This window comes from Emticicia sp. SJ17W-69 (genome assembly GCF_051209875.1).
Taxonomy (GTDB): Bacteria; Bacteroidota; Bacteroidia; order Cytophagales; family Spirosomataceae; genus Emticicia.
Map to the genome: position 1 here is coordinate 5,208,870 of NZ_JBNTQY010000001.1, position 57,671 is coordinate 5,266,540.

Consider the following 57,671-nt stretch of genomic DNA (forward strand, 5'->3'; position numbering starts at 1 on the left):
ATTTCCCAAAACCTAATATTTTAATTGGCTTTCCTGACATCGTTCCTTATTCTTCTAAGTTTATTACCTTTAATCGTATGATTGTGAGCTGTTTGTGTTATTATTATATCTAAAATATTGTTTTGTTTAAGCAAGTTTTGAATAGCATCATAAGCTAATTGATACGATTCTTCTTGCCGACTTTTGATATAAAGTAATAAATATTTTGGCTCATTTTGAATGAGAGCATAATCATTAATTTCGCTATCGGCTAATATAATAGCACGTCTAAAAAAATCAGGGAAAATTTTAACTTCCTCATTTTTAGTGTTTTTAAAAACCAAAATATCATCCGAACGCCCCTCTATGGCTTCAATTGCCAAAAATTTGCTTCCACACGAGCAATTTTCTTTTTCTTGAATAATATCATTTAATTCATACCTTATCATCGGTTGAGATTGTCGTTTCAAATCGGTGATAATTGGATGAAATCTCTTTTGCTCATTATCAATGTATTTTTTTTCAATGATCAGAAAATCTTCATTAAAATGTAGTGTACCGTTTTCACAAGAACTTGCCAAAAAACCTTCGGTACATTGATAAACTTGGTGAATTGTTTGCTTAAAAATGCTTGCCAAATAGCATTTATCTTCAGGCGTTAAAACTTCTGCCACCGAAATTACTTTTGTTGGTTGTATTTTTAATTTGTTTGTTTCAATCGCATTTGCCAACTCTATCAACATACTCGGTTGAGCTACTAAAATACTTGGTTTTAAGGCATTTAAGCGTTTGATATGCTCATCCAAAGGATTGAGTAAATCAAAAAAATGAAATAAAAGCAATTTCGATTTTACCGAATCATACAGATTGCTATTGGCTCTTAGAAAAAAAGCGATGCTTCGTTTTTTTAATGAAAATCCAAGCACTCTATCCAAAATCAGGGCAACCCAATAAGCTCTTTCTTTTTCGCTTGCCAAAAACACGCCTCGATTTCCACTTGTACCCGAAGATAAACCAACGGTAATGCCTGAAATTGTTGGTGAAAAGTCCCGACTTTCTTCTGATTTTTTCGCAACTTCAAACGCCTCTTCAAGTTTGATATTTACTGTATTGATTGCATCAAAATTAGCCATAAAAATGGCCTTATTAATTACTGGAAAATTCTCAAAATTATGCTTGTTTTGGGCAAAAGGTTTATAAAATAAAGAGGTGGTGCAATGCCTAATCATTTTTTTAATCATCCCATTTCTCCTAAAACGAATGTTGTGGATATATAACCACTTCGTTAGTTTTATTTCTGCTAAATAATATAAAATGGATAATTTAAAGAGCATTGATATCGTAATTATTTGAAACGAGGGTGGAAGTTGTTGCTGAACAATGCGTTGGAACAATGATAACTTCGGGGAATTTTTTATAAAATTGATTTACTTTCAAAAGACTATCTTTGAAATCTTGCCAAGAATCAAAGAATAATCGCACAATGGATGGTGGAAGCAACAAATCAGTATATGATTTTTTGTTCCAACAAGCATCTGCAATCAGAAAATACTTGTGCTTCGCTGTTTTTAATTCTACACCAATTTGTCCAGCAGCATGACCTGGTAAATCATAAATCAGTAACGAATCATCTCCGAACAAATCATATTTTTTTTCAAAAATTTCATCATAAACGGTTGAGGAAAATTCTTCTACTATTTTTAATCTTTTTTCGAAATTTTCAGGAATAAGGTCTTTCAAAATAGCTTTTCTAAAACCCCAAAACGAACTTATTTCATTCAATTGCTTATATGCTGCTCTTGAACAATAAAAAGTGGCCTCATCAAAATCTTTTAAACCGCCCACATGGTCGGCATGAAAATGGGTGATAATAATATGTTTGATGTCTGATGGCTCCAAATTAAAATGCTTCAACTGCTTTTTAATTTCATCCTCTTGCGTAACAAATACTTTTGTGAGATTGGCATAAATTTTATTGGGGTAGGTTTTTGTACAATCATAAAACCTTGTTGTGTAACCTGTGTCATACAATATCCAGCCATGCTGTGGGTGCTGAATCAGTCCAAATAAAGCTTGAAATGAAATTTCATTATTAGCTCCTCCTTTTATCGTATGACTTTCTTTTGATTGGCAAAAACCAGCATAGCCTAGATATAATTTAACTTCTTTCATCGGTGATTTATAAATGTTTTACCGTCGTCTATCGACTATTAGCTGTTGACTCCCTTATACCAGTTTACAAATTCTGTAATTGCTTCATCAGTAGATACTCTGGGTGTATAACCTAATAATTTTCTTGCCTTTGAAATATCTATTGTCATTGATTTTGCTAATATTCCTACACTATATAATGTTAGAGCTGGTTCTTGGTAATTAGTCAGTTTTGATTTTAATTCCATCATTTGAGCAATCAATTTCAAGATAAAATAAGGTATTTTTTGCTTATTCATTTGATAGCCCAATAACGAAAGAACTTTATCAATGGTATCCCAAAGTTTCACTGGCTCACCATTGGTGATATTATAAGTTTGATTCATTCCTTCTGCACCTACAAATAACGACAATTCGATTGCATCTGCAACATTGGCGAGTGATGTTAAATCTACTATATTATTTCCATCACCAATTACCTTCAATTTTCCTTCTTGAAAAGCCCTAATCAATCGAGGCATAATAATCATATCGCCTCTTCCAATCAATGCACGTGGACGCAAAATAATATATGAAATTCCTGACTTTTCTAATTCAAGCTCAGCCTGATATTTTGTTTTTGAATAGGCGTTTATAAAATTTTTAGGTAACTCGTCTGACTCCTTAATATCAAATCTACTATTCCCATTATAATATAAACTTGGCGTTGAAACATACACAAAACGCTTGATTTTATGTTTTTTTGCGGCATTTATCAAGTTTTTCATGGTAAACACGTTCGCTATTTCAAACGCTGAATACTTTCCCCAGGGTGAAGAAAGTGCTGCTGCATGAACAATACAATCAACTTGTTCGACCAATTTTGACACAAAATCACTATCCTCCAAATCTCCAAGTATATAGCTTACTTTACTATGTTCTACCAAATGCGTTGGTTTTATACTTCTTCCAGTAGCAATAATTTTTACTATTTGGTCATTCCTAATGAATTGCTCTAAAGTTCGATAGCCTAAGCCTCCTGTTGCTCCCGTAAGAAGAATGGTCATTGGTTAAAAAGTTTCGATAAATCTTAGCACAAAAATATGCTTTTATTTCACCAAATTTCATTGCTATTTAGACAATTGACTATATTATTATTAAAAAGTGTTTGAATGAAGTTTGCACGTGCATTTTTTCAAAATTAAAATTAAGTGTAGTTTTTACAAACTATTTTATATATTTTAGTGTTGTAAACTCGTGAAAAAGCAATATTTTTTATAAAAATTGTATTATTATATTTCGTGTTACAAAAAAATAGCTATGGAAAAGTTTACCCAACTCCGTTTAATAGCTATCTTATTGGTACTCAGCCAATTGGCTTATGCCCAAAAAGACAGAAAAAAAGATGATCGCTACGGTTATCACTTTAAAGGCAAACATCAAAAGTCTGCTAAGTTTCCTTTTGACCTACACGCCAATCTTATCGTACTAAAAGCCACCCTTGATGACTCTGATACACTCCGTTTTATATTAGATACTGGTGTAAGCTCAACGATTATTACTGATTCAAAAAGAGCTTTGACATTAGGAGTAAATTATGTTCGGAGAGTAAAGATTTCTGGAGCTGGCGAGGGAGAAGCTCTGATGGCAAATGTATCAGTTGGACATTCTATCAAAATCGGTGATATATTGGCCAATCAGCAAAATTTGGTTGTATTAGATGATGATGTTCTTAAACTTTCCGAGTTTTTGGGAGTGCCTATTCATGGCATTTTTGGTCATGATATTTTTAGCAATTTTGTGGTAACAATTGATTTTGAGAATAAAATGCTCACATTTACAGAGCCTACAAAATTCAAATATAGGAAATCAATGGGAACACAATACCCCATCGTTCTGACTCAATCAAAGCCTTATACTGATGCGATTGCGATGGTGAGTAATGAAAAAGTGATTCCTATGCGATTAGTTATTGATACTGGTGCAGGACACGCTTTATTACTTAATGCTGGCGTAAATGAGCCCATTCATTTACCAGATAGGGTCATGAGAGCCAATCTTGGGCGTGGACTCAATGGTGAAATCAATGGCAATATTGGACGTGTTGATAAGATTAGAATGGGTAGTATCGAAATGAAAAATATATTGGCTTCATTTCCAGATAGTCTTTCATTCAGCATGAAATTTACGCCTGATACCGATAAAAGACAAGGAAGTATTGGTGGTGAATTATTAAGAAGATTTGTCGTTACACTCAATTATCATGATGGCTATATGATTTTAAAGCCATTAAGAAATCGAATGAAAGAGTCATTTGAGCATGATATGAGTGGCTTAGATGTACGAGCAAAAGGTGATACTTTCAATCAATATGTTATTAATAAAGTAATTGAGGGTTCTCCTGCCGATGAGGCTGGTTTACAAGAAGGAGATGAGTTGATTTTTGTCAACAATCAAAACGTGAAAGAGCTAACTATCAGTGAAATATATAAAGTTTTATCAAGAAAAGAAGGCAAAGAAATCGAGTTCTTTTTCAGAAGAAAAGGAGAGTTAAAGTTTGCTTATTTCAAATTGAAACGAATGATATAAATTTAATGGAAAATTAATTAATTTCGTTCAACTTATTGTATTTTTGTCCAAGCTTCCCAACTGCTATTCGCTTCTAACTTTGCTTGAAGTTCGTTGGGTAATTTAGCAAAGAAATCCAAACCTGTCGCTTTTTCTACTTCATCAACTGATACTACATAATTGTTCATCCTTTTACCATGAAGTGCTTCATTTGGTAATAAAAAAGCGATTGCACGTGGTGTTTTACCAGATTTTGGTTGATAAAACAAAGCAATTTTATAAAAAAACTCGGGTACTGCTACATTATTATAACGGCCAATGGTAGGCAAACCTTTCCTTAAAACTGGGCCAGTTACAATAAATAATTCTTCATCACGTACTGCCCATCCACGAATACGGCTTTCGATATTTTCCCAAATACCACGATTAAAATCAGGTGCTTGAGGACAAATATTACTCATATAAAATGTTTCTGTCATCAACTCTTGACAACATTTGAAATCGCCTGCCGGCACCATGTGTCCACGATCGTAGCCTGTGCTACTATAATCACCTGAAAGTGCTGAATTACCCTTCACTTTTCGGTCAGGCATAAATTGATTATCACCTCTGCTCGCTCTGCCTGTGGTATATTCTCCACGCAATTTATGGGCTACCCAAGCTGGCACTTCATAGTCTTCTTCATAGCGAAGCGTATAGTTTTTATGCTTAATTATTTCATCACTTTTGCGAATCGCAGGCAAAGCAAAGTCTGGGATTTCTCCATTATCAGTCGTTTCTTCCTGAGAATCTTGGTTAAAAACCTTGTCTTTTATTTTATCAAATATTGAACCTTCATCCTTTGTAGGTTCTTTTTTATCTGTACTTTTTTTATTAGTAGCAGTTGCTACATCATCATATTTTTCATCACCTTTTGTAGCACTTGCCTCATTGTCAGGCTCGGGTGCTTTATAAGGATTTTTCTTCTCTAAATCTGAGCCTTTTGATTGAAAAACACCTGTTACTGTTTTCCATAAACTACCAATTGGTCCAGCTTTATCTTTATAATAAAGTACATACCCAATACCAAAAAATATTAAAATTAGAATAATGCGGTTAGATTTCATGAACAGTTTTTTTTGAATATTGGTAGCACAATTCTGAGAAATGTGCTACTTTTCTGCAAGTTTACAACAAAACGAAAAGTTATACTCATAATATATGCTTTTCTTGAAATATTAAATTTTTTTAAAAACTCTGTTTCAAATCCCCTTTTTGCCTCTATCTTTGCTTTCTTAACCTCAATTCATTAATAATGACGAAAAAAATCATTAAAAACCTCATTTTTTGCGGTTTATTTGCAAGTACAACTTATGCACAACAAACCCTTCCGCTCAATGATATGTCGGCTTTCAGACCTATCAAAGAAAACTGGAGTATTGTTGGAGGCGTTTCTTCGAGCATTGACCAATTGAATACAACTAACACCGAAGCAGGTTCTGGTATCTTGGTTTGTAAACATGAAATTGGAAAATATGGTATTGAAAAAGACTTATTAACTGTCATGGAGCATGGTGATTTAGACCTTGACCTTGATTTTATGATGGCAAAAGGCTCTAACTCAGGTATTTATTTACAAGGACGTTACGAAATACAGTTGAATGATAGTTGGGGAAAGAAAAACCCTAAATATGGCGATGTTGGAGGAATTTATGAGCGTTGGGATGAATCAAAACCCGAAGGTTCGAAAGGTTACCAAGGTATTGCTCCTCGCCTAAATGTGGCAAAAGCTCCAGGTTTGTGGCAAAATATCAAGATTTCATTTCAAGCACCACGCTTTGATGCCAATGGGAAGAAAATTAGCAATGCAAAAATTCTTTCGATTATATTAAATGATGTATTGATTCATGAAAATGTTGAAATAACTGGCCCTACCCGTGGTGCTTTGGTCGATAATGAGGTTACACAAGGGCCGTTACGTTTTCAAGGCGACCACGGAAATGTGGCGTTTCGTAATATTAAGTATAAAAGCTATAACCAAAAAGCTTTAACTTTTAGCGATTTGAAATATGGCGTTTACAAAGGAAACTTCCGCACCGTTGCTGACATTGAAAAACTAAAACCAACTACAAGTGGCAGTGTGGCTCAGTTAAACTGGAATGTAAGTAATGCCGAAAATGAGTTTGCTGTAAAATATGTAGGTAAAATCAATGTGCCAGAGGCGGGTAAATATACTTTCACGGCAGTTCATGGTGGAAATACCCAAATGAAAATCAATGGACAAGATGCTTTCAAGAATGGTTGGTTGAATTCGGGTGAAAGTCGCCAAACCACCCTTGACTTACCTGCTGGTAATGTTGATTTTGAAATGTATTATTGGAAAGCCGATGGCTGGTTACAACCTTCATTAGGTCTTTATGCCGAGTCGGAAACGATTCGTAAACAACCTCTCCATTATGCCAATTCGGCACTTGTAGCTAATCCAACTTCTCCGATATTACTCAATACCACTACCGAACCAGTTATCTTACGTTCATTCATGGACATCAAAGAAGATGGTAAAAACAAGCGAGTTGTACATGCTGTTTCAGTCGGAAACAAAGAAAACATTCATTTTACTTACGATTTAGATAATGGAGCATTATTTCAAATTTGGAGAGGTGGTTTCTTGAATACTACTCCTATGTGGAACGACCGTGGAGATGGAAGTTCAAGACCAATGGGAAGCAGAACGGCATTGAGCGATGCACCCTTATTAAATGTGCTTGGTTCGCCAGAAAAAGCATGGGGAGAACTTGATGCTACTTACCGTCCAAGAGGATATGAATTAGACGAAAATGGTCAACCTACATTCAAATATGACTTTGCTGGAGTAAATATTAGTGATAAAACCACGCCAAGTGAAGATGGAAAAATGTTTAAGCGTGAAATCACTGTAAAAGGTTCAGCAGCAAATCTTTATGCGAGATTGGCTACCGCCAAAAACATTGCTAAAACAGCAGATGAATTATATATTATTGGCGAAAACGCTTATTATATCAAAGTGGCAGACGGTACGCCAAGTATTCGAGAATCAAATGGAGTGAAAGAATTGATTGTACCTGTGGGTGAAAAAATTACCTATTCTATTATTTGGTAAAAATAAGTGTGTCACACCTTAAAGGTGTGACACACTTGGTATGTAAAATTTAAAAAAGAATTCAAATGAAAAATATCATAAAAATATTTATTTCTTTCATGACATTTTCGAGTGTTTTTGCCCAAAACACTGCCGAAAATGATTATTACCGTATCCTTACATTGCCAGTTCCTGAAAGCATGCTTTTGGAAGTGGGAGGTATCACAACTATGCCGAATGGAGATGTAGCATTAGCCACTCGACGAGGCGATGTTTGGATTATCAATAATGCTTACATGAATGGTGGTTCGGCTCCTTATTACCGAAAATTTGCTACTGGTTTGCACGAAATATTAGGTCTTGTTTATAAAAATGGGGCTTTTTATTGTACTCAACGTGGCGAATTAACCAAGCTTATTGATAAAAATGGTGATGGAAAAGCCGATGTTTATGAAACAGTTTGCAATTTGCCTATTTCAGGACATTACCACGAATATACTTTTGGCCCAAAAGTAATGCCTGATGGCTCAATGATTATCACTGGAAACGTTGCTTTCGGCGATGAAGAATGGTGGAGAGGCGAAAGTCGCCGACCAGGCAGAGGTTGGGCAATGAAAATTTCGGAAGATGGAAAATTAGAGCCTTACGCCACGGGTATGCGTTCACCTTGTGGAATAGGGGCGATTGATGGTGAATTTTGGTACGGAGATAACCAAGGAGATTGGATGGGTTCGGGCTTTATCGCTCAAGTAAACAAAGGTGATTTTATGGGGCATCCAGCAGGTTTACGTTGGACAGGCGAACCAAATTCTCCAGTAAAATTGACTACCGAACAGTTATACGCAAAGATTGACCCACGCAAAACCAAAGATGCCAATGGCTATTATATCAAGCCAGAAAATATTGAAAACGAGCGTGGAAAATATCTTTTTGAAATGAAAAAAGATATTCCTGAGTTAAAATTACCAGCCGTTTGGTTGCCTCATGGTGTTTTAGGTATTTCAACCTCTGAAATCATCAAAGACGAAACCAATGGTGCTTTTGGCCCATTCGCTGGACAACTTTTCGTAGGCGACCAAGGAAAAAGTAATTTGACAAGGGTATTTATCGAAAAAGTAAATGGCGAATATCAAGGAGCAGCATTTGCATTCAAAGAAGGCTTTCAATCAGGAACGCTTCGCATGGTTTTTGGCAATGACGGCTCCATGTTTATAGGCGAAACCAACCGTGGTTGGGGTTCAGCAGGAACAACAACTTCGGGCGTAGAACGTTTGGTTTGGACAGGAAAAATGCCTTTTGAAATGAAAACAGTAAAGGCTACACCTGATGGTTTTGAAGTAGAATTTACCAAACCTATCAATAAAGCCACTGCTGCCAATTTCAAGAATTATCAAATTCGTAGCTTTATTTATAAATATCAACCTGTTTATGGTAGTCCAACTGTTGATGAAAAATTCTTGAATGTAAAAGGCTTGAAAGTTTCAGATGATGGCATGAAAGTAAGATTATTGGTTGATGGTTTAAGAGAGCATTACATTCATGAACTAAAAGCAGATGGTGTGAAAGATCTTGATGATAAAACGCTTCTGCATAATACAGCTTATTATACTTTGAATAATATCCCGAGTGGAGAAAAAATGAGCAATTTTATTCCTCGTCCAGCCAATTTACCTGTGACAGGCACTACCACTGCAGCAGTAAAACTCACCACACCTGATGATGTTAATGCCAAGAAATCAGTGGCAAAAGCACCAACTTTTGAAGAAGTAAAACCTTTACTACAAAAACATACTTGTTTGGCTTGTCACCAATCTGATAAGCGTATGGTTGGTCCAGCTTATAAAGATGTAGCTAAAAGAGGCTATTCAGATGCAAAAATTGTAGAATTAATCTACAAGCCTCAGCCTAAAAACTGGCCAGAATATGCCACCGAAATGGCTCCAATGCCGCAAGTGCCACGAGCCGATGCCTTGAAAATTGCTTCTTGGATAAATTCTTTGAAATGATAAGTTCTATAAATAAAAATAAGCTCTTTCGGGATTTTCGGAAGAGCTTATTTTTTAATCATAAAGTTAATTTTTAAATCTTTTTATAATCATCTTCATCGTATTCTCTATTCATAAATTTAAAGGTTTTGGGTAGTACTTTAGATTTTATCCCCAATAATTTTTCTGCTTTTATCTTTTCTGAAAATTCGACAATACTCTTTTTGGTAGGAAATAGACTTATATGATTGACAATGTTCCACATAAGGTTAAAAACTAAATTATCCATAAACAATAAATCCTCAATTTTAATGTTTTTTGAATTTCCATCATGAATAAACTCACACCTTTTTTTATATAATTCTCTAATTTTTTCTTCAAATTTTTCTTCTTTCCAATATCCAACCCATCCTATAAATGCTTCTACTCTTTCAGGTAGCATATCTGTATATTTATCACCTTGTTCAGTTAGTAACATTTCAACAATAATCATATTCCATATAAAACAGGTTTCTAAATCTCTGGATTTCATACTTTTACCAATCATTACTGCTGCTCGTACTATTGTATCTTTCCACTTTACTTGAATTTCCTTATTAGATGTAGATATAATTGCAATTAAGTTGAAAAAGAAAAAATTATCATGAAAATTACGCCATTCTTTATTTAAACAAAAAGGCAATACTTTATTCTCAAAAGACATATGTATTGAACCTATGAATTTTGATTTGTTTAAGATGTAACTATTAGCAAAATCTCGCTGTTTAATTATTCCAAATTGTGAATTATTCTGTCGTGAACAATATCCTAATTGTGATAAAGATAAAATATTTACAGCTTCTTCGATTATTAATCTACATTCTTCTTTCTTTTCTTCTGGGTCACCTCGAAAAATCAAAAAAGCATAGGTTTTTGATTCTTTAAAGATAATATTTTCATACTTTTTACTGATAATTACAGAAAATACACATGGAAGTCCTAATCGTTTTCTTACATATGGGATTTTAGCTATATCAATAAAAGTAACTCTTCCTATCTTTATCTCTTTATCTAATTCACCCGTTATTTCAAGGTTATAAATTGGAGTTATATAAACCCAGTTATTCTTTTCTTCGGGTGTTCCCATTTATGTTTTTTTAAAATTAAGGAGTATAATACAAAATCATAATAAAAAAATGATGCCTTGACAAAAATACGTTCCTACACAATCTTCTGAATAATACTTCCTGTCGCTTTTTCTTTCAGAATTACTTTTTTTCTTCCGTCAGGGAGCAACTCGTCTTTGATGTGCCAATGGTCAGCATCAAAATCTACAAATGGTGAAGGCTCGGTAACATCGTTTCTTCCTCGCCAATCTTTGATAAGCACTGGCTCCCATTTTTTTGTTTTTGCTGATTTATAACAAGCATCAATTACGGCATTGACAATATAACCATCATAAAAACTTTCCATCGGTGTTGTGCCATTGTCGATGCTATCAAACATATCGGTAAACATGTGTGTGTAGCCCAACGAATTTACTTCATCGCCCACAGGAAATAGCCAACCTGATGCTGTTTCAGCTTTCTCTGCCACATAACTGCCTTCTGTGGCAGCCGTAAACATCTCAAAACCTGTTCGCATAAAATGGTCGGTACGAATCACCCCTTCTGTTCCTGAAACTTCATCACGCAAATCCATGCCTCCACGAAACGACCAACTTACTTCAAATTGTGCTACTGCTCCACTCGCATATTTCACCAAAGCAATCGCATTATCTTCTGCTTCGATGGGCTTTACTTGCGTAGCTGCCCAGCACATTACTTCAACTGGACGAATATCTTTTCCGATATAGTTTCGTGCTATTTCGATGCAATGACAACCCAAATCAACGATTGCTCCACCCCCTGCTTTTTTCAAATCCCAAAACCAACTTGAATGCGGTCCTGGGTGTGCCTCACGAGACCTTGCCCAAGTTACACGACCTATCACGCCATTTTTGACCGACTGCAAAGCATGTAAAGTTTTAGGTGTATAAGCCAAATCTTCCAAATACCCATTAAAAATCCCAGCTTTTTCGACCATATCTAAGATTTTCTTCGCCTCTGCACCTGTCCGAGCCAAAGGTTTGGTACAAAGCACATTTTTCTTGTGTTTGCAGCAAAGTTTGATGGCTTCAAAATGCAAATCATTTGGCAGTCCAACCACAACTGTATTTACACTTGGGTCTTTGATGGCATCTTCCATGCTGGTCGTAAATCGTGGAATATTCCATTCGTCGGCAAAGGCTTTTCCACGCTCTTCGCTTCTCGAATAAACCACCTGAACTCGGTCGGGGCGACGGTGTTCATGTAGTGATTTTGTATAAAACCAGCCAATAAGGCCAGTACCAAGCATCGCAATATTATGAGGCTTACTCATTGATTATCAAGTTTTTATAAAAGGTTGATAGATTATTTTTCTCACTTGTATAGACAAGTAACGATGCAAGATACAAAAGAAAAATAAATTATCTAAAACAATGACTCAAGAGATTGATTTGCTTTGACTGATTTTGCAAATTGGTCTAACTGACCGTATGTTGCTTTGTATAAAAATACCGCCATACTGATTCTTTTTACACCACAATCGGCTAATGTTTTGAAGGAAGAAAGCTTTGATGTACCCACAACATTTAGAGGAAGTGTAATCGAAGAAGCAATTTCTTTTATAACTTCTGGGTCAGCTATTGCAGTTACAAACAAACCATCGGCACCTGCTTCTTGGTATAATTTTGCTCGTTTGATGGTAAGTTCAAGTGGTGAATCCAATTTTTGTAAAAAGCCATCGGTTCGGGCATTAATAAAGAGTTTTTGATTGTTTCTTTCCAAATGATTTTTAATAGCATCAAGCTTTTTCAAATAAATTTCTTCGCCTTGAGCATCTTCCAAATTGATTCCCACCACCCCAGTATCAATGAGTTGCTCAATATTGTCTGTCAAGTCGTTTAGATTATTGGTATAACCTCTTTCTAAATCAACTGATAGTGGTATTTGAGTACAATTAGCAATCCTTCGTACAATATATAGTAACTCATTGAACGGCATTTTTTCACCATCTTCGTACCCTAATGAATTGGAAATAGCTCCGCTTGATGTGCCAATGGCGTCATAACCATTTTGTTCTATGAGTTGAGCACTCTTTACATTCCAAGCATTGGCAAGAATCAATGGTGTTGAATTGTGGTGCAATTGAAGAAATTTTTCGTAGTTATTCATGATTTTCATCTATTAAAACACATCAACCCCTTTTCCTGTATTGATAAAATTGAACAGGCTTTTTTCAACTACTTTTGCCCAACCACTTGAACAGCCCCCATAACATTCGATTGTGGGTACTAAACCATGATGAATAAAGGATAGTTTAGTTTTGTTTCCTTCTGGTTCTATATTAAATTCTATAGTAGTACCCGTCCATTCATCTTTTTTCTCTACAAAACTCAAACTACTTTCGGTTACCAACCAAACTACTTTTTTATCCTTAATCAATTGAACAATTTTTTGTTTTGATAAATGATATGGCTTCATGTGATAGATAAACTCATCATTTAGGTTTGTTGTGTCGCCCGTTATTTCACCTTGCCACCAGCCACGTACATTGTTAATGGCCTCAAATACTTCCGATGGAGATTTATCGACAATAATTGAAGTTGTAAAATCTTTTTCTTGTTTCATTTTCTTGGTTTTTTCATTTATCGGGTAAGCCCCATTTTTCTACTAATTCAGCATTCATTCCACCTTCTTTTGGATTTGGTCTTCCTTCTCCAGTGCTAATCAAACGCTGCAAGCTCCCTTGTATATAGCTTGTCCAAGCATCGTGACAAACATCATAGCATTCATACTCAGGTACTAATCCTTGATGGGTGAATGTTATTTTTGTTTTATCACCCTCTTTTGAAATGTCAAAAATTAGTTTTGTCCCTACCCATTCCGTTTTATCTTTTGTGAAACTGAACTGATTATCTACTACTTCGTAAACCAATTTTTTATCTGGAATTAATTCGATGAGTTTGAGTTTACATAAATGCACATCCTTATAATGATAAAAAAAAGTTTCATTAAGTTGATCAGTACTGCCTTCTATTTCTACCGACCACCATGCACGGAAATTCTTTATAGCGTTGAATGTCGTTGTAGGATTTTGGTTCACCAAAATGCTTGACGTAAAGTCTTTATTTTCCATCTTTTTTTTATTTAAGTAATATCAATTGCCCTACATGATACGAAAGATGCGTTGTTCGAGTTAAAATGATGTTTAATTTATTGCGATGCGGTTCTTTTTCAAAATCTTCTGCAGCAACTGAAGTATGTTTTTCAAACCATTCTTCGGTTGCTATACTCTCCAATTTTGGCGTCAATGTTTCTAATTGATTTTTCCACAAAACTCTCAATTCCTGAACCGAAGGAATTGTCTCAGCTGATTTGTCAGGAGATTTTACAAATATTTCATAAAGTTCGGGATGCTCCATTTCGCCTAAATTCAGCAAAGGCAACATGGCATCATGCACGGCAATCAGATGCCCCAAAATGTAGATACCTCTGTTCTTATTTGGTGCAATCTCTTTTTGCAATTGCTCATCAGTAATTGATTGTAGAATGTTATCACAATTTTTAAGTAGTGTATTCCATCGGTCAAATACCATTTTTACGAGTAAGTGATTTGTTGTCATTTTTATATGATTTAAAATTTTTCTCCACAAAGGTATTGCCTAAATAGCACTTCAAAAAGGTGTAAAATAGACAATCTGACGGGTTGATTTAGACAAATATGTCGCCTAACTTTGCAGAAAAAATGATATGAAACATCTGACCATAATTATACCTAATGGTGAAAATAATATAAGCAGTATTACCGGTGCTTATGAAATTTTCACGAAAGCTAATGAGTATTGGAAAGAAAGGGAAAAACAGGCATTGTTTACCATTCAGTTAGCTGGAATTTCAGAAAAAGTGGATTTTAATGAAGGTTTGTTTACTGTAAAACCTCATTTGAATATTGCTGCAATTTCCAAAACCGACCTCATTATTATTCCTTCACTCAATCATAATTACGTGCTTGCCTTGAAAGGAAATGAATTACTCGTTGATTGGCTGAAAAAGCAATATAAAAATGGTGCTGAAGTAGCATCTATTTGCACAGGTACATTTATGTTGGCTTCATCTGGATTGCTCGATGGAAAAGTTTGCTCAACGCATTGGTCGGTTGCTGAAAATTTTAGAGTAATGTTTCCAAACGTCAATTTACAGACCGACAAATTGATTACTGATGAAAAAGGAATTTATACCAATGGTGGTGCATATTCTTTTCTGAATTTGATGATTTATTTGATTGAAAAATATTATGATAGACAAACAGCTATTTATTGCTCAAAAGTCTTTCAAATTGATTTAGACAGAAATTTACAGGCAGAATTTTCTATATTCAATGGTCATAAAAAACACGATGACGAAACAATAAAGGAGGCCCAAACTTATCTTGAAAAAAATTATAACAATAAAATTTCTATTGAATTTTTATCAACAAAATTTAATACGGGTAGAAGAAATTTTGACCGAAGATTTATCAAAGCAACGGGTCTTACTCCACTTGATTACTTGCAAAGAGTAAAAGTTGAAGTAGCCAAAAAATCGTTTGAAAACGAAAGAAAAAATGTCAATGAGGTGATGTATGAAGTTGGTTATAACGACAATAAAGCATTTAGAGAGGTTTTTAGTCGCATAACTGGCATGTCGCCTATAGAGTATAAGTCAAAATATAATAAAGGAAGCTATTAAGTTTTACTTTGCTTTGGTCAATAATAATGTCATTTATCAATCACAACGCCATCAAAAGCATTCAATTTATCAAGCTGAAAAATGACATATCCATCTTTCCATGTAAAGCTAATCGGTTTTTGATTGGTTATTGAAAAAACCTTTGAGGGTTTAAACAACGACTTTACTTTGAAATCAAGTTTATAAATGGGTAATGGTTCAAAATAAGTATTTCCGCTAAAACCTGTTAGGTTTACAAGATGCAAAATCATTCCATCGTTAGCTATTTTATTTTTTGTTGTAGGTGTATTCTTTGTATAGTTTTGAACAATGACCTCCACTCTCTCAGGAGCATTTGTTTTGACCAACTCATTTGCTTCTGGATAAACATAATCAATCACATCAAGCAAGATATTTTTGTGTTCTTCATAACCATGCAAATAGTATAATCGCCCGAGATTGATTGGTAAAATAACATTTTTACTCAGTTTTTGAAACTTCACTCCCATGCCATAAAAGCCTGTTGGTTCGTGTCCACCAATAATTTCGGGTGGTCCTGGCCTACCTTTCGCTAAAATTGGCAAAAAAACTGTATCAGCAGCACTGAAATCATACTTACCCAAATTGAATTTCCAAAAGAGCATTTTTTGTTTTTTGAATCGCTTAAAAAGCTCCTTATTTGCTGGATTTAAGTAATTTCCACTACCTTCATTGTCTTTACTGATAATTTTTGCCCCAAATAAATCAAGTAATAATGCGGGATTATCAAAAAGAGAAGTGTTGGTCGCTATTAAATTAACACCTTGTTGAGATGCTTCTTTAAGTACTTTGACCGAGGCTGAGTTGAGATAGGTAATGTCAGGAAGAATCAATATTTTGTATTTTTTTATCTTCTCCGATAAATTTCCAATTTGCGAATCTTCAATCAAATCAAAAGGAATATGTGCTTCTTTCAACATCAACTGAATACCACGATATTCTTGCATCGGCAAGCCACTCGGCCATGAACCTGGGGCGATAATGGCAATTTTGGCAACCGATGTATATTTCCCAAAATACTGCTCATGTTTTTTATGGTGAGCATAAATCTTTTTTATCACATCAAAATTCCGCTCATCTTCATAGCCTCTCATATCGCCCATCATGCTAATATCCAACCCTGAGCCATTGGCAATATTTTCGTAAAGCCTGATTCCGACTTCTTCTGGCTCAACGGCATTGTAGCGTGATTGAAATGAAATTTGTTGAATACTACTATTGCTAATGATATGTGTCGGAAATGAACTTGACGCACTATTGACATTTTCGGAAGCCGAATAAGGCCAATAAGGTAAACTATTTGTCTGAGATTCATGTCGAATAATATCTACATATTTGTCGAGATACGTACAAATCGCAATTTGCTTACTTTTCGATTTTACGAGTTCGTGTAGGCGTTTCGACCAATCTTCTACGGTAAACTTCTTAAATTCAAGGTATTTTTGAAAAACTGAATCTGCTTTGTTTTCTTCTAAAGGAAGTTTCAAACCACCACTAAACTCCGAAAAACGCTTTTTATCTGCCTCATTTTGGTCAATTCCATGATATTTTCCTTCATAAGGGTTATTGACTTGATAACCTGGCATATTCAAGAAAATCCCATCAATCGGAAATCTGTCAATCACTTCTTCGATGATTTTAAAGGCATATTCCTGCACATACGGAGCATTTATCGACACCACATACATATCAGTATTAATGATGCGTTCGCCCTTCGGCGAAATATAACACCAATCAGGATGAGCCTTAAAAATGCTTTCATGCACTCGGCTAAAATCAAATCTTACAATAACTTTGATATTATTTTGATGGCATTTCTTCACTACTTCCTCCAACATATTCGAATTCATATATGGATTGATATAATGAAAAGGGAGTTTGCTCGGGAAAAAAGCCATGATTCCACCCGCATTAATCAAAAGTGTGTTGGCCGAAAAATCCTTTAAATCTTTGATTAATGAATCAGGATTGAGTGTTGCCGCTTCATAAGCAGGAAGATTGGTCTGAATTACACGCAAGTTATTTTGCTTCCACCACTGTGCAGTTGCTGTTTTTTGAGCAAAAGTAGGGAAGAAAATCAAGCAGAAGATGCCTAATAAATAGCGTTTTTTCATGAAAAACTGGCTTTTGTTTATAGAAAAGTATATAAAACTACTTCTTTTTCTTCTTATAAACACAAGTTTTATTATCCGACTTCACATAATAAGATTTATAATTAGTTGCCTTTTTGTCAGTACAGCCGCAAAGATTCAACAACTCAACTTTACGAAAATCAACAGGATGGCTTTCGCTTTGTAGTGAAATAGACCCTTCTTTTAAAAGTTTTACTTCCGCCATCAATTTTTCATCATGACCACTTACATTTCCACCACCGATTTGTGGTTTTAGGTATTCTAAAACTTTCTCCCCGTTGACATAATGAGTAATGGCCGAGTCACCCAAAACAACAACTTCTGCTCTTACCCATTGGTCGCCATCATAAGTTTTTGAGGTTGAATTAATGCAATGACGCTTATCCAATTTGTTTTCATAAACAATATTTGTTCCGGGCGTACATACATTACAGGTAGTACGACTCCCTTTTCCTAAACCTCCTAATAATTGCACTTCAATCGAAATTGGAAAATCTTGGTCTTTTCCCATACTTTCAGGAGTTTGACCATGCACCATGATTCCACTATTGCGAGTTGCCCAACCCGGCCCTTCGATTGCTTGCTCGCCTACAAACCTATATTCTACGGCAATCTTATAATAAGAAAATTTATCTTTATAGAAAATATGCCCAAATCGCTCATTAAAAGCAGGATATGCACTGGCATCATATCTGACTTTCATTAGTCCGTCTTCCACTCGAAATGTTTTGCCATAATTATCATTTAGTGCGTAATTTCTAATTTTGACTTTCCAACCGTCTAAATTTTTACCATTAAAGAGTTGTTTCCACTCTTTTTTATCAATTTCTTGGGCAAATACAATACACGGGAATAACAGAAAAACGAGGAGTTTTTTCATAGAATAATATTTTTATAAGGGTTAAACTTTCTATAACCGAAAGGTACGAAAGAAAAATAAAATGTAGAAATTATATCAACAAAAGCCCAAGATGATTTTACCTAAGTGCGATAAGAAAAGAGATTTGAATGTATTTCTGTGGACAATCGACCGTTGATAATGGGCTAAAAATTACCCAATCTCGATTTCATCACCCAATTTATTGAGGAAATGAAACTCGGTGATACCGATAGAAGAATCTTTAATGAGTTTTACCCAAACCCTGTATTTAAAGAACCATTTCATTTGTTTTGAAATGATACCTTCACGGTAGTAGGCATAAATAAATGGATGCAACACAATACTAATGCCGCTTTCATTTTGTTTCGAGAGGATGTAATCTAAGTTATTTTCAATCAAGTCTGTAATCACAATACTTGCTTGAATTGTACCCGTTCCGCCACAAGTTGGGCAAGTTTCACGAGTAACAATATTCATTTCTGGGCGAACACGCTGGCGAGTAATTTGGAGCAAACCAAATTTTGAAATCGGCAAAATTGTATATTTCGATCGATCTCCTTTCATTTCCTCTTTCATTGCTTCTTGAATCAAACGACGATTTTCGTTTTTCTTCATATCAATGAAATCAACCACGATGATTCCACCCATATCACGCATACGCAGCTGGCGACAAAGCTCTTTGGCAGCTTCCAAGTTGACAGCCAAAGCTGTTGACTCTTGGTCATCTTCCTGAGTAGATTTATTGCCACTATTTACATCAATTACGTGAAGTGCTTCGGTGTGTTCGATAATCAAATAACCGCCATTTGGCAAGCTAACTGAGCGTCCGAACAATGATTTTAGTTGTTTTTCGATACCAAATTGCTCGAAAAGTTTACTTTTTCCTGAATGAAGTTTCAGGATTTTCTCTTTATCAGGAGCAATCGTATGCAAGAAACTCTTGATACTTTCGTAATTTTCTTTTGAATCCACATAGATATTGTCGAAATCATCATTCAACATATCTCGCAAAATAGACGAAGCCCTATCCATTTCACTGATGATTCGGTCACGAGGTTTGGCATCACGAAGTGCTGTCATTCCTGCTTCCCATTTCTCTACACAAAACTCAATATCACGGTGTAATTCGTCCATATCTTTTCCTTCAGCAACCGTTCTGACAATCACAGCAAAGTTTTCGGGCTTCACCGACGACACCATTTTGTGTAATCTTTGACGCTCTTGCTTGTTTGTGATTTTCTTAGAAATATTGACTGAATTGCCAAAAGGTACTAAAACGACATTACGTCCTGCAATCGAAATATCGCAAGAAAGTCTTGGACCTTTGGTAGAAATGGGTTCTTTTACAACCTGCACTAAAACAGGTGTATTTTTTGTAATAACGTCATTGATTTTACCAAACTTTTCAATGTCTTGCTCCAATTGAAAACCTTTCAAGCGGAGATTAACAGGGCGTTTGGCAATAACATCCTTTACAAATTTATTAAGAGAATTGTACGAAATGATTTCGTTATAGTGAAGAAAACCGTCTTTATCATAGCCAACATCAACAAAAGCTGCATTGTTTCCTTGTACAACTTTCTTGACTACACCCAAATAAATATCCCCGACGGAGAACTGGTGTTCCGTCTCGTCAAAGTGATATTCGATTAGTCTCTTGTCTTGTACAAGGGCTATTCTATCACCTTTCTGTGTGGTACTGATATATAATTCGTTACTCAAAGTTGAGGTAGAATCAAGGGGTTTAGATATTTGGTTTGGCTAAGGTAAAAAATTGGTTTGATAGTCATGTGTTAGGTACATTAGCTATCAAACCAAAGAAAAATTATTTTTTCTTGTGACGATTCTTTCTAAGACGCTTTTTTCTTTTGTGCGTAGCCATTTTGTGGCCCTTTCTTTTTTTTCCGCAAGGCATAATAGTAACTGATTAAATTACCCCCAACCCTAAAAGAGTTGTTGAGGTGTTAAAAAATAAATTTTATATTTCCTCCCCTTGAGGGGTGGGGATTTCTTTATCGAACCGCAAAGATAATGAATTATTTCAAACTCTCCAAAGCCTTGTTTACTTCTTCTAATAAAGTTGGATCTTTTACTTTCTTTTTTAAGTCTTCAAATATCGTTCGAGCCTGTGCCTTTTCTTTTAGTTCGATTAAACTATACCCTAAACCTAATTGTGCATTGAGGTTTGCAGGATTTAATCTCAAAACTTGTTTGAAACGGTCAGCAGCTTTTGCATATTGATTTGACTGCATCGAAAGTACCCCCAAATTCATCAGTGCTGGTTCGTAATTTGGTTCTTCAGTAATCACTTCACGCAACATCATAATCGCCTGCATAGGCGAGTCAGACTGTACATAAGTCATCGCCAAATTAGTTTTTGCTTGTAGTTGACGTGGGTTTTTCTCTAATACTTTTTGGTAACACGCCCGAGTTTTTTCCGTGTAAAGTGCAATATTTTCCTGACGAAGCGATAATGTATAGGCTTGATAATACATATCTCCAGCTTGCATCCAGTTTTCAGCGGTTGGCTCTACAATAGCAATCTTTTCGGCATAGACCGCAGCACTATCAAAACGATTTGCCTTCGCAAAAACCTGAGCAATTTGTCCATACAAAACTTTTTTATCAGTTGTGCCTGTCAGTTTTTGCTTCAAAACATTGATTTGTTTCTCTTGTTCGGCTGAAAGTTTAGGAGCTTGCGAACTTTCTTGATGCTCCTCTTCTTTGGCGGATGATTTTGTTTCAGTGACCTTATCTCGATTGGCTTTGGCTTCGTCTTTTACAACCACCTTGGGGCGAGAATAAAGAAAGCCCGTGAGGGCTACTGCTAAAACAATCAAAATAATAAAATGTTTTTTCATGTTTTTTAGATTTGTGCTCGATTAAATTTTATCGTGGGTAGGGTAAAAAAAGCCTACCCATGATTATTTAATGAGCATCACAATCATTCAAGATTATTTTACACTTGATTTTACTTGATCAGTAAATTCTTTGGCAGGTTTAAAGCCAGGAACTGAATGAGCAGGAACCATCACGGTAGTTTTTGCTGAGATATTACGAGCTTTTTTTGCGGCTCTATGTTTATTTACAAAACTTCCAAAACCTCTCACATAAACAGCATCTCCACTTGCCAATGAGTCCTTTACTGTATCGAAAAATGCTTCAAGGGTTGTTGATACACTTGCTTTGTCCACGCCAGTCTTGTCGGCAATTGCCACGATTACTTCTGCTTTAGTCACGGTAAAAAAAATATTTAGGTTATTAAATTGCTTTGTTAAAAAATTAAAGAGAGGTTTACAATTTTTGAACCAAAATTTTGGCTGCAAAAAATATTTAGAGACATCTATTTAATACCCGTAAACACTTTGGTTTACTTTTGGGTTTGCAAAGATAGGGGTTTTAAAAACATTCTGCCAAAAAGATTTAAACATTTTTTTTCGTAATTGCTTAATAATAAATGAGTTACAAAATACTTAGTAGTAAATTACGGCTTTTTAGCCAATAAATTTGATGTATTTAGGAATAAAACTTAGATAAAAATTGGAAACAGACACTTTTTATAAAAAGATAATTGAGTGGTATTACCTCAACAAACGAGCATTACCATGGCGAAATACAAAAGACCCATATCAGATTTGGCTATCGGAAGTAATTTTGCAACAAACTCGTGTGGCTCAGGGCTTGCCCTATTATGAGAAATTTGTAGAACAATATCCCACTATCCAATTACTTGCCAGTGCCGATGAAAAAGATGTATTAAGGCTTTGGCAAGGTTTGGGTTATTATTCAAGGGCAAGAAATATGCACACAACAGCCAAAATTATCGCTGATGATTTTGATGGGATTTTTCCGAATAACTACGAAGGTTTGCTAAAGCTCAAAGGAATCGGGCCTTATACCGCAGCAGCCATTGCTTCTTTTGCTTTCGATGAAAAGGTAGCTGTTGTTGATGGCAATGTTTACCGAGTTTTAGCACGGGTTTTTGGTGTCGAAACTGATATTTCAAGTCATGAAGCAAAAAAAATATTTAGTGATTTGGCCAATAAATTAATTCCTGAGTCGAACCCAAGCACTTATAATCAGGCAATCATGGAATTTGGGGCTACTCATTGTATGCCAGCCAATCCTGCGTGTTTGTTTTGTATATTTCATTATGATTGCGTGGCAAATACTACGGGTAAACAAGCATCTTTACCAGTAAAATCAAAAAAAGTAAAAGTTAAAAATCGCTTTTTTGATTATTTCATCATTGAAAAAGATAGTCGTTTTTTGATGCACCAACGCTCGGGTGGAGATATTTGGTCAGGTCTTTATGATTTTTATTTGGTGGAAAGTGAAGAAAAACTCATCACTTTAGATGAAATTAATTTAGAAAAAAATGACTTTTTGCAAGAAGTTTTGTCTAAATCAATAGTTAAAAATGTTTCTGAAAATTTTAGACATATTCTAACACACCAACGCATTGAAGCGAGGTTTTGGCACATAATTCTCAATAGTGAGGTGACATTGCCCGAAGATTATTATTTTTATTCATTAGAAGAAATTGAAGATTTACCAAAACCAATTTTAATAGAAAAACATTTGAAAGGCTTGGCTTTTTTGGCTTAAAATTGCTCTTTAAATGATTGTATATCTCCTAAATTTTCATTAAATTTACTTGTAAAAATAACGAAACCTCAAAAAACACAAAAAAATGGCTGGTGTAAATAAAGTAATTTTATTGGGCAGATTAGGTTCTGACCCCGAAGTAAGAACGCTACCAAGCGGGGGAAAAGTCGTAACTTTTAGTATCGCTACTTCTGAAAATTATAATAATAAAAATGGCGAAAAAGTAGAACAGACCGAATGGCATCGCATTGAGTTATGGGAAAACTTGGCAAATATTGCCGAGCAATACCTCAAAAAAGGTGACATGGCGTATGTAGAAGGAAGAATCAGAACTGAAAAATGGACGGATAAGGAAGGTATTGAGAGAAATACAGTGAAAATTCGTGGAAATACATTACAATTGGTAGGGGGAAGAGGTAGAGATGCCGATGAAAATGATGCTGTACCTGCCTCAAGCAGCAATAATTACGTACCAAAACCCGCACCAATACCAACACCTCCGCCAGTAGAAATGGCCGGTAGCGGTAGTGACGATTTACCATTTTAATAAATATTTAGACTGTCTCGTAAGAAAATTTAACCCAAAATTATTTGGTGGAAAGTCTTACGAGACAGTCTTTTTTTATGATAACCTCTTCACTCGCTCTCTCAACTGTGTTATTTCATCACGGAAACGAGCAGCTTCTAAAAAGTCTAAATCCTTCGCAGCACGCTCCATTTTTCGTTGTGTTTCTTCCATCAATTTTTCAAGTTGTGGTTTGGTCATATAGCCTACAATTGGGTCGGCAGCAATTGATAGTTGCTCAGGTTCATTATAATACATTTTGGTCGTTGCTTTGCTATCAGCAATAGACGTTTGTTCCATAATTGCCTCTCTCGACTTGAAAATAGTTTTTGGAGTAATCCCATTATCGGCATTGTATTCCATCTGAATTGCACGACGGCGATTGGTTTCGTCAATGGCTTTTTGCATTGAGCCAGTAATTCTATCAGCATACATCAATACTTTACCATTTTCATTACGAGCCGCACGTCCAATTGTTTGAATTAATGAGCGAATATCTCGCAAAAAACCTTCTTTATCAGCATCCATGATGGCTACGAGCGAAACTTCAGGTAAATCTAAGCCTTCACGAAGTAGATTTACACCAACCAACACATCAAAAACACCCAAACGTAATTCACGCAAAATTTCTACTCGGTCGAAGGTTTTTACTTCAGAGTGAATGTAGCGTCCTTTAATGCCTACTTTATCTAAATATTTGCTTAATTCCTCCGCCATTCGCTTAGTAAGCGTTGTAATCAAAACCCTTTCTTTTCGCTGTACCCGCAAATTAATTTCTTCTAATAAATCATCAATTTGATTGATACTTGGTCGAACTTCAATTTCTGGGTCAAGTAAGCCTGTTGGACGAATGATTTGTTCTACGACAACACCCTCGCTCAAACGAACTTCATAATCAGAAGGAGTAGCACTGACAAAAACGGTTTGTCCAACCATTTCTTCAAATTCTTGAAATTTGAGCGGTCGGTTATCCATTGCCGAAGGAAGTCGAAAGCCATATTCTACCAAAGACTCTTTCCGAGAACGATCGCCTCCCCACATGGCACGAATCTGTGGCATGGAAGCATGACTTTCATCAACAACCATGATAAAATCTTCTGGAAAATAATCTAATAAGCAGAATGGTCTTTGCCCAGGTTGACGATTATCAAAATACCTTGAATAGTTTTCAATGCCTGAGCAATAGCCCAATTCTCGCATCATTTCGAGGTCAAATTCTGTTCGTTCTTGAATTCTTTGTGCTTCTAATAATTTACCATCCGACTCAAAATATTTGATTTGTTTGACCAATTCATCTTGAATTTGGTGCATAGCATTTGCCATTACATCTCTTCCAGTTACAAACAGATTGGCTGGAAAAATAGCAATTTGCTTTTCTGAACTTAGCTTTTTGCCATTACTTGGGTCGATTCTTTGAATCTCCTCGATTTCATCTCCAAAAAAAATAAAACGAAAAGCAAAGTCGGCATAGCTTGGATATAAATCAACGGTATCGCCTTTTACACGAAAATTCCCACGCATAAACTCAGCCTCGGTGCGTGAGTATAAAATTTCAACCAAACGAAAAAGAAATTGATTGCGACTAATGATTTGCCCAACCGCTACTTGAATAATGCTCCGCTTCATCTCCGTTGGATTTCCTGCACCATAAATACAAGAAACCGAAGCAATAACAATCACATCTCTCCTACCCGACATCAAAGATGAAACCGTTGAAAGACGAAGTTTGTCAATTTCCTCATTGATTTGAAGATCTTTTTCAATGTATGTATTGGTGGTGGCAATATAGGCTTCGGGCTGATAATAATCGTAATAAGAAATGAAGTATTCGACTGCATTTTCAGGAAAAAAGCTCTTAAACTCGCCATAAAGCTGTGCAGCTAAAGTCTTATTATGACTCAAAATCAACACTGGACGGTCGAGTTGGGCAATGACATTGGCAACAGTAAATGTTTTTCCTGAGCCAGTTACACCCAACAAAACTTGCGATTGCTCGCCCTTATTAATTCCTTCAACGAGCTTGGCAATTGCCTGTGGTTGGTCACCAGTCGGTTTATAGTCAGATACGAGTTTATATTGCATAATTTTGGGTAGAATAATAGAATAGCTTATCTAAGTATAAACACAACTTTTCAGAAGAGAGTTTCTTTTCTTTGAAGAAATATTGAGTTGGAAGAATTGAAAATTAATATTGATATTTTGCTTATCATTGCAAACTAATTCTAAGACTCAAGCCTTATAAAAAATGAAGAAAATAGTACTCTTTCTGTTATTGATTTGTAAAGTTAGTTTGGGACAAAAACTAAAAATTGACACAAAAACCACTTTTCAAACCATTCATAGTTTTGGAGCTTCTGATTGTTGGTCAATGCAAATGGTTGGTGAAAACTACCCTATTGAAAAAAGACAAAAAATAGCTGATTTATTATTTAGCAAGCAATTGGACAAGGCAGGCAATCCTAAAGGAATTGGGCTTTCGATGTGGCGTTTTAACATCGGTGCGGGAAGTACAGAACAAGGCATTGAAAGTAAAATAACAAATGAATGGCGTAGAGCTGAATGTTTTTTAGAAAATGGAAAATATAACTGGAATAAGCAACGTGGTCAACAATGGTTTTTGGAAGCTGCCAAACGAAATGGCGTAGATTTTACCTTAGGTTTCTTGAATTCTGCACCAGTTTCTATGACAAAAAATGGATTGGCAATTGGTAGTGGTAAATTGGGCGAATGGAATTTTGATAAAACCAAAATTGATGTATTTACAGATTTTATGACAGAAGTATCAGCAAAATTGAAATTTGATTACATCAGTCCATTTAACGAACCGCAGTGGGATTGGGGACCTAAATCAAAATCGGGATTTGGTTCACAGGAAGGAACACCTATCAATAATGATGATTTGGCTTGGGCAGTTCGGAAATTAGACTCGAAAATGAACGAACGAAAACTAAGTACCAAAGTTGTCATCAGCGAAGCTGCTCAGATTGATTATTTGTACAAATCGAAGAGCAACCGAAGTGATGTTGGACAAGACAATCAGATTGAAAGTTTCTTTTCGGAATCAAGCAAAAATTATGTTGGCAACTTAAATTCAGTAGAAAAATTGATTTGCGGGCATAGCTATTTTACTACTTCTCCAAGCAATGAGTTAATCAACAAACGTCAAGATTTATCAGAAAAAATTCAGCAACAAAAACTCAACTATTGGCAATCAGAATATTGTGTTTTGGGAGATAATGCTGGCGAAATAGAAGGTGGAGGACAAGATTTAGATATGAAAACCGCCTTATACGTAGCCAAAGTTATTCATGCCGATTTGACTTATGCTAATGCTTCGGCGTGGCATTGGTGGCTTTCGGTGAGTGCCAATGATTATAAAGATGGTCTAATTTATGTCTCAAATAATGGCGTAAAAGGAGAAAATGATAGTAATAAATTTGATGGCGAAATTTATGATTCAAAACTTCTTTGGGCATTTGGTAATTTTTCAAGATTTGTCAGACCAAAAATGCAGCGAATAAAAATCGAAACCGATAATAAAGATTTGATGGTTTCGGCTTATAAAAGTTCAAAACAGTTGGTGGTAGTGATTATAAACCCTGCTCAAAATCAGCGAATTGAACTGCCAATTTTTACAAAAAATCAAGTAATTGATAGCTATACCACATCAAAAGATAAGAATTTGGCTCATAGTCAAATCAAAGGGACAAATATTGAAATACCTGCTGAGGCGGTGGTTACTTTGGTGATGGGGATGAAGTAAGAAGTTGTTTTTTAAAGACACAAAAGTTTGTAAAATACTATCTGTTTGACTTTTCTGAAGTCAGAAACAAAATAAGGTATTTTTTTACTACAAATGTTTGATTTCTAATAAATCTAAGACATCGACATCAGAGATGTCAAACATTTGTAGTAAACAGTTGCAATAAGGCGTTTACAACTTTGGAGAAGTCGCACAAAAACCTCTACTTCTTCTCAAAATAATCAACTGTCAAATGGCAGAGAGCTTTTACGCCGAGACCTAAACCACTATCGTCAATAAAGAAATCGGGCGTATGATGCGGAGCTGCAATGGTGCTTCCGATAGGTTTTCCACCCAAAAAGAAGAAAAATGCAGGTACTTTTTTGCCAAAGAAGCTAAAATCTTCTGCACCAGTGGCAAGAGGAGCTGATAATACATTATCTTTTCCTGCCAAAGCTGTCAGCGTTGGTGCCATTTTCTCAGTTAAAGTTGGGTCATTATATGTTACTGGTACACCAATATTGATTTTCAAATCAGCAGTTGCACCTGCACTTTCAGCAATGTTAGTCGCAATTTCTTCCATTCTTCTGTGAATCAATTTTTGTTGAGGTTCGCTAAAAGTTCTTATTGTCCCAATCATCGTTGCCTCTTCTGGAATAATATTGCTTCTAATTCCAGCATTAAACGCTCCAACTGTAACAATCGCTGGATTTTCAGTAATGTCCACATTTCTGCTGATAATCGTTTGGTAAGCCATGACAATTTGAGAACCTGTCACAATCGGGTCAATACCACTCCACGGACTCGCTCCATGCGTTTGTTTACCTTTAATTTTTAATGTATAAGTATCGGCAGCAGCCATTTCGGGCCCTGAGCGAAAACGAATTTTTCCAACTTCCGTCAAAGAATTAATATGTAAACCAAAAGCTACATCTACTTTTGGATTTTCCATAACGCCTTGCTTAATCATTAAGGCTGCACCGCCTTCTTCACCCGCTGGGGCTCCTTCTTCAGCAGGCTGAAAACAAAACTTTACTGTTCCTGCTAAATCATTTTTCATAGATGAAAGCACCTCAGCAACACCCATCAAAATGGCCACATGTGTATCATGTCCACAAGCGTGCATGACGCCTGTTTTTTGGTTGTTATATTCCGTCACTACATTCGATTTAAAAGCTAACTCTCCTCTTTCAGTAACTGGCAGTGCGTCCATATCAGCTCTTAACAATACAACTGGACCAGGCTTTCCACCTTTCAATACTCCAACCACGCCCGTATAGGCAACTTTTTCTTGTACCTCAATACCCAAAGATTTTAAATGTGCTGCAATTTTTTCAGCAGTTTTGAATTCACGATTACCCAATTCTGGATTTTGGTGAATATCTCTTCGCCAAGCAATGACTTTTTGGTCGATTGATTCGGTTTTTGAATTTATTTTTGATTTCAACGAGCTTTGCCCAAAAGTATAAATACTTGATAATAAGAGCATTAAAAACAGGATTCTTTTCATTTTTTTAAGATTTGGTGATGAAAAATTATTTTAGAATGTATGCGGTCAGATTTTTTTTCAAACATAACGATTCTACTCATAGCTTTAAAATACTTCTCTGTTTTTTCCTGCATTTATTTTGCATTTGCCAAATCATTCTGAATTGTGTTTATTTGTCAAAAAATAAAATTTGATATGAAACCAGTTTACAAAGCACACCCTTGGCATGGAATTCCAGTTGGCGATAAAGCCCCTGAAAGAGTTACAGTTTTTATTGAAATTGTAGCTTCTGATACGATTAAATATGAAGTAGATAAAGAATCAGGGTATTTGAAAATCGACCGACCGCAAAAATATTCAAATATAATTCCTTCACTTTATGGTTTTATTCCACAAACTTATTGTGGTGAAGAAGTAGCCAAATTGGCTCGTGAACGTGGTTCCGAAAAAGTCCAAGAAGGTGATGGTGACCCATTAGATATTTGTGTGCTTTCGAGTCATCATATTCCTCACGGAGATATTTTATTGCAAGCTATTCCAATTGGTGGACTTTGTTTACTCGACAAAGGTGAAGCCGATGATAAAATCATTGCTGTTTTGGTAGATGACCCAATTTATCAAAAATTTGCTGATATTACTGAACTTCCAGATGCCATTCTTACTCGTTTGAAACATTATTTCTTGACCTACAAGAGTTTGCCAGATGAGAAAAATGCCATCGAAATATCGAATGTTTATGGCAGAGAAGATGCTCACGAAGTAATCCGTAAATCAATGATGGATTACCGTGATTTGATTTTCAAGCCAATATAAAGCATAAAATCTGTAAGGATTGAAACGGTTCAACGATTCGCAATCTTTACGGTTTTCTTATGACGAACCCATGAAATATAAAACCTGTAAGGATTGAAAGAATCCTTGCAGGTTTTTTTATATCACAAATTTATTTTTCGTAACTTTGCATCTGATAATCAAGTGTTTATATTAATTACAGCAGTGATGCTGAAAATCCAATGAGGAATTCAGATTCGGGAAGACCACCAAGACCAAGAAAAGAGGCAACAAATAAAACCTCTTCTTCAAGCAAAAAACCATTTAGCACAGATCGTGCATCCTATCCAAATCAAAGAAGAGAAGACGACAGAAAACCGTTCGGTGAGAAAAAACCGTTCTCGAATGACAGACCTTTTCAAAAAAGAGACGATGATAGAAAACCGTTCGGGGAGAAAAAACCGTTCTCGAATGACAGACCTTTTCAAAAAAGAGACGACGATAGAAAACAGTTCGGTGAGAAAAAACCTTTTAGCAACGACAGACCTTTTCAAAAAAGAGACGACGATAGAAAACCGTTCGGGGAGAAAAAACCTTTTAGCAACGACAGACCTTTTCAAAAAAGAGACGACGATAGAAAGCCGTTCGGGGAGAAAAAACCTTTTAGCAACGACAGACCTTTTCAAAAAAGAGACGACGATAGAAAACCGTTCGGGGAGAAAAAACCTTTTAGCAACGACAGACCTTTTCAGAGAAGAGACGACGATAGAAAACCATTCGGAGAAAAATCTAAAAGTTTTTCAGACGAAAAGCCAGCTCATCCATTCAAAAAACGAGATGAAAGTGGTAGAGCAACCTCTAATGACCGAAAAAATGCTTATTCGGCCGATAAACCTCGTTTCCAAAAAAATGAGCCTTTTAAGCCAAAAGAAAATCAAGCAACTTCTTCACGAATCAATGCCCCTGATTATGATGAAGAAAAACTCAGAAGCAAACTTCCCGAAAAAGTACAGAAAAAACTTTTGAAAGAAGAAAAAACTTCCTCTCCTAATGATACTATTAGACTCAATCGCTATATCTCTAATGCAGGAATTGCTTCACGTCGTGATGCTGATGAATTGATTGCTTCGGGGCAAATTACGGTAAATGGCAAGGAAATTACAGAAATGGGCTACAAAGTAAAACCCGATGATGTAGTTAAGTATGGCAAAAAGATTTTGAATCGTGAAAAATTAGTTTATTTATTATTGAATAAACCTAAAGATTTTATCACAACTACCGAGGATCCAGACGAGCGTCGTACAGTAATGGATTTGGTAAAAAATGCTTGTCCAGAGCGAATCTACCCTGTTGGTCGTTTAGATAGAAATACGACAGGTTTGTTGCTTTTGACAAATGACGGAGAATTGGCAGAAAAACTCTCGCACCCTTCAAACGAAATTAAGAAAATTTATCAAGCTGAATTAGATAAGCCTATTAGTATTGAAGATTTTGAAGCAATAAGTAACGGGATAGAGTTGGAAGATGGTTTTATTAAACCTGATGAATTGGCCTTAGTTACACCTGATGCAGAAGTAGTAGGAATTAAAATTCATAGTGGCAAAAACCGCATTGTACGTCGAATTTTTGAAAGTTTAGGCTATGAGGTAATGAAACTCGACCGCACCACTTATGCTGGTCTTGACAAAAAAGACCTTCCTCGTGGCAAATGGCGTTTCTTGACCGAAAAAGAAGTAATTCGCTTGAAATATATGATATAATAATGATGAATTATGAATGGTAAACGATAATTATTGAGCTAAAAATGCTTAATTTACTATAATGGTTTCATAAAAAATCTGTGGGAGTTTCTCACAGATTTTTTTGTTTTTACAAAAAAATACTCATAATTAACTGATAATAAGTAACTTGGCTATACAACATTCATCATTAGCCATTCATCATTTATTATTTCTCATTATTTTTACCATTTTTCATTCGCTATTACATCACACTCCCTAACACAAAATTTATTATCTTTGCCCTTGATTCAAATAAAAGATAAAGTAGATGATGAATTATAGCTTAAACCACGTACCAAAGCGTTCAATCAAACCTCGTGAGTCTGGCCTAACGATGGTAATGGATAAAGGTCTCAGTATCAGAGAAGTAGAAGATATGCTTGATATTTCTGCTCCTCATATTGATATCGTAAAACTTGGCTGGGCAACTTCGTACGTAACTCCAAACTTGAAAGATAAAGTCAAAGTATATCAAAATGCTGGTATTCCGCTCTATTTTGGTGGAACATTGTTTGAAGCATTTGTTGCTCGTGACCAATTTGAAGATTATTTAAGAGTTTTAGACCAATACAATCTCGAACACGCCGAAGTTTCGGATGGTTCTATCGAAATCCCAAGTGATGAAAAGTGTGAATATATTCGTCGCCTTTCTTCACGTGTAAAAGTATTGTCAGAAGTAGGTTCTAAAGATGCTGAAAAGATTTTCGCTCCATATAAATGGATTGAGATGATGCAATCAGAACTTGATGCAGGTGCTTGGAAAGTAATCGGTGAAGCCCGTGAAGGTGGAAATGTGGGACTTTTTCGTAGCAGTGGAGAAGTGCGTCAGGGTTTAGTTGATGAAATTATTCATGCGATTCCTGCCGAAAAAATCATCTGGGAAGCTCCACAAAAATCTCAACAAGTTTACTTCGTAAAATTAGTTGGCACCAACGTAAATCTCGGAAATATTGCTCCAAACGAAGTAATTCCATTGGAAACCATTCGTTTGGGTTTACGTGGCGATACTTTTGCTAATTTCTTGCCAGAAAAAACAAAAAAACGTTTCAAACTCGGTAAATACAGCGGAGATAAGCGTATCATTCAGGAAGAGTGATACGAGTTCTGAATTCTGAGTTTAGAGTTCTGAGTGGTTATACTAAGTTTTCTTTTACTGCTTTTTATGAAAAAATACTGAAAGTATTATTGAGCAAAAATCGTTTAGATTTGCAGTAAGAATTATCAACTTATATAAGTTTTTACAAGATACAAAGAAAGAATTCGTAATGTCAAAGCAAATATTGCGTAGCGGAACCGCAATAGGCTCTAATGTAAATGAAGCACTTTCCTCGGAATCGACCTCAGATTTTATTCATAAATAAAGTATTTCTGCCAAAGAGGTTAGAGAAACATCTTATTGGCTAAAGTTATTACAAGAAACGCAATTTATTGATTCAGATGCCTTTGATTCTATCCATAATGAATGCTTAGAACTACTAAAAATATTAAATAGCATTATCTTAACAAGTAAACAAAAACAAGAGGAAAAGAAAAAGGAATCCGAGTAAAACGCTTTAGCGAACACACTCAGAACTCAGAACTCAGAACTCAGAACTCTCAACATGGAATTTATACACTTTCTTTTAGACTTTCTCAAAGACCCATTGACTACCTTGCAATGGTTTTTGACTGAATATGACAAACTCACTTACGCCATTTTGTTTTTGATAATTTTTGTCGAAACAGGGCTTATTGTAATGCCTTTATTACCAGGCGATTCATTGCTTTTTGCAGTGGGTTTATTGGCATCTACCACTGGCAAATTAGATATTGCTTTTGTCATTCCATTATTGATTTTAGCTGCCTTATTAGGCGATAATGTCAATTATTTTGTTGGAAAAAACTTCAGTAATTTCATCAAATCACGTGAAAAAATTCTTTTTCTTAAACGTGAATATATTACTCAAACAGAAGCATTCTATGAAAAACACGGTGGAAAGGCAGTGATTATTGCTCGTTTTATGCCAATCATTCGTACTATTGCTCCTTTTGTAGCTGGTACAGGAAGCATGAAATACCCAAAATATATTACTTTTTGTCTAATAGGTGCTACCCTGTGGGTAACAAGTATTACTCTTTTAGGATACTTTTTAGGTTCTAATGAGTGGGTGAAAGAAAATTTTGAAAAAGTCGTTTTAGGAATCGTACTTGTTTCAGTACTTCCAATGATTTTTGGTATAATCAAAGCAAAATTCTTTCCATCAAAAAATGAGAATATTGCTTAAAATATTCGTAATTAGTTTTTTTGCTATGAATACACTTGCTCAAAAACCAAATGTTTCAACTACCAAAAGCATCGCTTTTAGGTTGAAGCCAAACGAAGATTTGAAGCAAGGATTACAACATTATATTGACCAAAATGACATTTCAGCAGCCTGCATCTTAACATGTGTAGGTAGTTTGACTTCTGTAAATATTCGATACGCCAACCAAGAAAAATACGAGATGCTGAAAGGGCATTTCGAGATAGTTTCCTTGGTTGGCGTTTTATCAAAAAATGGCTCGCACATCCATATTTCAGTGAGTGATTCTACTGGAAAAACCATTGGCGGGCATTTAGGAGATAACAGCCACATTTATACAACTGCCGAAATTGTATTGGGAATAATGCCTCATTATGATTTTGTTCGTGAAACTGACCCAACTTTTGGCTACAAAGAACTAATGGTTCGCCCTCGTAAAAGCAAGAAAAAAAACTGATTTTGGCATTTCTTCTAATAAATCTTGCAAATATTCGTTGAAAAAACGTACTTCGTTATCCAAAAAAATAATAAACCCTTCAACAACTATACCATGAAGAAAATTATTGGCTTACTCAGCCTCATTGCCTTCTCATTTTTAAGTTTTGCTCAAAACAAGTATGCAATTATTCCAAAACCAACACAATTAGTCACTTCAAACGGCGAATTTTTAGTCAATGCTCAAACAAAAATTTTAATTCCTAACAATACTCCTGAAATTCGACCTTTAGCAGAAATGCTCGCTGAACGATTTTTAGTAACTTCAGGAATGGCTCTCAGCATTGAAGCATTTGAGCCAACAAGTTTTACTTCAATTAAAAATAAAAATATTGTTTTTGCACCTTTAAGTAATAAGAATGGTGAACAAAAGTTGGGTGAAGAAGATTATACCTTAAAAGTAGAAACCAATGGCATTTTACTTTCTGCAGCTACTAGTAAAGGCGATTTTTATGCGTTACAAAGTCTTTTACAACTACTTCCATCACAAATTTTTAGTAGTTCGCTCGAAAGTTCGGTTAGATGGGCTGTCCCAAATTGTACTATTTTTGACCACCCTCGCTATTCTTATCGGGGTATGATGCTTGATGTAGGTCGTCACTTTTTTCCTATTTCCTTCGTCAAAAAATACATTGATTTGCTGGCCATGCACAAAATGAATACTTTTCATTGGCATTTAACCGATGATCAAGGTTGGAGAATTGAGATAAAAAAATATCCAAAATTGACCGAAATTGGTTCAAAACGTAAAGAAACCATGAAAGGTCACTATGATGAACATCAATTTGATGGAAAACCTTATGGCGGATTTTATACACAAGAGCAAATTGCTGAAGTAATAAAATATGCTCAAAAAAAATATGTAACTATTATTCCAGAAATAGAAATGCCTGGCCATGCGATGGCAGCTTTAGCGGCTTATCCTGAATTAGGTTGCTCAAAAGGGCCTTATGAAGTTGGCACAAAATGGGGTGTTTATGACGACGTTTTCTGTCCAAGCGAACAAACATTCTCATTCTTAGAAGATGTTTTGACAGAGGTAATTGCCTTATTCCCAAGCAATTATATTCATATTGGCGGAGATGAATGTCCGAAAGTTTCATGGAAAAACAGTCAGTTTTGTCAGGATTTGATGAAAAAAGAAGGTTTGAAAGATGAACATGAATTACAGAGTTATTTTGTAAAAAGAATAGATAAGTTTTTGACTTCAAAAGGCAAAAAAATGATTGGCTGGGACGAGATTTTGGAAGGTGGAATTTCACCAAACGCAACCATTATGTCGTGGCGAGGGATAGAGGGTGGAATTGATGCCGTCAAACAAAACCATGATGCCATTATGACTCCAGGAGCATATTGTTACATAGACCACTATCAATCAGTAGACCCAAGTTCTGAACCTCAAGCAATTGGCGGATATTTACCTTTAGAAAAAGTTTATTCTTATGACCCAACTCCTAGTGGTTTAACACCCGAACAAGCCAAACACATTTTGGGTGTTCAGGCAAATCTTTGGACAGAGTATATTCCAAGCACCGAACAAGCCGAATATATGGCGTATCCAAGAGCATCAGCTTTGGCAGAAGTAGCGTGGACAGCCAATAGTGCAAAAGACTACAAAGATTTTGCGACTCGGTTAAAAACTCATTTCGAACGTTTGAGATATTTAGCTGTAAATTTTGCCAAGAGTTATTATGACATTTCGGCAACGTCATCAATTAATGTCAAAGGTCAAGCTATAATAAAACTCCAATCTACTGATAATCAAACAATTATCCGTTATACAACTGATGGCTCGACACCTACAGAAAAATCTTTAGTTTATCAATCGACTGGCATTGTTGCTACGCAAGATGCAATCATTAGGGCGGCAGCATTTTCGCCAAAAGGAGAGAAATTAGGCAAAGATTTGAATAAATACTTTTACATAAACAAAGCCACTGGGCGAAAATATACTCTTGAGAGTCAGCCCAAAAACTATACTGGTGGCGAAACTTTTGGCTTAACGAATGGAGTAAAAGGTGAAGAGGAAAACTTAGCAACTTGGGTCGGTTTTGAAGGAAAAGATTTAGATGTGACGATTGATTTAGGAAAAATAAGTGACCTAAATAAAGTAAGTTTTGCCTTCTTACGGTCGAGTTCGTCATGGATTATGTTGCCAAGAGAAGTGGAAGTTTTGATTTCAAATGATGGTAAGAAATTTACCTCTGTGAAAAAAATGTCATTGGGCAATATTGATGCTGAAGAAAGAGCCATACAACAATTGAGCATAGCAGCTAATGGCCAAAAAGGGCGTTATGTGAAAGTTATAGCAAAAAATTATGGTAATTTACCTGACAAACATCCTGGTAAAGGCTATCCAGCTTGGTTATTTGTTGATGAAATAGGCGTAGAATGATGCTTTAAAATATTTTCTGTGTAAATTTGCATAGAAAAAAGGTTTCGTAGTTCAACGGATAGAATAAGCGTTTCCTAAACGTTTGATTCGGGTTCGATTCCCGACGAGACCACAACTATATTAATCAAATGTTTCCAAAACGTTTGATTTGGTCGGATTTGCGGACAACTTCGATTCCAGACAAAACCACTGAAAATTAGTAAAATACTCTTTCAATCAAAAGTCAGGCATATCGCTTGACTTTTTTGTTAGTATTTCACTCTAAGCAACATATTCTCTCAACTATTGATAAAATTGAGTGTTTGAGTTATTTCCAATAAAATATTTTAATTAATTTTAAAAAAAATACTTCGGAAAAAGAAAAATGCTTCCAACTGAATTCATTGGCCACTTACACCCACTCATTGTTCATTTGCCCATTGGCATTCTGATTTTTGCTTATGTAATGATGATTTTGCAGCAATTCAGAAAAATCGAAATGAACGCTGCCATTGATTTAGCTCTACTTTTAGGAACTTTCTCATCAATAATTGCTTGCATAGCAGGCTGGTTTTTAGCTCAATCTGGTGATTATGAAACTGATGCTATTTTCAAGCACCAATGGACGAGTATCGGTACCGCTATTCTCGGAATATTAGCCTATTTTTTCAAAAACTATCGCAGGATTTTAGCAACCGCAACTATCATTTGTTTGACGATAGCAGGGCATTTTGGAGGAAATCTCACGCATGGAGAGGATTATCTTTTTGCTTCTCAAAACAAAGTTTCGACCACAATAGATAGTACACAAATGGCTTCTTTTGATATTCTTGATACCACAAAAGCAAATATTCAAGTTACTGCACGAAAATCATTTATATATCGGGATAAGATTGTTCCGATTCTGAAAACGAAGTGTTATAATTGCCACTCCGCCAGCAAAAAGAAAAGTGGTTTACGCTTAGATTCGGAAGATTTTATAAAAAAAGGTGGCAAAAATGGACTTATTGTTAGCGTTGGGAATCCAAACAAAAGCACCTTATTTACACACTTAATTTTACCCGAAGACGATGACAAACACATGCCACCAAAAGGTAAAACGCAACTTACTAGAAACGAGATTTCGTCCATTTATTCTTGGATAAAAAAGGGAGCATCGTTTGTAGAAGAAATTGAGAATGTTTCAGACGAAAATATCTCGGTTCAGACCCCTAATTTAGTCATTCCCAATACACAAATTACATCTGAAATAATTACTAATATTCCAACTATCGAAAATGAATCCATCAAAATTAACGAATCAAAATTACTGACGAAAAACGTTGAGACAGTTAACTCCACTGTTCTTGAAAAATTAAAACAACAACATATTAGAGTTGCTTATTTGGGAAATGGCTCAAATTATATTGCAGCCAATTTTGTGAATGTCAGAAATTATCAACCTTCTTTATTGGCTGACTTAGAAAACATTAATAATCAGCTCTTTAGCCTAAGATTAAGTAATCAGCCAATCAATGATGACGCCGTAAAAAAAATCACTAACTTTAAAAATCTATCAAGGTTAAATCTCGAAAATACGGATATTTCAGATGTAGGTTTAGAATATTTAAAAGCTTTACCCAATCTCGAACAACTCAATTTATACGGCACAAATATCACCGATAAAGGGTTGGAGGCTTTGTCAAAATATCCCAATCTAAAAGTGGTATATTTATGGCAAACTAAAGTAAGTAAATCGGGAATCGAACAATTGAAAAGAACATTACCAAAATTACAAATCGAAACAGGCGAATTTCAGTTTGCAAAGCCCGATACGAATAAACATATCAAATAAGACATTTAAAAGCAAGAGGTCATTCATGAAAAAATCCTTACTATTACTTATTGCTTGTATTTATTTATGGTCATTCAAACCGAATGGGCATCAGCTTGCTGACCTTTCAAAATTGCCCGAAGATGTGGCAATTGCCTATAAGAACTTACCCGCTAACATAGATTATAACTTTCATGTCAAGCCGATTTTATCGGATAAATGCTTTGCTTGTCATGGGCCAGATAAAGCCAAACAAAAAGCAGGTTTACGCTTAGATTTTGCCGAAACCGCTTATGCACAACTACCTGATAGTCCAGGAAAGGTGGCCATTTCTCCACGAAACTTAAAGAAAAGTGAGGTTTTTCATAGAATCCTATCTACCGACCCAACTTATGTGATGCCTACACCAAAATCTCATTTGAGTTTATCGGCTCACGAAAAAGCAGTCATTATCAAATGGATTGAAAACGGAGCTGTTTATCAACCACATTGGGCATTTGTAAAACCACAAAAAAGGGTTATTCCTTCTCTTAAAAATACCCTTACTTTTTCGCCCATTAATCAAATTGATCATTTCATTTTTAGTCGTTTAGAACAAGAAGGTTTGCCTGTATCGAAAGAAGCTTCCAGAGAAATCTTATTGCGTCGTCTATCTTTTGATTTGACTGGTTTGCCACCAACTTTAGAAGAAATTGATACTTTTTTGAGCGATAATAGCCCCAACGCTTACGAAAAACAAGTTGACAGGCTGCTCTCTTCACCGCATTATGGCGAAAAAATGGCCACCGATTGGCTCGATTTAGCACGCTTTGCCGATTCACATGGCTATACCGTTGACCGCCTTCGGGATATGTCTCCCTACCGAGATTGGGTCATTCGAGCTTTCAATGAAAATATGCCTTATAGCAATTTTATCCACCAACAACTGGCAGGAGATTTGCTTCCTTCACCCACAAAAGATATGCTCATCGCTACTGCTTTCAATCGAAATCACCCGCAAAATTTGGAAGGAGGCATTGTGGAAGAAGAGTTTCAGACCGAATACGTCATGGACAGAACCAATACGTTTGGTGATGCTTTCTTGGCGATGTCGGTTGGTTGTGCCAGATGCCATGACCACAAATATGACCCTATTTCACAGAAAAACTATTACGAATTATTCAGCTTTTTCAATAATGTAAGAGAAGCAGGGCAAATTTCGTGGAATGATGACCTTCCCACCCCTACCCTACTTTTGCCGACTGCTGAGCAAGAAAAAGTCATTAATTATATTAACAATGCCATCAATCAGCAAGAGCAAAAAGTTATCGAAACTCAAAATTTGGCCTCGGCAGATTTTGAAAAATGGATACAAAATAATGAATATAAAACACTGATAAACAACTCTTTACCACAAATTGGTCTGCAAGGGTTTTATACTTTTGAAGATTCTCTTAGAAACAGTATCAACCCCAAACAATCGGGCGTGATGCGTCGTGATGCTGGAACGCTTGATAAACCTACTTTTGAAAAAACCTTGAAAGGACAAGTCTTGCTCTTAGATGGCGATGTGTATGCCGATTTAAAAGACGTAGGTCTTTTCCGAAAATCAGAGGCTTTTACAGTTGGAATGTGGGCGTATATACCAAAAGAAATGAAAGATGGAGTGATTTTTCATAAAAGTAACGCCGAACGTCTGTATAATTTCAAGGGCTACCATCTTTTTCTACGAAACAATAAATTAGAAATCACGATGGCTCACACCGCTCCTTCAAATGCAATAACAAAATTGAGTTTGAAAGACGCCCCTCGTGAAAAATGGCTGCATTTGAGCATGACTTACGATGGTTCGGCCAAAGCAAATGGTTTCAAATTATATCTCGATGGTGAAGAAATGGCTATGGAAACCGTCATTGACCAATTATATAAAGACATTATTTTTTATTCAAAATCAGAGCCTGCTTTGCAGATTGGAGGTTGGTGGCGTGGCTTAGGTTTTAAAGGAGGAAAAGTTGATGATGCTGTAGTTTACAATCGAGCATTGACACCTTTTGAAGTAAAAATCTTAGCAAAAAAGGGTGATTGGAGCAGTATTTCCAATAAATCAGAAAGTGAATTAAACGCACAAGAAAAAACGATTTTGAAAGAATATTATTTCTCAGCCATCAATCCCGCTATTTTATTAGCAAAAAAAGAGTTACGAAAACTACGAACAACTTTATCTGATTCAAGTGAAAAAATTGCCGAAATAATGGTCATGCAAGAAATGCCTAAACCTAAAATCACGCACTTGCTTCATCGAGGGCAATACGATGCCTTGGGCGAAGAGGTAAAACCAAATACGCCTAAAGATATTCTTGCGTTTCCTGTCGACTTACCTAAAAATAGACTTGGTTTGGCTCAATGGCTTACTGATGAAAATAACCCGCTCACCGCAAGAGTAGCGGTGAACCGAATTTGGCAAAATTTCTTCGGCATAGGCATTGTGAAAACAACCGAAGATTTTGGCAATCAAGGCGAAATGCCGAGCCACCCCGAATTACTCGATTGGTTGGCTGTTAATTTTCAAGAAGATTGGGATGTAAAAAAACTCAACAAACTCATTGTGATGTCGGCCACGTATCGACAAGATTCAAAAGCTACCAAAGAAGTACGTGAGCGTGACCCCGAAAACCGCTTACTTTCGCATGGGCCAAGTAATCGACTTTCAGCCGAAATGGTGCGTGATAATGCACTGGCAGTGAGTGGTTTGATTAACAAAAAAATTGGTGGTAAAAGCGTAAAACCTTATCAACCCGATGGACTTTGGGAAATCAATAACACGCATTATACGCAAGATTCAAGCGATGCCATTTATCGCCGTAGCCTTTATGTGCTTGTTAAACGTTCGGTGCCGAATCCAACTTTGGGTACATTCGATGCTCCTTCTCGCAGCTATTGCGTAGTTCGCCGACAAAAGACCAATACACCTTTGCAAGCCCTCGTTACGCTCAACGACCCAACTTTTATCGAAGCAGCAAAAGTGATGGGAGAAAGTATGACCAAGCAAGTTGACATTCGAAAAGCGATTATTGATATTTACCGAAAATTAACCGGTAAAACACCATCTGAACAAGAGCTAAACTTGCTTTTATCGCTACAAAAAGCTGAATATGAACAATTTAAGCAAAATCTAGATAAAACTAAAGGTTGGCTAAAAACGGGACTTTCTAAAATTGACCCGACTTTAGAAGCTGCCGCAGTAGCCGCAAATGCAGTTGTAGCAAGTACGATTTTGAACTCAGACGCAACCATTACCAAACGATAAAATGGCACATCACCACGATACATTCAAACTTCATTCCCCTGAGTTTTCGACTTTAAATCGAAAATTGGATAGACGTGATTTTTTGCTTCGCACAGCCTCTGGTTTAGGTGCAATGGCCTTGGGAAGTTTGATTAGCTCAAACGCAAAAGGCAACACCCTCGAACAGCAAATAATGAGTGCTTTACCGAGTATTGCCCCGAAAGCCAAACGAGTCGTTTATTTGTTTATGAGTGGTGGACCTTCTCAATTTGAAACTTTCGACTATAAACCCAAACTCAGCAATATGTTTGGGCAAGGATTGCCCGATTCGGTGCGAAAAGGACAAAGACTTACGGGTATGAGTGCCAATCAAGCAGTTTTGCCGCTCGTCCCATCGGCTTATAAATTTAATCAGTATGGAAAAAGCAAAACTTGGGTAAGCGATTTACTGCCTTACACTTCACAAGTAGTTGACGATTTGTGCATTGTAAAATCTATGTTTACCGAGCAAATCAACCATGACCCCGCCATAACATTTTTCCAAACTGGGCATCAGCTTCCTGGCCGCCCTTCGATTGGCTCTTGGATGAGTTATGGACTGGGTTCTGAAAATCAAAATTTACCTGCGTTTATTGTTTTGGTTTCAAAAGATGCTTCAAAAGACCAGCCACTATATGCTCGTCTGTGGGGAAATGGCTTTTTACCTTCTGAGCATCAAGGGGTGCAATTTCGTTCGGGAAAAGACCCCGTTTTATTTCTTAATAATCCAGAAGGGTATGATGGAAAAGACCGCCAACAAATGTTAGAATATCTGACGAAACTCAACCAATTACAAAACGAAACTTGGGGCGACCCCGAAGTAGATGCTCGAATCGCCCAATACGAAATGGCGTATCGCATGCAAACGTCTGTTCCAGAAGTAATGGATACCTCGAAAGAGCCAGATGAAGTTTTTGAACTTTATGGCGAAGGTAGCCGAGACAAAGGAACTTATGCCGCAAATTGCCTTTTAGCTCGAAAATTGCTCGAAAAAGATGTAAGATTTGTGCAACTTTATCACCAAGGTTGGGACCATCACGGTTCGTTACCCAAAGGAATGGCTCACCAATGCAAACAAACCGATAGAGCCACAGCAGCTTTGATTATTGATTTAAAAAGACGAGGTTTACTAGAAGATACTTTGGTAGTTTGGGGCGGAGAATTTGGCCGAACAGTTTACTCACAAGGCAAACTCACCAAAGACGATTACGGTCGTGACCATCACCCAAGGTGCTTTACTATGTGGATGGCGGGGGCTGGCGTAAAATCGGGCATCAGCTACGGAGAAACCGATGATTTTAGCTATAACATCATCAAAAATCCAGTTCATGTACACGATTTTCAAGCGACTTTATTGCATCTCATGGGAATCGACCACGAACAACTAACTTATAAATATCAAGGTCGTCGTTTTCGTTTAACCGATGTACATGGGCAGGTTATTAAAGGAATTTTATCGTAAATTTGTGTCATAAAATACTCAAACTTGAAGCACTTCTGGGTCATATTCAAATTATTATTATTGATAGTTTTTGCTCTTCGTTTATTGAAATCTAATCGAAAAGTGGCAAAATTTGAGCATGACCCAAAGCGTGGATTTTTCAATTTATTTCAAGAAAAAATCGTCTCCGAAAAAATTGTTTTCACGTTTGAAAATACCACGCCTGACTTGCAGCTAAAAGAACTCTTCCGAAAAAATATTCGTCCAAAAGAAGAAAATTGGAAACAAAACGGCGGACAATTTGATGATTTTTTTGCTACCCTGACTTTAGAAGAGCGAATTATTTACGTGGTATATTTATCCAACAAAAGTTTTCAGAAAGGCAGCATTTTTAACTTTTTATGGTACAAAACTGAATGGATTATTGCATTCGGACAGATTCTAAAATACCTTCAAGAAGATTCACTTTATGCTCATTATGAACAAGTTATCCTCGAAACTTGTCATTTTGATTTAGAAAATATTCCCCCTAATCATACCGATTTTTTCGACCTCGAACTTCACCCTGACGGCAGCCAAATATATCAATCAGTCAAATACTTTGATGAAATCTTTATCCCTAATGAGTTTTATAAATTAATTCTTGAGAAAGTAATTTGACATCCCTATTACTATTATCTATCGCTCAATTTACCAACGCCAATATGTTCTGCTTTATCTATCCACTCAGCAGGATTTCTCAATCTATCATTAGTAAGACACTGATTATCAATATAAAACTCCGAAATATCTTTTTCATCAGCTCGGCTCATGGTATAATCACTCTGTTTGGCCAGCCAAGTAACAAAAGCCTTTTTGTTTGGAAACGATTGATGCTCCCAAAAGTTACAGCCATCAGTTACTTCACAATAATAAAAAACATCATCTTCATAGATTAGCCCCATACCACAATATTCACTATGAACATAACAGATACATTTTCCATTCATCAGAGCTATTGCTACATTTTCGGCAAGGCTGTTGCCGTAGGCCTTTCTATCGCTTTTTACTTTCATTTTAGTGTGTTTTCTTTAAAATAGTATCAAGACTTAATACGTTTTATGCCTAATTCTTTTCAAAATTCAATTTTTCTACCCACTTTTTTCGTATCATTTTGTTTCGAAACATTGCTCATTTTGAAAATTTGAAATGCGGAAGTCCAAAAATAACAAATTTACCAAAAAATCTTTAAGCCCATGGATATTCCATAGGCTTAAACAAAGCTTTTCTACTTCACAACTTCTGAGACTTTATAGGCTACTATTTCGGTAACATAAATCGTTTTTTCTTCTTTATTTATATAGTTCCTATAATTGAGTTTTCCTTCTACACTCACTAATTTCCCTTTACTTACAAGGTCTTCACAGATCTCAGCTATTTTACCCCATGCCACCACATTGTGCCAAGCGGTATTCTTGACTTCTTCATTATTCTTGTTGGTATAGCTTTCAGTCGTCGCCAAGCTGAAAGATGCTTTTTTCCCATTCTCGAAGCTCAATACATTTACTTCACTTCCTACGTTTCCGATTAATTTTACAGTGTTCATTTTATTTGTATGTTTATGTTTTGATAATTTGGTTGAAACAATCGTTGTTGTTGTGATTGACGATGCAAAGTTGTCAATAAGCCGAAAAACTATTCGGTTCTTAATCGTTTACAGATGAATAAAAGTATTTGTAAACGTTTGTAAACGGATAATTTTTCGTATATTTGTTTGATAATCAAACGATTACACAAAATCTATTGCTGTTTATAAATTCAAAAAAATATCTTATGAAAACCTGTTTAGAATGTGGCGAACCGATTCTTGGAAGGTCTGATAAAAAATTTTGTTCCGACCTATGTAGAAATGCGTACAATAATAAAGTAAATTCGGACTCGAATAATTTTGTCCGAAATACCAATAATGCCTTGCGTCGAAATCGAAAGATTTTAGAGGAATTGTGCAAAGACGATAAAAGCAAAACTGTCAGAAATACTTTAGTAGATAAAGGTTTCGACTTCAATTTATTTACCAGTATCCGAACCACCCAAAAAGGTTCGACCTACTATTTTGTGTATGAATATGGCTATTTAGAATTAGATAAAGATTTCTTTTTAATAGTAAAAGATAATAAAAGTAAATACGAATGACGAATGATTCGAGCGGTTCGCCGCTGCGATTACGAATGACGAATATTTTGATACTATCCTATTTTTAATTCGCAATTCGTCATTCTCAATTCGTAAATCGTAATTTTTTTAATTCACTCATTCAACACTCACTCATTATTCTTCAATGGAAACAAGAAGAGAATTTATCCAAAAAGCTGCACTTTTAGCAAGTGGCACTGGACTTTTTGGCATGTTACCACCAGCTATTCAGAAGGCATTGGAAATTAATCCACCCGCTGGAAGTACTTATTTAGATGCCGAACACGTCGTGATTTTGATGCAAGAAAACCGCTCATTCGATCATTGCTATGGTGCTTTACGTGGCGTGCGAGGTTTCAACGACCCAAGAGCTATCAAACTTCCAAACAAAAACACTGTTTGGCTACAAAGCAATGCTGCTGGTGAAACTTTTGCTCCTTTTCGGCTAAATCTAAAAGATTCAAATGCGACTTGGATGCACTCTTTACCACATTCATGGGAAAATCAGGTTGATGCTCGAAATGATGGAAAACATGATAAATGGTTGGATGTAAAGCAATCGGGACATGCAGCATACAAAAAAATGCCTTTGACATTGGGCTTTTATGACCGAAACGATATTCCGTTCTACTATGCTTTGGCTGATGCTTTTACGGTTTGTGATCAAAATTTCTGCTCTTCGCTCACAGGTACAACACCCAACCGCTTGTATTTATGGACAGGAACGGTGCGTGAAGAACAAAATGAAAACTCGAAGGCAAATATCAAAAACGAAGATGTTGACTATGATAAACCAGCCAAATGGAAAACTTTTCCAGAAAGATTAGAAGAAAATGGTATTTCTTGGAAAATTTATCAAAATGAATTGAGTTTACCAACGGGTTTGACAGGCGAAGAAGAGGCTTGGTTGGCCAATTTTACTGATAATCCGATTGAATGGTTTGAGCAATATCATGTGAGATTTTCGCCCGAATTTTATCAATATCTGCAAAAACAAGAAAAGATTCTGCCACAAGAAATTGAATCGCTTCGCCAAAAACTGACCACTTTAACGGCAGGATCAGATGAGTATGGAAAACTGACAAAAGAACTTGCCCAAAAAGAGAAATATTTGGTTTTGGCAAAAGAAAATTTGGAAGAATGGAAGCCAGAAAAATTCAAAAACTTATCAGAATTTGAGCAAAATCTGCATAAAAAAGCCTTTACAACGAATAGAAAAGACCCGAATTCCCATGAATTGACCAACTTGGAATATGATGATAACGGCACAAAACGTGCAGTTGCTGTGCCAAAAGGTGATGTACTTTACCAGTTTAGAGAAGATGTTTCTACAGGAAAACTGCCCGAAGTTTCGTGGGTAGTTGCTCCCGAAAACTTCTCCGACCATCCTGGAGCTCCGTGGTACGGTGCTTGGTATTTGTCGGAAGTAATGGATATTCTGACGAAGAACCCTGAAGTTTGGAAAAAGACTATTTTTATTTTAGCCTATGATGAGAATGATGGCTATTTCGATCATGTGCCACCTTTTGTAGCTCCAAATCCTCATCAAGCAAATGTTGGAAAAGTTTCAAAAGGCATTGACACGAGTGTCGAGCAGGTAAGTTTGGCACAAGAATTAAAGCGTAAACGTGAAAATCCTGAGCGAGATTCTCGTTCAAGTCCAATTGGGTTGGGTTTTCGTGTTCCATTACTCATTGCTTCTCCGTGGAGTCGTGGGGGCAGTGTATGTTCAGAAATCTTCGATCATACTTCTATTCTACAATTTCTCGAAAAATTTCTGACACATAAAAAAGGTAAAAATATCAAAGAAACCAACATAAGCGACTGGCGTAGAACCGTTTGCGGCGACTTGACTTCTGTTTTTAAACCTTACAATGGTGAGAAAAATGAAACGCTTGATTTTGTTCAGAAAGATGCTTTTATCAAAACTGTTCATAAGGCAAAATTCAAAAATCTTCCATCAAATTTCAGACCTTTGAAAGCTGATGAAATTGCCAAAATCAATCAAAATCCTGCTGCTTCTGATATTTTGCCTAAACAAGAAATCGGAATCAGAAAAGCCTGTGCATTGCCTTATCAATTATATGTAGATGGGCATTTAGCAGCAGATAAAAAGAATTTTGACATATCTTTTAAAGCATCTGACGAAATTTTTGGTAAAAAATCAGGTGGCTCGCCATTCATCGTTTATACTCTAGAAAAATTTGCTTTACGAAGTGAAAATAAGCAATTGATTGGCTTTGAGAATGTAAAAACATGGAATTATGCGGTTACGAATGGCGACCAAATCAGCGATTCTTGGTCAATCAATGACTTTGAAAACGAACAATATCATTTGCAAGCCTACGGGCCAAATGGCTTTTTCAGAGAATTCAAAGGCAATGTGGATGACCCTAATATTTCGGTCGTATGTGAATATGAACGCACAAAGAGCAACAAGAAAAAACTTACTGGAAATGTAGAATTGATTATTAAAAACACTGATAATCAATCTATTACAATCGAAATAACAGATAATGCTTACAAAAGTGGCAATCATACCAAAGTTGTGGTAGCCATGAGTTCGGCATCAATTATTCTTGATTTGAGTAAAAGTTTTGGTTGGTACGATTTCAGTATTAAAGTAAAATCGAACCAAGTTTTTGAAAAACGGTATGCAGGTCATGTAGAAACTGGTAAGCCAAGCATCAGCGACCCAGTTATGGGGCGGATGCCTTTGTAAGAAAGCATTATCAATGTTTTATTAAACTTAACGCAAGTTGTAAACTTATTTAGGAATTAAAATATGGAACGCAGATTTTTAAGATCAAAATATGACTTTTGACGTTTTTTTATCTTAAAAATCATAACTATCATAAGAATCTGCGTTCCATATTTTATAGGTTATAACTTACCTTAAACTTAAATGTCGACAAAGATGTTCTTACACAAAGTTTTTATTCAAACTAAAACCATCAACCATGTTTAATAATTTCGTTTATCAAAATCCAGTAAAAGTGCTTTTTGGGAAAGGCCAAATTGCTCAATTAGGCAAACAAATTTCGCCAGATGCCAAGATTTTGCTCACTTATGGCGGTGGAAGCATCTTCCAAAATGGCGTGTATGAACAAGTCAAAAAAGCTCTTGAAGGGCGAAATATCATAGAATTTGGCGGAATTGAGGCAAATCCTACTTACGAAACTTTGATGCAAGCCGTTGAGTTGGGCAGAAAAGAAAAGGTTGATTTTCTATTAGCAGTAGGTGGTGGCTCGGTGCTTGACGGAACAAAATTTATTGCGGCAGCCATTCCTTTTGAAGGCGAAGATGCTTGGCAACTTGTTACAGGAAAAGAAAAAATCAAGAAAGCTATTCCGTTGGGTTCGGTGCTTACTTTGCCAGCCACTGGTTCAGAAATGAATTATTTTGCTGTCATTAGCAAAAAAGAAACCCATGAAAAGAAAGGGATGGGGCATCCTTTGGTTTATCCAGTTTTTTCTATTCTTGACCCTGAAACTACTTTTTCGTTGCCCCCACGTCAAATTGCCAATGGCATTGCTGATGCGTTCACTCATGTCATGGAACAGTACATGACTTATCCTGTCGATGCTCAAATTCAAGATAGATTTGCCGAATCAATCATTCAAACCTTGATTGAAGTTGCTCCAAAAACCCTCGAAAATCCAACTGATTATGAAGCTCGTGCCAATTTTATGTGGGCAGCGACTGTGGCATTAAATGGTTTTATCAGTTTGGGTGTACCACAAGATTGGGCAACACATCAAATTGGGCATGAACTGACTGCTTTTCATGGAGTTGATCATGCTCGAAGTTTAGCAGTTGTTCTACCACATTTATTGAAATTAAAACAAGATAGCAAACGTGAAAAACTTATTCAATATGCCAAAAGAGTTTGGAATTTGGGCGGAACAGATGATGAATTAGTTGCAGGGGCGATTCAAAAAACTGGCGATTTTTATGAGTCATTGGGCTTGCCAATTAAAGCAAATGAATATGGTGTAAATCAAGAAACGATTGCAAAAATTATAGCAAGATTTGAGGCACGAGGTGTAAATTTTGGCGAAAAAGCTGATATTACCCCACAAGTTGTTGCTGAAATTTTGGAGATGAGTATTGCGTGAAACGAATGACGAATTTAGAATGTCGAATGCAAAAAAAAACGTGCCACCCTTTTGAAGTGTGGCACGTTTACTCATCTTTCTTTTTCAGTTTTAATCTTTACTTCACCTTTCCAAAATCCGCAGTCAATTTGTTCATTTCTGCATCCGAAACTTCACCAGAAGTTACAACCAAACGATAGCGAAATGTAGTAGATTGGTTAGGAGCAAGTTTAAAATTAAGCTCTTCTTTTCCATTAGAAAATACTTTCTGACCCAATGGATTTACCGAGAAAAGTCCATAGCCACGTGAGTGCCAGTATGCTGGATAACCAACATTTTTAGGGTGATCAATAATCGCTACCGAAATTTTTTCATCACCAATTTTTCCACGAAGATTTATCCAATCTGAACGTTTTGCCCAAGTATCTTCACCTTCAATGCCTTCTTTATTTCTATAACTTCCTGTAATTCCTGCATTATCTAATGACGGTACTTTTGTAGCTACACCACTTGCATCAGTAAAGATTTCAGCTTTTGTTGATGGATGCTCCAACTGACGAGCTACACGAATGGCAAACATACCATCTTTCACATCTTTAAAAAGCACTTCTTTATCTGCGGCAGTCAAAGTTGTTGTCCTATCCATAATACGCTGATTATCAGTTCCTTGAAAAGTATAGGTTGTTGTTTCTTTCAACATGATTTTGCCATTTTTATCGAGCCAATCAGCAGTTACAACAAGCGAACCAATATTTTTTCCTGACTTCACCGATTTGATACCTGTATGAACAATTGTTCCATAAACTCCAGTGGCACTTGGTGGTGTATTTGAATTATTCCAAAAATCATGACCATTTACATCTTCATAATTCAACCAAACACCCACGTGATGCGGATGGTCAACTCTTTCACCTGGGCGAGGGTCAAGCGGCCAACCACGCGTAATCAATGTTCCTTTTGAAGTACGGACAGGATATAAAACTGCTTTTTTCAGTACATCAGCACCTGGATAAATGTATGCAGTAAAAGGCTTACCATCAACCAATACTTCTACTTTTTTGTTGGCATCATCACGCACCAATTTTACTGCTTTAGTTTGGGCAAAAACCATAGCAGGAACAAAAATTAAAGACAATAATATTTTTTTCATGATTTACTGAGGTTGAATAAATAATTTAACAAAGTACGTACACTTTCGCATAGAAGACTACCGAAATATTAGCTTTTTATCATATTTTTTTGACTTTAAGGAGGAACAATTCGGAGAATTGTTTTACAATCGAAGCATTAAACCTACAACGAGGGCATTTTCGTGGTCTTTTTCAGACGTCGTTCTCCTTTCTCTGTAAATATAGCGGTAGCCAATTTCAGATTCTAAATGCTCTGTAAAATTATGATTGAAAGTTACCCCAAGTTGATTTTGTTCGTATTTTTTAGTAGAATTCGGTGGAGAGCCAAACAAAGCTTCTTCAAGAAAAACTAATGAGTTGGTCTCTGAAATAGGTTGTCTGTATTGAAATCTTTGCCTAAAACGACCAGCATCTCTATCAACAAAACTACGATACTCATATTGCGTTCTCCATTGAAATGTACCTTTATTTATTTTCTGAAAAAACTCTACACCAGGTGTAAATCGCCATTCGACCGTTGGATTTTTTGTATAATCAGCTTCTTTTCCAAGTATTTGGTAAGCATGCCATCTGGAGGTGGCAAAACTAAACTGCCATTTTTTATAACGATAAGCTACGGTAAAACGTTGGGCATCAAGCAAAGGGTTTTGCAAAAAATTGAGTTTTGAATCATGAAAATTATTTTGTCGACGATAAGCAATATCTCCTGAAACTATCCATTTACCGAATTGCTTACTCAAAAGTAGCCTCGACCAAACTGATGTATGCGAATAACTTTGCCCGATTGATACATGAGCAAGTAACAGAAAAAAGACTAACTTTTTCAATTAATATAGATAATTATAGTGGTTAATTGGCATAAAAGTACTCCAACCGACAAAAATACGGAGAAAATGATGTTATCTAAACATTAAATTTTTATTAAAACTACGCACGTTCTTTTGTACCTAAAAATGGCACCCAATTCTCTTCAATAGAGCCAGCAAAATCTCGGAGAAACATGATAAAAGAAGGTTTGTAAGGTTTTTTAGGGAGAGAGATTCCCATTTCTTCGGGGGTGAGGTCGCCTTTTCGGGAATTACAGCGGCGGCAGGCGGTTACGAGGTTGTCCCAGTTGGTTTTTCCCCCTCTTGATTTGGGCATTACATGGTCGAGGGTAAGGTCGTCGTGGCTTCCGCAGTAGATACATTTATTGCCGTCCCGCCTAAATACATTTTGTCGGCTGAGCATCACGCCTTTGAAAGGTAAACTTACATAATGATGTAAACGAATAACAGAAGGGAGAGGATACGCTTTGTCAATAGTCCGAAGCATCCCTTTTTTGGAGTCGCTTATTAACTCGGCTTTATCAAGATAAACCAATAAAAACGCTTTTGGCACTGTACAAATACTCAAAGCACTATAATCTGCATTCAAAACCAAAACTTTCCTGCTCATAAAACATTTAAGGTTAACGGTTACTACATTTGCAAGGCAATTTAATTAAAAATTCTTGAAATTCTATGCAAGTTTTTAAAGAAAATATTTTATAATTATTTTGAAAGTTTAAATTTGTGTAATCGTCTGTAAACTGCTAACTTTCAAACAAACTTCTGACCCATGGCTTCATTAAAAGGAAAATTAATCATTGCAGAGCCTTTCTTGGGCGATAAAAATTTTGAGCGTAGTGTAGCTATCCTTTGCGAGCATAACGATCAAGGAGCATTTGGCTTGGTACTGAACCAGCAAACCAATTTGAAATTGGATGATGTAATGGAAAATATTTACAGCGAATTGCCTTTGTTTTTAGGTGGTCCCGTTGAACAAAATACGCTTCATTTTATTCATAGATTAGGAAATCAAATAACTAATACTATCGAAATTGGCAATGGTATTTATTGGTCTGGCAATTTTGAGGAAGTCAAGACTTTGATTAATATTGGTAAAATTTCAGAAAATGACATTCGCTTATTCATTGGATATTCTGGTTGGTCGGGTGGACAATTAGAGGACGAAATGAAACAAAACTCATGGATAGTTTCAGAAACTGATGCTAATTTTATTTTTGATACACCCAGCAAAGAATTTTGGCGTGCCGTACTCAAACGCATGGGTGGCGAATATAAAGTCTTGTCCAATTATCCAACTGACCCACGATTGAACTAACATAATGAATAATGTATAATTGATAATGAAAAATTAGAATTAATTGTCTGCAATTAAAATCATGACTACTAATGTCTTAGCAGTTTTTCATTATCAATTATCCATTTTCAATTCTCCATTAACACTACTCAAACTTTCCTTTCCCATAAATAATCTCGCCTGATTTTTTGCCAGTGTGTTTGCCATTTTCAAGTACCGCTACACCATTGACAAGTACAACTTCAATGCCTTCAGAATAAGCATGTGGTTGCTCAAATGTTGCTTTGTCGGTAATCTTATTTTCATCAAAAATTAGTACATCGGCAGCGTAGCCAACTCTGATAAGTCCACGATTATCAATTCTGAAACGTTGAGCTGGTAAAGAAGTCATTCTTCTAATTGCATCTTCTAAACGTAAAACTTGTTTTTCACGCACATACACGCCCAACACACGAGCATTTGAGCCATAACCACGTGGATGTGGCACATTTTTATTGAATTGTATCACGCCTGCATCAGAAGCAATCATGGTATAAGGATATTGCAGGATTCTTACAACATCTTCTTCACTCATTTTATGAAAAATCATTTGAGCTCCACCTTTGTCCACCATATCCATAATCAAATCAGCTTCCGACTCTGCACTCGCTTTCCTGCCTAATAATTTATTGATTTCATAAATATTCTTTCCATTCAATGTTGAATCGTCTTTGTAGCGAGCCACAAACGCATAATCAAAACTTTGGCGATTATCTGCTTTCAAGTTTTTGAGCATTTCGGCACGGATTTTCTTGCGGATTTCTACATTTGTCAAGCGAGTATGAATGACTGAATCACCATCTGACAAAGCCCAAGAAGGCAACATCGTTCCCATGTTTGTACTGCTTGCTGTGTAGGGATATTGGTCAATATTCACATCTATTCCTTCCAAACGAGCTTTTTCTACCAAACCGAGGGTTGTATTACTTTGTCCCCAAAGCGGTTTACTCGAAATCTTAAAATGCGAAATCTCCACAGGAATATGTGCTTCTCGTCCAATATTAATTGCTTCCTCAATGGCTTCTTTAACTTTCGACGCTTCATCCCTAATATGTGAAGCATAAACACCATTATACATCGAAGCCACTCTTGCCAAACCAACGACTTCCGGCGTTTTAGAATAAGTACCAGGAATATAAATCAAGCCTGTTGCCAAGCCTACTGCACCATCTTTCATGGCCTGCTCAACCAAAGCCTCCATTTGCACTTGCTCTTTAGGGGTAGGGTCACGAAAAACATTTTTCATCACATACCTCCGCACAGTATTATGACCAATCAAAGAACCTACATTGACACTGGTTTGGATTTGCTTCAATTCATCAAAATATTTGGCCAAGTTTAGCTCCGAACCACCGCAGTTTCCTGTAATAATACTTGTCACACCATCATAAATAAAATTATCGGCTGTGGGTAGTTTCTGCAAAGCATCTTCCACATGTGTATGTACATCTATAAACCCTGGACAGATTATTTGATTTTTAGCATCAATAACTTTTGCACCCTCACTTGTTTGAAAAAAACCAATACCTGCTATTTTCCCACTTTTTATAGCTACATCTGCGGCAAACCACGGATTTCCTGAGCCATCAATGACTCGGCCATTTTTGATAACAAGGTCATATTTTTGAGCAAATGCACTATTAACAATAAATAATAATAAGAATATTTTAGTTTTGATGATTGAAGTAAAAATTTTCATGCGTTTCGGTAAGTTTTGTTAATAAATACTTGAAATAAATATGTTAGATTATTCGAAAATCGTCATTTGCAAATCGTAAATTCAAGCATACTAAAGTAATGATTTAATCAATATTGACCACTTTGCTTATCAAGAAAATGAAATAATTATTATCTAAACACCAACTTTGGCTTCAATTTACGCTACTTTTGCATAAAAATAGAGCAAAACACTTTGGTAATCAATGCAATCTGACAAGACAATTTCTTTCAAGAGTCAATATATATTTTTACTTTTTTTTAGCTTCATCTTCTTTTCATTATCCTTACCAGCCGGCTATGCAGGTTTTGATATGGATGCTTCATGGCACGAAGCTTTAATAATAGCAATCGAAAAGAATTTTATCTTTGGAAGAGATTTTATCTTCAATTATGGCCCTTTAGGTTATCTTAATACTGGGCTTTTACCTAAAACTGTTTCGCCAATATTTTTGGTAGTAATCGAAATTTTCACATTACTTAACTATTTGATAATCATTCGATTAGCCTTTCAAAAAGCTAATAAAAATGGGTGGATTGTTGCAATATCTGCTCTATTGATTTTTATGCCGTGGGGCTTTATTGCTGATACTTCCTTTACTTTCTTTTATTTCTTTTTGTTTTGGCTGCTTCATGCCAAAAACACCCGAAATTCGGTAGGTTTACTTTTAGCTCTCATCTTATCAGTTTTGATTTTCTATATAAAAGTAAATCTTAGTATCATCGTTTATGGGCTATTTTATGCTTCATTGATTTATTTTTGGTTGACAAAAGTCTTTACCCTTCGTACCATCATTATTGTTATTTTCTTACAAATTGCTCTTACCTACTCATGCTCATTTTTATTAAATGTTGATATTTTTGCCTATCTCGAAGCCAGTCTCAAAATCATTGATGCATATCAAGATGCGATGGCAGTGATGCTTTTAGAACCTAAAGATTTGCTTATTTTATTGTTTTTTGAAGGTTTGATTTTGCTCACGGTAGTTATTTTTATTTGGAAAATAACGTTTAAAGCAGGAAATCTGTGGCGAAATATATTGAGTAATTTATATCTCTATTTATTGATTAGCATTGCATGGTTTTTGTGTTTTAAGCAAGCACATACAGCCGTTGGAGCTTATAATGTGTTTGGTTTTTTCCTGTTTATGCCACCTTTGGCAGTGTTACTCTATTTGTTTACGCCAGAAAATCATAAAGTTTTGGCAGGGCGAACCTTCGTTGTAGTTTTATGCCTACAATTATTAGCAACGCAACTGATTCGTTTTCAAATGGGTGGACATCAACTCAAAGGTTATTTACTTACCTATCCTCCAAACTCTGTTGCAAAAAAAATAGAAGTTAACACTTTTAATTTCAGTCACTTAATTGATATTTTGGAGCAGAAAAATCCATATAATTATGTTAGAAGATTGGTTACTTACGACTATGAAGATAATTTCAAAAATCCACCAGTAGTTTTGCCCAAGGATTTATTAGACAAAGTAAAAAACGCTTCGATTGATATTGTACCGCACCAAATTTCTCATGTATTTTTCAATCGTTTAAATTATAATCCTCGCCCTGTGATTCAATCTTATCAAGCGAATAGTGATTGGCTAATGAAAAAAAATGGTGATAAATATTTATCCAAAACGGCTCCCGAATTTGTTCTTTTCCGCACCGATGCGTTTCGTGAACAAAATCCATTTTGGGTAGAAACTGATTTGTCAACATCACTTTTAAGAAATTATCAATTGACTGACACTACGCTTATTCAGAAAGACACTTTTTATCTTTTCAAGAAAAACCAATTCACTAAACGACTAATTATCAATGAGTTAAAGGATTTTAATTTCAAACTCAATGAAGATATTTTGATTCCAACATCACAAAATCCGGTTCGCTTTTCGGCAAATATTGCTTACAGTTTAAAAGGTAAATTGGCTCGTTTAATTTTCCAACCACCTTATTTATATTGCTTGGTAACTTACGAAAATGGTACACAAGAAAACTTTCGAGTTATTGATAAAATCTTGAAAGGGGGCATTTTTATCAATCAAAAAATAACAACTCAAGCTGAAGCAAGTAACTTTTTTCTAAATAAAGGTGTTGATAATCAGAGAGTTATAAAAATTCGCTTTTGGACAAAATTCGTTTCTGGTTTTGAAGACAGTTTTGAAGGGAAGTTTAAAGAAATAAAAATTAAATAACACCACTGTGCGTCGGTCGCCCAACCCTCTCCAATAAGGAGGGCTATCTTTTTTTCTCTCCTCCCCTATCGGGGGAGGTCGGGAGGGGGTTAAAGAATAAAAATATGGAATTACAAGAAAATACATTTGAAAAATTTGAGTTGAATCGCCAATTGCTCAATGCCATTGCCGATGCTGGCTACACCGTACCTACGCCTATTCAAGAAAAGACAATTCCTTTGACTTTGAAAGGACACGATGTGCTTGGAATCGCTCAAACTGGTACAGGAAAAACAGCGGCTTATTTATTGCCTATCTTGATGAAAATCAAATATGCACAGGGTAAATTGCCCCGTTGTTTGATTTTTGCTCCGACTCGTGAGTTGGTTATTCAGATAGACAAGGCGGTGGGCGAACTTGCCAAATATACTGATATTCGCCATGTAGCTCTTTATGGTGGTCTTGGACCAAAAACCCAAATTGAGGCTATTCAGGCAGGCGTAGATATTATTGTATCAACACCTGGTAGGTTTATGGATTTGTACTTAAGAGAAGAAATTGGTGTAAAAGACCTAAAAGTCATGGTTTTAGATGAAGCCGATAAAATGATGGATATGGGTTTTATGCCACAAATCCGTAAGATTTTAGAGGTAATTCCTACAAAAAGACAAAATTTACTGTTTTCAGCAACTTTCCCCGATAAAGTAGAGTTACTCTCGGCTGAGTTTTTAGAATTCCCGACCAGAATTGAAGTTTCGCCACAAGCAACCACTGCCGAAACTGTGAAGCAACGCATGTTCACCGTGCCGAATATGCAAACAAAAATCAATATTTTGGAGTATCTTTTCAAGACCGAAGAAGTGCAAAAAACCATTATTTTTGCTCGCTCAAAAGATATTGCTGATGCTGTTTATCATTCGCTTAATGGAAGAGTTATCCCCAAAAATAATATTCGTGTGATTCATGCCAACAAAGG

Annotated in this window: 47 protein-coding genes, 1 tRNA gene and 1 pseudogene (2 of these 49 cut by a window edge); 25 read left to right on the forward strand and 24 right to left on the reverse strand. The window is 35.9% G+C overall.

What is annotated here, in order from left to right:
- The 4 genes in view from ACQUQZ_RS21365 to ACQUQZ_RS21380 are tightly spaced (at most 38 nt apart) and all read right to left on the reverse strand, a layout consistent with a single transcriptional unit that may run on beyond the window.
- Positions 1-40, reverse strand: the beginning of a protein-coding gene (locus ACQUQZ_RS21365) for a 3-oxoacyl-[acyl-carrier-protein] synthase III C-terminal domain-containing protein (protein WP_435357124.1). Its footprint begins 953 nt before the window's first position; 40 of the gene's 993 nt are visible here — the first part of the coding sequence; the start codon lies at positions 38-40; its stop codon lies off the left edge, out of view.
- Positions 21-1,313 (reverse strand): F390 synthetase-related protein, encoded by a 1,293-nt coding sequence (locus ACQUQZ_RS21370; RefSeq protein ID WP_435357125.1) that lies wholly within the window; start codon positions 1,311-1,313, stop codon positions 21-23. Before ACQUQZ_RS21370 ends, ACQUQZ_RS21365 begins: the two co-directional genes overlap by 20 nt.
- Entirely contained in the window at positions 1,303-2,151 is an 849-nt protein-coding gene (locus tag ACQUQZ_RS21375) for an MBL fold metallo-hydrolase (RefSeq protein WP_435357126.1), read from the reverse strand. The genes ACQUQZ_RS21370 and ACQUQZ_RS21375 overlap by 11 nt, the downstream gene beginning before the upstream one ends.
- A gap of 38 nt (positions 2,152-2,189) precedes the next feature.
- A complete protein-coding gene (locus ACQUQZ_RS21380) occupies positions 2,190-3,176 on the reverse strand; it encodes an NAD-dependent epimerase/dehydratase family protein (protein ID WP_435357127.1) in 987 nt (328 codons plus the stop codon).
- Between the two features lie 253 nt (positions 3,177-3,429).
- Between ACQUQZ_RS21380 and ACQUQZ_RS21385 the strand changes: the two genes are divergently transcribed.
- Positions 3,430-4,698 (forward strand): aspartyl protease family protein, encoded by a 1,269-nt coding sequence (locus ACQUQZ_RS21385; RefSeq protein WP_435357128.1) that lies wholly within the window; start codon positions 3,430-3,432, stop codon positions 4,696-4,698.
- A 32-nt stretch (positions 4,699-4,730) separates the two neighbouring features.
- Here ACQUQZ_RS21385 and ACQUQZ_RS21390 read toward each other — a convergent pair whose 3' ends face one another.
- On the reverse strand, positions 4,731-5,783 hold the full coding sequence (locus ACQUQZ_RS21390) for a DNA/RNA non-specific endonuclease (RefSeq protein WP_435357129.1): 1,053 nt from the start codon (positions 5,781-5,783) through the stop codon (positions 4,731-4,733).
- A gap of 188 nt (positions 5,784-5,971) precedes the next feature.
- Here ACQUQZ_RS21390 and ACQUQZ_RS21395 point away from each other — a divergent pair, with 188 nt between their 5' ends.
- Together ACQUQZ_RS21395 and ACQUQZ_RS21400 are read left to right on the forward strand one after the other, a co-directional pair.
- The gene (locus ACQUQZ_RS21395) at positions 5,972-7,795 is read left to right on the forward strand and encodes a family 16 glycoside hydrolase (protein WP_435357130.1); all 1,824 of its coding nucleotides are present in this window, start codon (positions 5,972-5,974) and stop codon (positions 7,793-7,795) included.
- Positions 7,796-7,860: 65 nt separating this feature from the next.
- Positions 7,861-9,780 (forward strand): hypothetical protein, encoded by a 1,920-nt coding sequence (locus tag ACQUQZ_RS21400; protein ID WP_435357131.1) that lies wholly within the window; start codon positions 7,861-7,863, stop codon positions 9,778-9,780.
- A 73-nt stretch (positions 9,781-9,853) separates the two neighbouring features.
- On the opposite strand, the gene ACQUQZ_RS21405 is transcribed toward ACQUQZ_RS21400, so the two are convergent.
- The 6 genes from ACQUQZ_RS21405 to ACQUQZ_RS21430 form a co-directional block, all read right to left on the reverse strand.
- Positions 9,854-10,885 carry a hypothetical protein gene (locus tag ACQUQZ_RS21405; protein WP_435357132.1) on the reverse strand — a complete coding sequence of 344 codons (1,032 nt, stop codon included), beginning with the start codon at positions 10,883-10,885 and terminating at the stop codon, positions 9,854-9,856.
- 74 nt (positions 10,886-10,959) lie between these two features.
- On the reverse strand, positions 10,960-12,159 hold the full coding sequence (locus ACQUQZ_RS21410; RefSeq protein ID WP_435357133.1) for a Gfo/Idh/MocA family protein: 1,200 nt from the start codon (positions 12,157-12,159) through the stop codon (positions 10,960-10,962).
- A 92-nt stretch (positions 12,160-12,251) separates the two neighbouring features.
- Positions 12,252-12,995 (reverse strand): isocitrate lyase/PEP mutase family protein, encoded by a 744-nt coding sequence (locus tag ACQUQZ_RS21415; RefSeq protein WP_435357134.1) that lies wholly within the window; start codon positions 12,993-12,995, stop codon positions 12,252-12,254.
- A 12-nt stretch (positions 12,996-13,007) separates the two neighbouring features.
- A complete protein-coding gene (locus ACQUQZ_RS21420) occupies positions 13,008-13,451 on the reverse strand; it encodes an SRPBCC family protein (protein ID WP_435357135.1) in 444 nt (147 codons plus the stop codon).
- Between the two features lie 13 nt (positions 13,452-13,464).
- Positions 13,465-13,959 carry an SRPBCC family protein gene (locus ACQUQZ_RS21425; protein WP_435357136.1) on the reverse strand — a complete coding sequence of 165 codons (495 nt, stop codon included), beginning with the start codon at positions 13,957-13,959 and terminating at the stop codon, positions 13,465-13,467.
- Positions 13,960-13,966: 7 nt separating this feature from the next.
- Positions 13,967-14,446: a DinB family protein gene (locus ACQUQZ_RS21430; protein WP_435357137.1), complete on the reverse strand. Its 480-nt coding sequence runs from the start codon at positions 14,444-14,446 to the stop codon at positions 13,967-13,969.
- 127 nt (positions 14,447-14,573) lie between these two features.
- On the opposite strand from ACQUQZ_RS21430, the gene ACQUQZ_RS21435 reads away from it, so the two are divergent.
- Positions 14,574-15,551, forward strand: coding sequence for a GlxA family transcriptional regulator (locus ACQUQZ_RS21435; RefSeq protein ID WP_435357138.1), 978 nt, complete (start codon positions 14,574-14,576; stop codon positions 15,549-15,551).
- Positions 15,552-15,580: 29 nt separating this feature from the next.
- Here the strand turns inward: ACQUQZ_RS21435 and ACQUQZ_RS21440 are convergent, their stop codons facing one another.
- From ACQUQZ_RS21440 to ACQUQZ_RS21460, 5 genes are all read right to left on the reverse strand, one after another.
- Positions 15,581-17,683, reverse strand: coding sequence for an alpha-amylase family protein (locus ACQUQZ_RS21440; RefSeq protein ID WP_435357139.1), 2,103 nt, complete (start codon positions 17,681-17,683; stop codon positions 15,581-15,583).
- 37 nt (positions 17,684-17,720) lie between these two features.
- Positions 17,721-18,581, reverse strand: coding sequence for a 3-keto-disaccharide hydrolase (locus ACQUQZ_RS21445; RefSeq protein WP_435357140.1), 861 nt, complete (start codon positions 18,579-18,581; stop codon positions 17,721-17,723).
- Positions 18,582-18,752: 171 nt separating this feature from the next.
- Positions 18,753-20,303, reverse strand: coding sequence for an Rne/Rng family ribonuclease (locus tag ACQUQZ_RS21450; protein ID WP_435357141.1), 1,551 nt, complete (start codon positions 20,301-20,303; stop codon positions 18,753-18,755).
- Between the two features lie 314 nt (positions 20,304-20,617).
- The gene (locus ACQUQZ_RS21455; protein WP_435357142.1) at positions 20,618-21,442 is read right to left on the reverse strand and encodes a tetratricopeptide repeat protein; all 825 of its coding nucleotides are present in this window, start codon (positions 21,440-21,442) and stop codon (positions 20,618-20,620) included.
- A 93-nt stretch (positions 21,443-21,535) separates the two neighbouring features.
- The gene (locus ACQUQZ_RS21460; protein ID WP_435357143.1) at positions 21,536-21,820 is read right to left on the reverse strand and encodes an HU family DNA-binding protein; all 285 of its coding nucleotides are present in this window, start codon (positions 21,818-21,820) and stop codon (positions 21,536-21,538) included.
- Between the two features lie 301 nt (positions 21,821-22,121).
- Here ACQUQZ_RS21460 and mutY point away from each other — a divergent pair, with 301 nt between their 5' ends.
- The gene (gene mutY, locus ACQUQZ_RS21465; protein WP_435357144.1) at positions 22,122-23,189 is read left to right on the forward strand and encodes an A/G-specific adenine glycosylase; all 1,068 of its coding nucleotides are present in this window, start codon (positions 22,122-22,124) and stop codon (positions 23,187-23,189) included.
- 85 nt (positions 23,190-23,274) lie between these two features.
- Positions 23,275-23,736 (forward strand): single-stranded DNA-binding protein, encoded by a 462-nt coding sequence (locus ACQUQZ_RS21470; RefSeq protein WP_435357145.1) that lies wholly within the window; start codon positions 23,275-23,277, stop codon positions 23,734-23,736.
- Positions 23,737-23,811: 75 nt separating this feature from the next.
- Here the strand turns inward: ACQUQZ_RS21470 and uvrB are convergent, their stop codons facing one another.
- On the reverse strand, positions 23,812-25,836 hold the full coding sequence (gene uvrB / locus ACQUQZ_RS21475; protein WP_435357146.1) for an excinuclease ABC subunit UvrB: 2,025 nt from the start codon (positions 25,834-25,836) through the stop codon (positions 23,812-23,814).
- A gap of 163 nt (positions 25,837-25,999) precedes the next feature.
- Between uvrB and ACQUQZ_RS21480 the strand changes: the two genes are divergently transcribed.
- On the forward strand, positions 26,000-27,517 hold the full coding sequence (locus tag ACQUQZ_RS21480) for a glycoside hydrolase (protein ID WP_435357147.1): 1,518 nt from the start codon (positions 26,000-26,002) through the stop codon (positions 27,515-27,517).
- Positions 27,518-27,719: 202 nt separating this feature from the next.
- On the opposite strand, the gene ACQUQZ_RS21485 is transcribed toward ACQUQZ_RS21480, so the two are convergent.
- On the reverse strand, positions 27,720-29,006 hold the full coding sequence (locus ACQUQZ_RS21485) for an amidohydrolase (RefSeq protein WP_435357148.1): 1,287 nt from the start codon (positions 29,004-29,006) through the stop codon (positions 27,720-27,722).
- 174 nt (positions 29,007-29,180) lie between these two features.
- Here ACQUQZ_RS21485 and ACQUQZ_RS21490 point away from each other — a divergent pair, with 174 nt between their 5' ends.
- The 12 genes and pseudogenes from ACQUQZ_RS21490 (at position 29,181) to ACQUQZ_RS21545 (ending at position 43,906) form a co-directional block, all read left to right on the forward strand.
- Complete coding sequence (locus ACQUQZ_RS21490) at positions 29,181-29,798, forward strand: inorganic pyrophosphatase (protein ID WP_435357149.1); 618 nt, start codon at positions 29,181-29,183, stop codon at positions 29,796-29,798.
- 200 nt (positions 29,799-29,998) lie between these two features.
- A complete protein-coding gene (locus tag ACQUQZ_RS21495; RefSeq protein ID WP_435357150.1) occupies positions 29,999-31,516 on the forward strand; it encodes a pseudouridine synthase in 1,518 nt (505 codons plus the stop codon).
- A 292-nt stretch (positions 31,517-31,808) separates the two neighbouring features.
- Positions 31,809-32,633 (forward strand): phosphosulfolactate synthase, encoded by an 825-nt coding sequence (locus ACQUQZ_RS21500; protein ID WP_435357151.1) that lies wholly within the window; start codon positions 31,809-31,811, stop codon positions 32,631-32,633.
- 88 nt (positions 32,634-32,721) lie between these two features.
- Positions 32,722-33,084: pseudogene (locus tag ACQUQZ_RS21505) on the forward strand (four helix bundle protein).
- A 54-nt stretch (positions 33,085-33,138) separates the two neighbouring features.
- Complete coding sequence (locus ACQUQZ_RS21510; RefSeq protein ID WP_435357152.1) at positions 33,139-33,801, forward strand: VTT domain-containing protein; 663 nt, start codon at positions 33,139-33,141, stop codon at positions 33,799-33,801.
- Complete coding sequence (locus ACQUQZ_RS21515; RefSeq protein ID WP_435357153.1) at positions 33,785-34,276, forward strand: PPC domain-containing DNA-binding protein; 492 nt, start codon at positions 33,785-33,787, stop codon at positions 34,274-34,276. The genes ACQUQZ_RS21510 and ACQUQZ_RS21515 overlap by 17 nt, the downstream gene beginning before the upstream one ends.
- 93 nt (positions 34,277-34,369) lie before the next feature.
- Entirely contained in the window at positions 34,370-36,709 is a 2,340-nt protein-coding gene (locus ACQUQZ_RS21520; protein WP_435357154.1) for a glycoside hydrolase family 20 protein, read from the forward strand.
- Between the two features lie 40 nt (positions 36,710-36,749).
- Positions 36,750-36,821: transfer RNA gene (locus ACQUQZ_RS21525), tRNA-Arg, on the forward strand.
- 252 nt (positions 36,822-37,073) lie between these two features.
- Positions 37,074-38,522 (forward strand): c-type cytochrome domain-containing protein, encoded by a 1,449-nt coding sequence (locus ACQUQZ_RS21530; protein WP_435357155.1) that lies wholly within the window; start codon positions 37,074-37,076, stop codon positions 38,520-38,522.
- A 25-nt stretch (positions 38,523-38,547) separates the two neighbouring features.
- Positions 38,548-41,787, forward strand: a complete 3,240-nt coding sequence (locus ACQUQZ_RS21535; RefSeq protein WP_435357156.1) for a DUF1553 domain-containing protein — start codon at positions 38,548-38,550, stop codon at positions 41,785-41,787.
- Between the two features lies 1 nt (position 41,788).
- Positions 41,789-43,267 (forward strand): DUF1501 domain-containing protein, encoded by a 1,479-nt coding sequence (locus tag ACQUQZ_RS21540; protein WP_435357157.1) that lies wholly within the window; start codon positions 41,789-41,791, stop codon positions 43,265-43,267.
- 24 nt (positions 43,268-43,291) lie between these two features.
- Positions 43,292-43,906, forward strand: coding sequence for a hypothetical protein (locus tag ACQUQZ_RS21545; RefSeq protein ID WP_435357158.1), 615 nt, complete (start codon positions 43,292-43,294; stop codon positions 43,904-43,906).
- A 14-nt stretch (positions 43,907-43,920) separates the two neighbouring features.
- Here ACQUQZ_RS21545 and ACQUQZ_RS21550 read toward each other — a convergent pair whose 3' ends face one another.
- Together ACQUQZ_RS21550 and ACQUQZ_RS21555 are read right to left on the reverse strand one after the other, a co-directional pair.
- Positions 43,921-44,301 carry a hypothetical protein gene (locus tag ACQUQZ_RS21550; RefSeq protein WP_435357159.1) on the reverse strand — a complete coding sequence of 127 codons (381 nt, stop codon included), beginning with the start codon at positions 44,299-44,301 and terminating at the stop codon, positions 43,921-43,923.
- Between the two features lie 212 nt (positions 44,302-44,513).
- On the reverse strand, positions 44,514-44,831 hold the full coding sequence (locus ACQUQZ_RS21555) for a single-stranded DNA-binding protein (protein WP_435357160.1): 318 nt from the start codon (positions 44,829-44,831) through the stop codon (positions 44,514-44,516).
- A 227-nt stretch (positions 44,832-45,058) separates the two neighbouring features.
- Between ACQUQZ_RS21555 and ACQUQZ_RS21560 the strand changes: the two genes are divergently transcribed.
- The 3 genes from ACQUQZ_RS21560 (at position 45,059) to ACQUQZ_RS21570 (ending at position 49,536) form a co-directional block, all read left to right on the forward strand.
- Positions 45,059-45,418: a hypothetical protein gene (locus ACQUQZ_RS21560; RefSeq protein ID WP_435357161.1), complete on the forward strand. Its 360-nt coding sequence runs from the start codon at positions 45,059-45,061 to the stop codon at positions 45,416-45,418.
- Between the two features lie 145 nt (positions 45,419-45,563).
- On the forward strand, positions 45,564-48,140 hold the full coding sequence (locus ACQUQZ_RS21565; RefSeq protein WP_435357162.1) for a phosphocholine-specific phospholipase C: 2,577 nt from the start codon (positions 45,564-45,566) through the stop codon (positions 48,138-48,140).
- Positions 48,141-48,378: 238 nt separating this feature from the next.
- Entirely contained in the window at positions 48,379-49,536 is a 1,158-nt protein-coding gene (locus ACQUQZ_RS21570) for an iron-containing alcohol dehydrogenase (protein WP_435357163.1), read from the forward strand.
- A 97-nt stretch (positions 49,537-49,633) separates the two neighbouring features.
- On the opposite strand, the gene ACQUQZ_RS21575 is transcribed toward ACQUQZ_RS21570, so the two are convergent.
- From ACQUQZ_RS21575 to ACQUQZ_RS21585, 3 genes are all read right to left on the reverse strand, one after another.
- Entirely contained in the window at positions 49,634-50,665 is a 1,032-nt protein-coding gene (locus tag ACQUQZ_RS21575; RefSeq protein ID WP_435357164.1) for a PmoA family protein, read from the reverse strand.
- Between the two features lie 123 nt (positions 50,666-50,788).
- Entirely contained in the window at positions 50,789-51,472 is a 684-nt protein-coding gene (locus tag ACQUQZ_RS21580) for a DUF2490 domain-containing protein (protein WP_435357165.1), read from the reverse strand.
- A 100-nt stretch (positions 51,473-51,572) separates the two neighbouring features.
- Positions 51,573-52,082 carry an HNH endonuclease gene (locus ACQUQZ_RS21585; protein ID WP_435357166.1) on the reverse strand — a complete coding sequence of 170 codons (510 nt, stop codon included), beginning with the start codon at positions 52,080-52,082 and terminating at the stop codon, positions 51,573-51,575.
- 162 nt (positions 52,083-52,244) lie between these two features.
- On the opposite strand from ACQUQZ_RS21585, the gene ACQUQZ_RS21590 reads away from it, so the two are divergent.
- Positions 52,245-52,790, forward strand: a complete 546-nt coding sequence (locus ACQUQZ_RS21590; protein WP_435357167.1) for a YqgE/AlgH family protein — start codon at positions 52,245-52,247, stop codon at positions 52,788-52,790.
- A gap of 124 nt (positions 52,791-52,914) precedes the next feature.
- On the opposite strand, the gene ACQUQZ_RS21595 is transcribed toward ACQUQZ_RS21590, so the two are convergent.
- Positions 52,915-54,507, reverse strand: coding sequence for an N-acyl-D-amino-acid deacylase family protein (locus tag ACQUQZ_RS21595; protein WP_435357168.1), 1,593 nt, complete (start codon positions 54,505-54,507; stop codon positions 52,915-52,917).
- Between the two features lie 223 nt (positions 54,508-54,730).
- Here ACQUQZ_RS21595 and ACQUQZ_RS21600 point away from each other — a divergent pair, with 223 nt between their 5' ends.
- The gene (locus ACQUQZ_RS21600) at positions 54,731-56,716 is read left to right on the forward strand and encodes a hypothetical protein (RefSeq protein WP_435357169.1); all 1,986 of its coding nucleotides are present in this window, start codon (positions 54,731-54,733) and stop codon (positions 56,714-56,716) included.
- Between the two features lie 104 nt (positions 56,717-56,820).
- Positions 56,821-57,671, forward strand: partial view of a DEAD/DEAH box helicase gene (locus ACQUQZ_RS21605; protein ID WP_435357170.1) — the 5' portion only. 544 nt of this gene lie beyond the right edge of the window; only the first 851 of its 1,395 coding nucleotides appear in the window; the start codon lies at positions 56,821-56,823; the stop codon falls past the right edge of the window.

What these genes read in the sequence shown, in the direction of transcription:
- ACQUQZ_RS21555 (WP_435357160.1), bottom strand. Translation starts at nt 44,831, where the DNA reads ATGAACACTGTAAAATTAATCGGAAACGTAGGAAGTGAAGTAAATGTA.
- ACQUQZ_RS21550 (WP_435357159.1), bottom strand. Translation starts at nt 44,301, where the DNA reads ATGAAAGTAAAAAGCGATAGAAAGGCCTACGGCAACAGCCTTGCCGAA.
- ACQUQZ_RS21515 (WP_435357153.1), top strand. Translation starts at nt 33,785, where the DNA reads ATGAGAATATTGCTTAAAATATTCGTAATTAGTTTTTTTGCTATGAAT.
- ACQUQZ_RS21415 (WP_435357134.1), bottom strand. Translation starts at nt 12,995, where the DNA reads ATGAATAACTACGAAAAATTTCTTCAATTGCACCACAATTCAACACCA.
- ACQUQZ_RS21430 (WP_435357137.1), bottom strand. Translation starts at nt 14,446, where the DNA reads ATGACAACAAATCACTTACTCGTAAAAATGGTATTTGACCGATGGAAT.
- ACQUQZ_RS21455 (WP_435357142.1), bottom strand. Translation starts at nt 21,442, where the DNA reads ATGAAAAAACATTTTATTATTTTGATTGTTTTAGCAGTAGCCCTCACG.
- ACQUQZ_RS21400 (WP_435357131.1), top strand. Translation starts at nt 7,861, where the DNA reads ATGAAAAATATCATAAAAATATTTATTTCTTTCATGACATTTTCGAGT.
- uvrB (WP_435357146.1), bottom strand. Translation starts at nt 25,836, where the DNA reads ATGCAATATAAACTCGTATCTGACTATAAACCGACTGGTGACCAACCA.
- ACQUQZ_RS21590 (WP_435357167.1), top strand. Translation starts at nt 52,245, where the DNA reads ATGGCTTCATTAAAAGGAAAATTAATCATTGCAGAGCCTTTCTTGGGC.
- ACQUQZ_RS21370 (WP_435357125.1), bottom strand. Translation starts at nt 1,313, where the DNA reads ATGCTCTTTAAATTATCCATTTTATATTATTTAGCAGAAATAAAACTA.
- ACQUQZ_RS21480 (WP_435357147.1), top strand. Translation starts at nt 26,000, where the DNA reads ATGAAGAAAATAGTACTCTTTCTGTTATTGATTTGTAAAGTTAGTTTG.
- ACQUQZ_RS21500 (WP_435357151.1), top strand. Translation starts at nt 31,809, where the DNA reads ATGAATTATAGCTTAAACCACGTACCAAAGCGTTCAATCAAACCTCGT.
- ACQUQZ_RS21535 (WP_435357156.1), top strand. Translation starts at nt 38,548, where the DNA reads ATGAAAAAATCCTTACTATTACTTATTGCTTGTATTTATTTATGGTCA.
- ACQUQZ_RS21490 (WP_435357149.1), top strand. Translation starts at nt 29,181, where the DNA reads ATGAAACCAGTTTACAAAGCACACCCTTGGCATGGAATTCCAGTTGGC.
- ACQUQZ_RS21470 (WP_435357145.1), top strand. Translation starts at nt 23,275, where the DNA reads ATGGCTGGTGTAAATAAAGTAATTTTATTGGGCAGATTAGGTTCTGAC.
- ACQUQZ_RS21600 (WP_435357169.1), top strand. Translation starts at nt 54,731, where the DNA reads ATGCAATCTGACAAGACAATTTCTTTCAAGAGTCAATATATATTTTTA.
- ACQUQZ_RS21440 (WP_435357139.1), bottom strand. Translation starts at nt 17,683, where the DNA reads ATGAAAAAACGCTATTTATTAGGCATCTTCTGCTTGATTTTCTTCCCT.
- ACQUQZ_RS21420 (WP_435357135.1), bottom strand. Translation starts at nt 13,451, where the DNA reads ATGAAACAAGAAAAAGATTTTACAACTTCAATTATTGTCGATAAATCT.
- ACQUQZ_RS21405 (WP_435357132.1), bottom strand. Translation starts at nt 10,885, where the DNA reads ATGGGAACACCCGAAGAAAAGAATAACTGGGTTTATATAACTCCAATT.
- ACQUQZ_RS21575 (WP_435357164.1), bottom strand. Translation starts at nt 50,665, where the DNA reads ATGAAAAAAATATTATTGTCTTTAATTTTTGTTCCTGCTATGGTTTTT.
- ACQUQZ_RS21385 (WP_435357128.1), top strand. Translation starts at nt 3,430, where the DNA reads ATGGAAAAGTTTACCCAACTCCGTTTAATAGCTATCTTATTGGTACTC.
- ACQUQZ_RS21540 (WP_435357157.1), top strand. Translation starts at nt 41,789, where the DNA reads ATGGCACATCACCACGATACATTCAAACTTCATTCCCCTGAGTTTTCG.
- ACQUQZ_RS21560 (WP_435357161.1), top strand. Translation starts at nt 45,059, where the DNA reads ATGAAAACCTGTTTAGAATGTGGCGAACCGATTCTTGGAAGGTCTGAT.
- ACQUQZ_RS21435 (WP_435357138.1), top strand. Translation starts at nt 14,574, where the DNA reads ATGAAACATCTGACCATAATTATACCTAATGGTGAAAATAATATAAGC.
- ACQUQZ_RS21485 (WP_435357148.1), bottom strand. Translation starts at nt 29,006, where the DNA reads ATGAAAAGAATCCTGTTTTTAATGCTCTTATTATCAAGTATTTATACT.
- ACQUQZ_RS21380 (WP_435357127.1), bottom strand. Translation starts at nt 3,176, where the DNA reads ATGACCATTCTTCTTACGGGAGCAACAGGAGGCTTAGGCTATCGAACT.
- ACQUQZ_RS21390 (WP_435357129.1), bottom strand. Translation starts at nt 5,783, where the DNA reads ATGAAATCTAACCGCATTATTCTAATTTTAATATTTTTTGGTATTGGG.
- ACQUQZ_RS21510 (WP_435357152.1), top strand. Translation starts at nt 33,139, where the DNA reads ATGGAATTTATACACTTTCTTTTAGACTTTCTCAAAGACCCATTGACT.
- ACQUQZ_RS21530 (WP_435357155.1), top strand. Translation starts at nt 37,074, where the DNA reads ATGCTTCCAACTGAATTCATTGGCCACTTACACCCACTCATTGTTCAT.
- ACQUQZ_RS21410 (WP_435357133.1), bottom strand. Translation starts at nt 12,159, where the DNA reads ATGAGTAAGCCTCATAATATTGCGATGCTTGGTACTGGCCTTATTGGC.
- ACQUQZ_RS21375 (WP_435357126.1), bottom strand. Translation starts at nt 2,151, where the DNA reads ATGAAAGAAGTTAAATTATATCTAGGCTATGCTGGTTTTTGCCAATCA.
- ACQUQZ_RS21445 (WP_435357140.1), bottom strand. Translation starts at nt 18,581, where the DNA reads ATGAAAAAACTCCTCGTTTTTCTGTTATTCCCGTGTATTGTATTTGCC.
- ACQUQZ_RS21585 (WP_435357166.1), bottom strand. Translation starts at nt 52,082, where the DNA reads ATGAGCAGGAAAGTTTTGGTTTTGAATGCAGATTATAGTGCTTTGAGT.
- ACQUQZ_RS21395 (WP_435357130.1), top strand. Translation starts at nt 5,972, where the DNA reads ATGACGAAAAAAATCATTAAAAACCTCATTTTTTGCGGTTTATTTGCA.
- ACQUQZ_RS21520 (WP_435357154.1), top strand. Translation starts at nt 34,370, where the DNA reads ATGAAGAAAATTATTGGCTTACTCAGCCTCATTGCCTTCTCATTTTTA.
- ACQUQZ_RS21565 (WP_435357162.1), top strand. Translation starts at nt 45,564, where the DNA reads ATGGAAACAAGAAGAGAATTTATCCAAAAAGCTGCACTTTTAGCAAGT.
- ACQUQZ_RS21425 (WP_435357136.1), bottom strand. Translation starts at nt 13,959, where the DNA reads ATGGAAAATAAAGACTTTACGTCAAGCATTTTGGTGAACCAAAATCCT.
- ACQUQZ_RS21595 (WP_435357168.1), bottom strand. Translation starts at nt 54,507, where the DNA reads ATGAAAATTTTTACTTCAATCATCAAAACTAAAATATTCTTATTATTA.
- ACQUQZ_RS21495 (WP_435357150.1), top strand. Translation starts at nt 29,999, where the DNA reads ATGAGGAATTCAGATTCGGGAAGACCACCAAGACCAAGAAAAGAGGCA.
- ACQUQZ_RS21570 (WP_435357163.1), top strand. Translation starts at nt 48,379, where the DNA reads ATGTTTAATAATTTCGTTTATCAAAATCCAGTAAAAGTGCTTTTTGGG.